General features: G+C 42.3%; 56 protein-coding genes and 1 other annotated feature (1 of these 57 cut by a window edge). Of the genes, 6 read left to right on the plus strand and 50 right to left on the minus strand.

Annotated elements, in window-relative coordinates:
• Window positions 1-302 precede the first annotated feature (302 nt).
• Genes HMPREF0623_RS02875 through rnz form a run of 4 tightly spaced genes read right to left on the minus strand, consistent with a single transcriptional unit; the run spans window position 303 to window position 4931 of the window.
• Window positions 303-821, minus strand: a complete 519-nt coding sequence (locus tag HMPREF0623_RS02875; protein ID WP_002830449.1) for an adenine phosphoribosyltransferase — start codon at window positions 819-821, stop codon at window positions 303-305.
• The gene (gene recJ / locus HMPREF0623_RS02880) at window positions 822-3143 is read right to left on the minus strand and encodes a single-stranded-DNA-specific exonuclease RecJ (RefSeq protein ID WP_004165960.1); all 2322 of its coding nucleotides are present in this window, start codon (window positions 3141-3143) and stop codon (window positions 822-824) included.
• 17 nt (window positions 3144-3160) lie between these two features.
• The gene (locus HMPREF0623_RS02885) at window positions 3161-3946 is read right to left on the minus strand and encodes an SDR family NAD(P)-dependent oxidoreductase (protein WP_002831939.1); all 786 of its coding nucleotides are present in this window, start codon (window positions 3944-3946) and stop codon (window positions 3161-3163) included.
• Between the two features lie 58 nt (window positions 3947-4004).
• Entirely contained in the window at window positions 4005-4931 is a 927-nt protein-coding gene (rnz, locus tag HMPREF0623_RS02890; protein WP_002830452.1) for a ribonuclease Z, read from the minus strand.
• Window positions 4932-5061: 130 nt separating this feature from the next.
• Here rnz and HMPREF0623_RS02895 point away from each other — a divergent pair, with 130 nt between their 5' ends.
• Window positions 5062-5364: a hypothetical protein gene (locus tag HMPREF0623_RS02895; protein ID WP_002831940.1), complete on the plus strand. Its 303-nt coding sequence runs from the start codon at window positions 5062-5064 to the stop codon at window positions 5362-5364.
• Between the two features lie 67 nt (window positions 5365-5431).
• Here the strand turns inward: HMPREF0623_RS02895 and obgE are convergent, their stop codons facing one another.
• The 4 genes from obgE to HMPREF0623_RS02915 all read right to left on the minus strand — a co-directional run bounded on the left by obgE (window position 5432) and on the right by HMPREF0623_RS02915 (window position 10928).
• Window positions 5432-6727 carry a GTPase ObgE gene (obgE, locus tag HMPREF0623_RS02900; RefSeq protein ID WP_002831941.1) on the minus strand — a complete coding sequence of 432 codons (1296 nt, stop codon included), beginning with the start codon at window positions 6725-6727 and terminating at the stop codon, window positions 5432-5434.
• A 39-nt stretch (window positions 6728-6766) separates the two neighbouring features.
• Window positions 6767-8551 carry an excinuclease ABC subunit UvrC gene (gene uvrC / locus HMPREF0623_RS02905; protein ID WP_002831942.1) on the minus strand — a complete coding sequence of 595 codons (1785 nt, stop codon included), beginning with the start codon at window positions 8549-8551 and terminating at the stop codon, window positions 6767-6769.
• 164 nt (window positions 8552-8715) lie between these two features.
• A complete protein-coding gene (locus HMPREF0623_RS02910) occupies window positions 8716-9459 on the minus strand; it encodes an amino acid ABC transporter ATP-binding protein (protein WP_004165962.1) in 744 nt (247 codons plus the stop codon).
• Window positions 9459-10928, minus strand: a complete 1470-nt coding sequence (locus HMPREF0623_RS02915; protein WP_036671242.1) for an ABC transporter substrate-binding protein/permease — start codon at window positions 10926-10928, stop codon at window positions 9459-9461. The genes HMPREF0623_RS02910 and HMPREF0623_RS02915 overlap by 1 nt, the downstream gene beginning before the upstream one ends.
• A 178-nt stretch (window positions 10929-11106) precedes the next feature.
• On the opposite strand from HMPREF0623_RS02915, the gene HMPREF0623_RS09630 reads away from it, so the two are divergent.
• Window positions 11107-11247 (plus strand): SPJ_0845 family protein, encoded by a 141-nt coding sequence (locus HMPREF0623_RS09630; protein WP_002831946.1) that lies wholly within the window; start codon window positions 11107-11109, stop codon window positions 11245-11247.
• Window positions 11248-11306: 59 nt separating this feature from the next.
• Here HMPREF0623_RS09630 and HMPREF0623_RS02920 read toward each other — a convergent pair whose 3' ends face one another.
• From HMPREF0623_RS02920 to rpsO, 8 genes are all read right to left on the minus strand, one after another.
• The gene (locus HMPREF0623_RS02920; RefSeq protein ID WP_002830457.1) at window positions 11307-11597 is read right to left on the minus strand and encodes a nucleoside triphosphate pyrophosphohydrolase family protein; all 291 of its coding nucleotides are present in this window, start codon (window positions 11595-11597) and stop codon (window positions 11307-11309) included.
• Window positions 11598-11599: 2 nt separating this feature from the next.
• Window positions 11600-12187 (minus strand): ribosome biogenesis GTP-binding protein YihA/YsxC, encoded by a 588-nt coding sequence (gene yihA / locus HMPREF0623_RS02925; RefSeq protein WP_002830460.1) that lies wholly within the window; start codon window positions 12185-12187, stop codon window positions 11600-11602.
• A gap of 94 nt (window positions 12188-12281) precedes the next feature.
• Window positions 12282-13538, minus strand: a complete 1257-nt coding sequence (gene clpX / locus HMPREF0623_RS02930; protein WP_002831947.1) for an ATP-dependent Clp protease ATP-binding subunit ClpX — start codon at window positions 13536-13538, stop codon at window positions 12282-12284.
• A gap of 219 nt (window positions 13539-13757) precedes the next feature.
• The gene (tig, locus tag HMPREF0623_RS02935; RefSeq protein ID WP_004165965.1) at window positions 13758-15074 is read right to left on the minus strand and encodes a trigger factor; all 1317 of its coding nucleotides are present in this window, start codon (window positions 15072-15074) and stop codon (window positions 13758-13760) included.
• A 145-nt stretch (window positions 15075-15219) separates the two neighbouring features.
• Complete coding sequence (gene tuf, locus HMPREF0623_RS02940) at window positions 15220-16407, minus strand: elongation factor Tu (RefSeq protein ID WP_002830466.1); 1188 nt, start codon at window positions 16405-16407, stop codon at window positions 15220-15222.
• Window positions 16408-16589: 182 nt separating this feature from the next.
• Window positions 16590-17459, minus strand: coding sequence for a hypothetical protein (locus HMPREF0623_RS02945; protein WP_004165966.1), 870 nt, complete (start codon window positions 17457-17459; stop codon window positions 16590-16592).
• Window positions 17459-19162 carry a ribonuclease J gene (locus tag HMPREF0623_RS02950; RefSeq protein ID WP_002831951.1) on the minus strand — a complete coding sequence of 568 codons (1704 nt, stop codon included), beginning with the start codon at window positions 19160-19162 and terminating at the stop codon, window positions 17459-17461. The genes HMPREF0623_RS02945 and HMPREF0623_RS02950 overlap by 1 nt, the downstream gene beginning before the upstream one ends.
• Before the next feature lie 460 nt (window positions 19163-19622).
• The gene (gene rpsO / locus HMPREF0623_RS02955) at window positions 19623-19892 is read right to left on the minus strand and encodes a 30S ribosomal protein S15 (RefSeq protein ID WP_002830470.1); all 270 of its coding nucleotides are present in this window, start codon (window positions 19890-19892) and stop codon (window positions 19623-19625) included.
• A 203-nt stretch (window positions 19893-20095) separates the two neighbouring features.
• Between rpsO and rpsT the strand changes: the two genes are divergently transcribed.
• Window positions 20096-20350 (plus strand): 30S ribosomal protein S20, encoded by a 255-nt coding sequence (gene rpsT, locus HMPREF0623_RS02960; protein ID WP_002830471.1) that lies wholly within the window; start codon window positions 20096-20098, stop codon window positions 20348-20350.
• Window positions 20351-20376: 26 nt separating this feature from the next.
• Here rpsT and holA read toward each other — a convergent pair whose 3' ends face one another.
• The 11 genes from holA to HMPREF0623_RS03015 all read right to left on the minus strand — a co-directional run bounded on the left by holA (window position 20377) and on the right by HMPREF0623_RS03015 (window position 30552).
• Window positions 20377-21396: a DNA polymerase III subunit delta gene (gene holA, locus HMPREF0623_RS02965; protein ID WP_004165968.1), complete on the minus strand. Its 1020-nt coding sequence runs from the start codon at window positions 21394-21396 to the stop codon at window positions 20377-20379.
• The gene (locus HMPREF0623_RS02970) at window positions 21393-23651 is read right to left on the minus strand and encodes a DNA internalization-related competence protein ComEC/Rec2 (RefSeq protein WP_004165970.1); all 2259 of its coding nucleotides are present in this window, start codon (window positions 23649-23651) and stop codon (window positions 21393-21395) included. The genes holA and HMPREF0623_RS02970 overlap by 4 nt, the downstream gene beginning before the upstream one ends.
• On the minus strand, window positions 23641-24123 hold the full coding sequence (locus HMPREF0623_RS02975) for a ComE operon protein 2 (protein ID WP_002830474.1): 483 nt from the start codon (window positions 24121-24123) through the stop codon (window positions 23641-23643). Before HMPREF0623_RS02975 ends, HMPREF0623_RS02970 begins: the two co-directional genes overlap by 11 nt.
• A gap of 14 nt (window positions 24124-24137) precedes the next feature.
• Window positions 24138-24818, minus strand: coding sequence for a helix-hairpin-helix domain-containing protein (locus tag HMPREF0623_RS02980; RefSeq protein WP_004165972.1), 681 nt, complete (start codon window positions 24816-24818; stop codon window positions 24138-24140).
• A gap of 59 nt (window positions 24819-24877) precedes the next feature.
• Window positions 24878-25360 carry a pantetheine-phosphate adenylyltransferase gene (coaD, locus tag HMPREF0623_RS02985; protein ID WP_002831957.1) on the minus strand — a complete coding sequence of 161 codons (483 nt, stop codon included), beginning with the start codon at window positions 25358-25360 and terminating at the stop codon, window positions 24878-24880.
• 32 nt (window positions 25361-25392) lie between these two features.
• Window positions 25393-25947, minus strand: coding sequence for a 16S rRNA (guanine(966)-N(2))-methyltransferase RsmD (gene rsmD, locus HMPREF0623_RS02990; protein ID WP_002831958.1), 555 nt, complete (start codon window positions 25945-25947; stop codon window positions 25393-25395).
• Window positions 25944-26207, minus strand: a complete 264-nt coding sequence (locus HMPREF0623_RS02995) for a YlbG family protein (protein WP_002830479.1) — start codon at window positions 26205-26207, stop codon at window positions 25944-25946. Before HMPREF0623_RS02995 ends, rsmD begins: the two co-directional genes overlap by 4 nt.
• The gene (locus HMPREF0623_RS03000) at window positions 26208-27410 is read right to left on the minus strand and encodes an FtsW/RodA/SpoVE family cell cycle protein (RefSeq protein ID WP_004165973.1); all 1203 of its coding nucleotides are present in this window, start codon (window positions 27408-27410) and stop codon (window positions 26208-26210) included.
• A gap of 154 nt (window positions 27411-27564) precedes the next feature.
• Window positions 27565-29409: a translational GTPase TypA gene (typA, locus tag HMPREF0623_RS03005; RefSeq protein WP_036671245.1), complete on the minus strand. Its 1845-nt coding sequence runs from the start codon at window positions 29407-29409 to the stop codon at window positions 27565-27567.
• Between the two features lie 77 nt (window positions 29410-29486).
• Window positions 29487-30269: an inositol monophosphatase family protein gene (locus HMPREF0623_RS03010; RefSeq protein WP_002830482.1), complete on the minus strand. Its 783-nt coding sequence runs from the start codon at window positions 30267-30269 to the stop codon at window positions 29487-29489.
• A complete protein-coding gene (locus HMPREF0623_RS03015; protein ID WP_002830483.1) occupies window positions 30256-30552 on the minus strand; it encodes a UPF0223 family protein in 297 nt (98 codons plus the stop codon). Before HMPREF0623_RS03015 ends, HMPREF0623_RS03010 begins: the two co-directional genes overlap by 14 nt.
• 82 nt (window positions 30553-30634) lie before the next feature.
• Between HMPREF0623_RS03015 and def the strand changes: the two genes are divergently transcribed.
• Entirely contained in the window at window positions 30635-31189 is a 555-nt protein-coding gene (gene def, locus HMPREF0623_RS03020; protein WP_002830484.1) for a peptide deformylase, read from the plus strand.
• 70 nt (window positions 31190-31259) lie between these two features.
• Here def and HMPREF0623_RS03025 read toward each other — a convergent pair whose 3' ends face one another.
• Window positions 31260-31718 carry a hypothetical protein gene (locus HMPREF0623_RS03025; RefSeq protein ID WP_002830485.1) on the minus strand — a complete coding sequence of 153 codons (459 nt, stop codon included), beginning with the start codon at window positions 31716-31718 and terminating at the stop codon, window positions 31260-31262.
• Window positions 31719-31870: 152 nt separating this feature from the next.
• Between HMPREF0623_RS03025 and HMPREF0623_RS03030 the strand changes: the two genes are divergently transcribed.
• Together HMPREF0623_RS03030 and rnjA are read left to right on the plus strand one after the other, a co-directional pair.
• Window positions 31871-32086, plus strand: a complete 216-nt coding sequence (locus HMPREF0623_RS03030; RefSeq protein WP_002830487.1) for a DNA-directed RNA polymerase subunit epsilon — start codon at window positions 31871-31873, stop codon at window positions 32084-32086.
• 3 nt (window positions 32087-32089) lie between these two features.
• Window positions 32090-33766, plus strand: coding sequence for a ribonuclease J1 (rnjA, locus tag HMPREF0623_RS03035; protein WP_002830488.1), 1677 nt, complete (start codon window positions 32090-32092; stop codon window positions 33764-33766).
• Window positions 33767-33980: 214 nt separating this feature from the next.
• Here the strand turns inward: rnjA and HMPREF0623_RS03040 are convergent, their stop codons facing one another.
• The 22 genes from HMPREF0623_RS03040 to ftsA form a co-directional block, all read right to left on the minus strand.
• The gene (locus HMPREF0623_RS03040; protein ID WP_002831970.1) at window positions 33981-35402 is read right to left on the minus strand and encodes a C40 family peptidase; all 1422 of its coding nucleotides are present in this window, start codon (window positions 35400-35402) and stop codon (window positions 33981-33983) included.
• A 362-nt stretch (window positions 35403-35764) separates the two neighbouring features.
• Window positions 35765-37708, minus strand: coding sequence for a PTS fructose transporter subunit IIABC (locus HMPREF0623_RS03045; protein WP_002830490.1), 1944 nt, complete (start codon window positions 37706-37708; stop codon window positions 35765-35767).
• Between the two features lie 10 nt (window positions 37709-37718).
• On the minus strand, window positions 37719-38630 hold the full coding sequence (gene pfkB, locus HMPREF0623_RS03050) for a 1-phosphofructokinase (protein WP_002830491.1): 912 nt from the start codon (window positions 38628-38630) through the stop codon (window positions 37719-37721).
• Window positions 38627-39376: a DeoR/GlpR family DNA-binding transcription regulator gene (locus HMPREF0623_RS03055; RefSeq protein WP_002831974.1), complete on the minus strand. Its 750-nt coding sequence runs from the start codon at window positions 39374-39376 to the stop codon at window positions 38627-38629. The genes pfkB and HMPREF0623_RS03055 overlap by 4 nt, the downstream gene beginning before the upstream one ends.
• Window positions 39377-39733: 357 nt before the next feature.
• Window positions 39734-40786, minus strand: a complete 1053-nt coding sequence (locus HMPREF0623_RS03060) for an AI-2E family transporter (RefSeq protein ID WP_002830493.1) — start codon at window positions 40784-40786, stop codon at window positions 39734-39736.
• Between the two features lie 96 nt (window positions 40787-40882).
• Window positions 40883-41833, minus strand: a complete 951-nt coding sequence (locus HMPREF0623_RS03065; protein WP_171461288.1) for a ribose-phosphate diphosphokinase — start codon at window positions 41831-41833, stop codon at window positions 40883-40885.
• A 90-nt stretch (window positions 41834-41923) separates the two neighbouring features.
• Window positions 41924-44434, minus strand: a complete 2511-nt coding sequence (gene recD2, locus HMPREF0623_RS03070) for an SF1B family DNA helicase RecD2 (RefSeq protein WP_004165978.1) — start codon at window positions 44432-44434, stop codon at window positions 41924-41926.
• The gene (locus HMPREF0623_RS03075; protein WP_002830498.1) at window positions 44434-45093 is read right to left on the minus strand and encodes a tetratricopeptide repeat protein; all 660 of its coding nucleotides are present in this window, start codon (window positions 45091-45093) and stop codon (window positions 44434-44436) included. Before HMPREF0623_RS03075 ends, recD2 begins: the two co-directional genes overlap by 1 nt.
• Window positions 45094-45102: 9 nt before the next feature.
• A complete protein-coding gene (locus HMPREF0623_RS03080) occupies window positions 45103-45777 on the minus strand; it encodes a histidine phosphatase family protein (RefSeq protein ID WP_002831977.1) in 675 nt (224 codons plus the stop codon).
• Between the two features lie 205 nt (window positions 45778-45982).
• Window positions 45983-47116 (minus strand): tRNA 2-thiouridine(34) synthase MnmA, encoded by a 1134-nt coding sequence (mnmA, locus tag HMPREF0623_RS03085; protein ID WP_002830501.1) that lies wholly within the window; start codon window positions 47114-47116, stop codon window positions 45983-45985.
• Window positions 47117-47242: 126 nt separating this feature from the next.
• On the minus strand, window positions 47243-47584 hold the full coding sequence (locus HMPREF0623_RS03090) for a DUF1831 domain-containing protein (protein ID WP_002830502.1): 342 nt from the start codon (window positions 47582-47584) through the stop codon (window positions 47243-47245).
• Window positions 47585-47596: 12 nt separating this feature from the next.
• Entirely contained in the window at window positions 47597-48757 is a 1161-nt protein-coding gene (locus HMPREF0623_RS03095) for a cysteine desulfurase family protein (RefSeq protein ID WP_002831978.1), read from the minus strand.
• Window positions 48754-49458, minus strand: a complete 705-nt coding sequence (locus tag HMPREF0623_RS03100) for a 5'-methylthioadenosine/adenosylhomocysteine nucleosidase (protein WP_002831979.1) — start codon at window positions 49456-49458, stop codon at window positions 48754-48756. The genes HMPREF0623_RS03095 and HMPREF0623_RS03100 overlap by 4 nt, the downstream gene beginning before the upstream one ends.
• Before the next feature lie 12 nt (window positions 49459-49470).
• Window positions 49471-49722, minus strand: coding sequence for a hypothetical protein (locus tag HMPREF0623_RS03105; protein WP_002831980.1), 252 nt, complete (start codon window positions 49720-49722; stop codon window positions 49471-49473).
• Window positions 49723-49730: 8 nt separating this feature from the next.
• Window positions 49731-50270: an NUDIX hydrolase gene (locus tag HMPREF0623_RS03110; RefSeq protein WP_002831982.1), complete on the minus strand. Its 540-nt coding sequence runs from the start codon at window positions 50268-50270 to the stop codon at window positions 49731-49733.
• Window positions 50270-50482 carry a cold-shock protein gene (locus tag HMPREF0623_RS03115; RefSeq protein WP_002830506.1) on the minus strand — a complete coding sequence of 71 codons (213 nt, stop codon included), beginning with the start codon at window positions 50480-50482 and terminating at the stop codon, window positions 50270-50272. The genes HMPREF0623_RS03110 and HMPREF0623_RS03115 overlap by 1 nt, the downstream gene beginning before the upstream one ends.
• 155 nt (window positions 50483-50637) lie before the next feature.
• Window positions 50638-53439, minus strand: a complete 2802-nt coding sequence (gene ileS / locus HMPREF0623_RS03120; RefSeq protein ID WP_036671487.1) for an isoleucine--tRNA ligase — start codon at window positions 53437-53439, stop codon at window positions 50638-50640.
• 65 nt (window positions 53440-53504) lie between these two features.
• Window positions 53505-53721 (minus strand) — a binding site (T-box leader).
• The gene (locus HMPREF0623_RS03125) at window positions 53717-54445 is read right to left on the minus strand and encodes a DivIVA domain-containing protein (RefSeq protein WP_002830508.1); all 729 of its coding nucleotides are present in this window, start codon (window positions 54443-54445) and stop codon (window positions 53717-53719) included. Its footprint overlaps the feature before it by 5 nt.
• 23 nt (window positions 54446-54468) lie before the next feature.
• A complete protein-coding gene (locus tag HMPREF0623_RS03130) occupies window positions 54469-55254 on the minus strand; it encodes a YlmH family RNA-binding protein (RefSeq protein WP_002831986.1) in 786 nt (261 codons plus the stop codon).
• The gene (locus HMPREF0623_RS03135) at window positions 55247-55528 is read right to left on the minus strand and encodes a YggT family protein (protein ID WP_002830512.1); all 282 of its coding nucleotides are present in this window, start codon (window positions 55526-55528) and stop codon (window positions 55247-55249) included. Before HMPREF0623_RS03135 ends, HMPREF0623_RS03130 begins: the two co-directional genes overlap by 8 nt.
• 75 nt (window positions 55529-55603) lie before the next feature.
• A complete protein-coding gene (ftsZ, locus tag HMPREF0623_RS03140; RefSeq protein WP_002830513.1) occupies window positions 55604-56926 on the minus strand; it encodes a cell division protein FtsZ in 1323 nt (440 codons plus the stop codon).
• 23 nt (window positions 56927-56949) lie between these two features.
• Window positions 56950-57671, minus strand: partial view of a cell division protein FtsA gene (gene ftsA, locus HMPREF0623_RS03145; RefSeq protein ID WP_002830515.1) — the 3' portion only. It continues 634 nt past the right edge of the window; 722 of the gene's 1356 nt are visible here — the last part of the coding sequence; the start codon falls outside the window, past its right edge; the stop codon is at window positions 56950-56952.

Below are 57671 nucleotides of genomic sequence, written 5' to 3' on the forward strand. Positions count from 1 at the left end.
ATTACTTACCCTCATATATAAATGATGACGTCGGGTCGTTAGCAAATACTTTTCGTTAAAAAAATATTATTTATTAGATTTAAAATAAAAACGAGAAGCCTTCTTATGTAAGGTCTCTCCTCTAAACAAACTAAAACGTTAAATGTTAAGACCCTCGTCTTCGATTAACGATTTAAATTTGAGCACAAAAAAAACGCCTACAGATTTTCATCCATAAACGTCACTTTACTTAGAACATCAATTAAATTGCTAGTAAAAATCAAAATTTACTATAATGTGCTAAAAGTTATTATCCCTAATTTTTAGTACTCCATTAAACTAAGCATGTCGTAATCACGAATCTTTTCGCGTCCGTGCAAGTCTTTAAGTTCAATTAAGAAGGCAGTGCCGACTACTACCCCGCCAAGCTGTTCAACTAGCTTGATGGTTGCGGCAATAGTTCCGCCGGTGGCTAGTAAATCATCGGTAATTAAAACCCGTTGCCCTGGTTTGATGGCAGATTTTTCCAAATATAACGACGACTTTCCGTATTCAAGTCCATAGGAAGCTTTAACCGTTTCAGTTGGCAATTTACCCTTCTTCCGTGCGGGAGCAAATCCCACTCCCAAGGCGTACGCGACTGGGCAGCCAACAATAAAACCGCGTGCTTCAGGTCCTACAACCATTTCAACCTTTTTTTCTTTAGCAAAGTCAATGATTTGGTTAGTAGCTTCTCGGAAAGCTTCTCCGTTTCCCATTAAAGGTGAAATATCCCGAAAAATAACTCCCTTTTCTGGAAAATCCGGAATACTTGCGATGTAATCATGTAAATCCAATGCCATTTAAGACACTCCCTCATTCTCAACGTTTAGTAACTGGGTTAGCATGGTTGCCAATTGATCACCGTTACTATAAAGTAGTTTTTCCTGCGTTTGAATTAAATCCAAACGTTTTTGGTAGATTGGAGCTTCAGATAATTGGTGAGTTTGAACTTCGTCATTTATCAAAAGCTTTCCTTGTTCCATTTTAACAAAATTTAGTTCAAAGAATACTTTTACCATAAAATTAACCTTTTCTTGGTCAATTTTTAATTGTTTTCCTAGCTGTAACAATGCCGCTTTAGTTAACGGTTGCCGTTTGACCGCCGCAAAAACTGTCGCAAATTCAGTACGACTCGGCATCCCACTTGCGTAGTAATCAGTTTGGTGGAAAAAGTAAGTTGTAATTTGGGTTGGTTGCCACTTTTGCAAAGCCTGTCGTAGAACTTTTAAACTAGGCGGACAATCAACCAGTACTACGGCTTGATGGGCCTGAATTGCCGGGGAATCGTAAAGATAAAGCTGACGGCCCAAGTTTTGTTTTTCAATTAAACTTAATAGTTTGGGATTGAAAAAGATGTACTGTTGCTCATCACGGAACAGATTCTTAGCTAAATTAGTGGTTCGCTGATCAACCACTTGCAATCCGTTAATTTTCAAATCCTCGGTCATTAATTGTAGTGTTACATTCCCCCGCCACTCGTTAATGCCCAACGTTCCGGCCAGGTCAATGGTGTTGGATAAGTGACTTAATTTATCCGCGATCTCCCCGCGTTGGAATGCAATGGCTGCTAATTGTTGGCCAGCTTGATTTGCCGTGAATTTTAAGTGAGCTTGGTTTTGACCAATTGCCTTCACATCGGTAACCCGTACGTTGGTAATTGCCAATTTAGGCACCGGATTATCCATTCCAAACGGACCTAATTGCTTAATTTTGGTTACTAAGTCCGTGGAAAGCTCGCTAATTGCAACCGTAGCATCTAAATTCAACTGCGGCCGTTGCCGAAAATCAAGTTGGGCTTGTTCCGCAGCCTTTTCAAGTTGGTCCGCTAAAACTGGCAAATTAGCCTCTTTAACGGTGATCCCAATTGCCATGTGATGACCGCCAAAACCTTCAAAATGCTCGCGCGCCGGGTTCAAGGCTTCAAAAAGGTTTAAATTGGCCACGCTACGCCCGGAACCTTTATATACACCATCCTGGTTTTGATCGCTTAACACGATGGTTGGTTTGTTAGTCAGTTCGACTAAGCGGCTCGCAACAATCCCCAGTACTCCCTGATGCCAATCGTGGCCGCTAATTACTAAGGTCTGTAAATCGCGATGGCCTTCATCTTTAGCAATTTCTGCCGCCATCTCATAAATCTCGTTAACCAACCCTTGGCGTTTAGTATTGGTGGCGTTAATGTCCTTAGCAATCGCGGTAGCTTGTTCCTCGTCAAAGGTCGTCAATAATTTTACGGCTTGGCTAGCGTCTCCCAAGCGACCAACGGCATTAATTCGGGGTGCCACGGTAAAGCCGATTGTTTCTTCATCAATCTGGCTAGTTTCAACGCCCGCCACCGCAATTAATTTTTGCAACCCGATTCGGGAAGTTTCTGGGATTAGCTGCAATCCTAGCTTAACTAAGAGGCGATTCTCGTCAGTCATCGAAACTAAGTCCGCAATTGTACCGATTGCGTATAAGTCCAAAAACTCTTCGGGCACTTCTTCTAATAGCGCACAAGCCACCTTAAAAGCAACTCCCACGCCAGATAAATCTCCGAAGGGATATTCTCCTTCTGGATGTCGGGGATGGACGATTGCATATGCGTTAGGCAATTGATCGGGCATTTCGTGGTGATCAGTTACCACCACGTCCACACCGTGCTCTTGCGCGTAATTAATGGCTTCGTTGCCAGCAACCCCGTTATCAACCGTCACAATTAGTTGAACCTGCTCATTGTTAATAAAATGCTGGTACTCCGCTAAGTTTGGACCGTATCCATCCTTAAAACGGTTCGGCACAAAATAATTTACGTCCGCACCTAACTGAGCAAGGGTTTCATACATGATGGTCGTACTCGTCACCCCGTCAGCATCGTAGTCTCCATAGACCAAAATCTTTTCGTTGGCTTCAATTGCGGACATGATCCGTTCGACAGCTTTTTGCATATCGTGTAGTAAAAACGGGTCGTGTACCACACTTTGATCCATCGCCAAAAAATTGGTCATTTCGTCGGCAGTCCGGAACCCCCGGGCTACTAGGATTCTTACAATGATTGGATCCAGCTGGGTTGCCTTAGCTAACTCCGCAATATCCACATCCGGCAGTGAAGGTACCTGCCAATTAAATCGACTATCTTTCATTAAGTAACATACTCCAGTTATTTCCGGTTAATGATTGGACTGTTAACCAGTCCGTCACCTAAACGCGGAAAGATTTGATAAAATATTGCTCCTAAAGCCATTACCTTAGGAACGTTTACTTCGCGCAGATTTTGTTCAATTGCTCTACGAGTTAGCCACGCAACCCGGTCAGAACTAATGACGAAGTTTTGCACACCTTTAAGATACTTACCGCTTGGATCAGCAATGTTAAAAAAGTTAGTATCCATTGGACCCGGATTAATCGTGTGCACCCGCACGTTTCGCCGTTTTAATTCTAAGCGTAACGCGTTCGAAAAGCCCACCAGTCCAAACTTCGCCGCAGCATAAGTGGTGGTCTTAGCGGTAGCAACTTTTCCAGCAATCGAGGCAACGTTAACGATGTCTGCCGCCTCACCAACGTGGTCAACCATCAGCGGTAGCAACGCCCGCGTTAGCTTAATGGTTCCCGCTAAATCAGTGCTCAACGTTCGGTCAATTTCGGAAAAATCTTGATTCAACAACGTTTTAAAATAACCTAATCCAGCATTATTAACCAACAGGTCCACAGAGCCTAAATGGCTACGAATCCAACGTCCCGTTGCTTCGATTTGCGCTTCTTGGGTTAAATCACAAGATAACGTAAATACTTGCCGGGCGCCACATTTGAAACAGTCCTGCGCAGTTTGCTTCAACCTATCTGAATTTCGCCCTAAAAGGACCAAGTTATCGTAATAAGGGCAGTTCAAAATCGCAATTTGCCGGCCCAAACCACTTCCAGCACCCGTAATTACCGCAGTTTTCATCAAAGATCATCCTCCTTTATTTTTCCTAACTTCCTACCAAATAGGCCACCTCAGGCCTTTACGGAAGTGGAACGTCAATTTCATCAAAATCTTGAACCACTTTAGTATTGGCAAAAATTGTACAAGCATCTTTTTCTAGCTGTTTAGCGAGTTTACCAGTGTAACGAGCAGAAATGTGCGTTAACAATAGTTTTTTTACCCGACACTTTTGAGCAATTCGGGCGGCTTGCATATTGGTCGAATGGTAATATTTCCTTGCCAAACTACCCTCCTGCTTGCCAAACGTACTTTCGTGCACCAAAACGTCCGCGTGATAAGCTAATTTTTCAATATTGGCCGTCTGACGCGTATCACCAAGAATGGTGACTACCCGACCAGGTTGCGGCTTGCCGATGAAATCTTTGCCATCAATTACTTTTCCGTCCGGTAAAGTAACCTGTTTACCCTGCTTAATTTCCCCGTAAATCGGTCCAGCAGGAATTGCCATTTCCTTTAGCTTATCCACCAATAGTTCTCCGGGATGGTCCTTTTCGCGAACCCGGAATCCATAGCTTTTAATCCGGTGATCTAGTTCAGCAACTTCTACAACGTAGTTCGCATCTTCAAAGAGCTTGCCGCCCTTCGTAATTTCGACAAACCGGATGCGATAAGCCAGTTTAGTTTCCGAAATCCGTAGCGCCGTCATCACAAAGTCCTTAATCCCCGCTGGCCCATAAATGGTTAATTCAGAATCGCCACCTTGATTTGAGCGACTACTCAAAAAACCAGGCAATCCAAAAATATGGTCTCCATGCAAATGGCTAATAAAAATTTTGTCAATCTTTCGCGGACGGATATTAGTTTTTAAAATTTGGTGTTGAGTTGCTTCTCCACAGTCAAATAGCCAAACTTCGTTACTTTCATCTAATAATTTCAATGCCACACTCGTGACGTTTCTAAAACGACCGGGGCTTCCCGCACCCGTTCCTAAAAATTCAAGTTGCATACTTTCACCTATACACTGCCTTAACATCCATTTTTTACTTAATTTAATTGTATCACTAGCATCCATTTTTCTTTTAAGCTATTCTTATTTTAGCAGAACCGCTTAAAGAATATTGAGGAGGGTTTCACTAATGAATTTAAGTAACTTTATCAAATCCACCGTGGAACTTCATTCCAATCTGATTCTCAAGGGCGAACAACAAAAGGCCGTTTCCATAATCACCAAGCTAACCCTCACCAATGACGGTCAAACCATTTTACTGCACGTGGCTAACCGACCGTCAAGTCATTCCGGCTTAACCTTAGGCCAATTACGCGTCCAAACCCGGTTGGCTCAGCCTCAAGCCAAGCTTTGGCTGGTAAATCCCACAAGCGGACTAACCAGTCCCCTCTTTGGCTATTACCTGCGTAAACAATTTTTAATTCTCAAGTGAAAAATCAGTGATTAACCCCGCACAAATGTTTTGTTAATTTGTGATGGTATTCAATCACTGATTTTTGCTATTCTACAAATTCAAATACAAAGTCTAAAATCTGTACACTGTCCCCATTTCGAGCACCTAAGCGCCGTAGTTCATCATCGATTCCCATTCCTCGCATTTGCCGTGCAAAGCGCAACAAACTTTCGTCATGGGTGGTATCCGTCATCTTAAAGAGCTTTTCAATTTTAGCTCCCTTAATTACCCAGACACCGTCTTCGTTGTCGATTTCAAAGTCCTTGTCCGCGTTAAATTCGTAGGTCTTATCGGTCGAATCGGCTGAATTATCCTTAACTACCGTTGGCTGAGGCGTCGATTCTAAGACATCGGCTGTCCGAGAAATCAGCTTGCTAAGGCCTTCATGCGTAATCGAAGAAATTGGGAAGATCTCAAAATCACGGTAACGTTCATCGGCCCGAACCTTTTTCTCGAATTCGGCTAATTGCTCGTCCGCACCCGGTAAATCCATCTTGGTTGGCACAATAATTTGCCGCCGCTTAATTAAATCGGGGTTGTATTTTTCTAGCTCCGCGTTAATCTGTTCAAAATTAGTAAACGGATCTGCTTCGGTAAGCCCACTCATATCTACCAGGTGAAGCAACACCCGAGTTCGTTCTACGTGTCGTAGGAATTCAAACCCGAGCCCCACGCCCTGAGAAGCTCCTTCAATTAGTCCTGGAATATCAGCAATAACAAAGTCACGTCCGTCATCTAACTGAACCATCCCTAAGTTAGGTACTAAGGTAGTAAAGTGGTATTCAGCGATCTTAGGTTTTGCACTAGTAACTACTGATAACAGCGTTGATTTGCCCACTGACGGAAATCCAAGCAATCCAACGTCTGCCAAAACTTTCAATTCTAATTGCAATTCCAGTTCTTCACCTGGTTCACCATTTTCGGCAATTTCTGGCGCCGGATTCCGTGGGTTAGCAAAATGCATATTGCCCCGACCGCCGCGGCCACCTTTGGCAACTACTAGTTCTTGACCATTTTCTGTTAAATCCCCGATTACTCGGCCAGTAGTTAAATCCCGAACGATTGTCCCACCAGGAACCATAATTACTAAATCTTCAGCACTCCGTCCGGTCATTTGCTTATTCATCCCGTTTTTCCCGGATTCGGCCTTAAACTTGTGGCGGTAACGGAAATCCATTAAGGTGCGCAAACCCGGATCAACCTTTAAGATTACGTCTCCGCCGCGACCCCCATCGCCACCGGCAGGTCCACCGTTAGGAACGTACTTTTCACGCCGAAAGGCAACGATTCCGTTTCCCCCGTTACCGGCCTTAATATTTATTTTAACTTGATCTACAAACATGTTTTTCTCCTAATCTTTTTTAACTGCGTTAACCGTTAGTCACCGCTTCACCGCACTTAGCGAGATTTTAATCGTTTTAGCAACCTTCGCAGAGATTCCCAATGCTTCGATTTCTTCAATTTTAGCGTCCCGAATCTTATTCAGTGACCCAAATTCCCGTAAAAGTTTGTTACGTGTTTTTGGTCCAACCCCGTTAATCGAATCTAGTTGTGATGATAACGAGTTTTTGGCGTGCATTTGCCGGTGGAAAGTAATCGCAAACCGGTGCACTTCGTCTTGAATCCGTTGGACTAGGTAAAATCCCTGACTCTTAGGGTCAAGCTGCACCCGCTGGTCTTGATCACCAAAGATTAAATCTGCGGTTTTATGCTTATCATTCTTTACCATTCCAGCAACCGGAATGTGCAAACTAAGCTCATTCACCAGCACATCGCGCGCGGCATTTAACTGTACATCTCCGCCATCCATTAAAATCAAATCAGGCAGCGATTGGTGTTCCTTTAATAGTCTAACATACCGACGCCGAATTACCTCCCGGGTACTGGCAGCTTCATCCGCGTGATCAACAGTATTCAGCTTAAACTTGCGATACATCTTCTTGTCGGGTTTGCCGTCGGTAAAGACCACCATCGCCGAAACTAAATCGGCTCCTTGAATATGTGAATGGTCAAAAGCCTCGATCCGGTGTCCCTCGGGGATTCCCAGGGCATCGGTAATTTCCTTCATGGCTCCCACGGTTTTGCTTTCGTCAAGCTCTAACAAACGGAACTTTTCTTCTAACGTAATTTGGGCATTCTCGCGAGCCAAATTCATTAAGTCCCGCTTTTCCCCTCGTTTAGGCGTACGGACCGGCACTCCTAAAATTTCGCTAATAATTTGATTGTCCAATCCTTCTGGCACCAAAATTTCATTAGGCAACACTTTATTTTTATTATTGTAAAATTGTAAAATGAACGAAGAAAATTCGTCAGCCACATCCGAAGCAATTGGAAACAACCGTTTCTCGCGCTTCATCAACCGGGATTGACGGATGAAGAAAATCTGAATGGATAACCATCCCTTATCCAAATAAAAGTTGAACAGGTCCCGGGGGGTGCGGTCGTTAGAAATGATCCGCTGTTTTTCAACGGTAACTTCAATGTAGTGAATCTGATCCCTAATTTCAGCTGCCCGTTCGAATTCCATTGCCTCAGAAGCTTGCTGCATTTTTGCCTGCAACGACTTTTTAACTTTAGCAACGTTCCCTCGCAAAAAGGACTTAATTTTAGCAATCTGTTGGTCATATTCTTCTTTAGGAACCTCTTTAAAGCAGGCCCCCAGGCATTGCCCCATGTGGTAATACAGACAGGGCCGCCCTTGATATCCATTACAACGCCGTAAGGGATAAACCTTTTCTAAAAAATGAAGCGTTTCTTCAGCTGCGTAAACATTCGGGTACGGTCCAAAGTAGTATCCCCCATCACGCCGGACGTTAGAAACAATTTGCATCCGCGGATCCTTTTCATTTGTAATTTTAATGTAAGGATATCCGGTTCCCTTTTTCAACTTGATGTTGTAATAGGGCTGGTACTTCTTGATTAACGTAATTTCTAGTAAAAATGCTTCCTTATCACTGGCGGTGACGATGTAGTCGAAATCAGCAATTTCACTTACTAATTTAGCCGTTTTACCTTCATGACTGCTTTTAAAGTACGAGCGCACCCGGTTTTTTAGATTCTTCGCCTTACCGACGTAAATAATTTGACTATTCAAATTTTTCATCTGGTAACAGCCGGGTTTGTCCGGTAACAAAGCCAATTTATGCTCAATATGCTCTGACGCCAAATCACTGCCTCCTAGTTTACATAATTACTCGTAACTCATAACATTATACTCTGATTTAACCATAATTATCAATCAAAAGGAACCATTCCCATTACATAGTAAAACCCCCACCGTTAATCGCAAAAATCACTTTGGGGGTTTTAAAATTAGCCAAGTCAATTAGTTTATTGCAAATTAATTTTCGAGAGAAAATCCTGGGCCCGGCTAGTTTGTGGCTGAGCAAAAAAGCTATCGGGAGTTCCCTTTTCTTGAATATTAGCTGCATCCATAAACCAAATCTGGTCCGAGACCGATTTAGCAAATTGCATTTCGTGAGTAACCACTACCATTGTCATACCGGATTGGGCTAAATCCCGCATAACTGTTAAAACTTCGCCAACCATTTCCGGATCTAACGCCGAAGTGGGTTCATCGAATAACATTACAGCCGGTTCCATCGCTAACGCGCGAGCGATGGCAACCCGTTGCTTTTGTCCGCCTGACAGATTTCCCGGGTACGCATCCGCTTTATCTGCCAAGCCCACCTTTTCTAGCAGTTTTTGAGCCTGGCCCCGGGCTTCTTCTTCAGGAATTTCCTTTACCCGTCGTGGTGCTAATGTGATATTTTCCAACACCGTAAGGTTAGGAAATAAATTAAAGTTTTGAAAAACCATGCCCACCTTTTGCCGCACTTCTTCAATTTCACGTAAGCTTTTTTCTACTAGGTTCCGTCCTTCAAAAACCACCGCGCCCGCAGTTGGCCTTTCTAACAAGGTTAAACAACGCAAGAAAGTGCTTTTCCCGGCTCCCGAAGGGCCAATCACACTAATCACCTCACCTTCCTTCACCTCCGCCGAAACGTCTTTTAAAATCACGTTCTGCGCAAACGATTTAGTTAAGTTTTCAATCTTAAAAATAGTTTTCGTCATTAGTTAAACTTCCCTTCGTAAAATTTTAATAACCGCGATAGCGAGAAAGTTAAAACGAAGTAAAGGACCATCGCTACTAAAATTGGTGCAACGCCCCGATAAGTATCTGATTGGACAATTTTTAACTGGTAAATTAGGTCCGTCACCCCAATAATGGAAACAATCGAACTTTCCTTGATTAGGGAAATAAATTCATTGCCAAGCGCTGGCCAAATATTTTTTAAGGCCTGTGGTAAAACTACGAAACGCAACCGGTCTTGATAATTTAGTCCTAAACTTTGGGCAGCTTCGACCTGTCCTTCATCAACCGAATTAATTCCTCCCCGAATCACTTCGGCAACGTAAGCCGCACTATTTAAGGAAACTGCGATCATCCCAGCAGTCAGCGCCGGTAAATTCACCACAATTCCCAGACCAAAGTAAACCAACATCAGTTGCACCATTAGCGGAGTTCCCCGAACAAATTCTACATAAGCCAACGCGATTGCCCGCAGGCTCGTGTGTCGACTTAAGCGCATTAAGGCTAGCAGTGCTCCGATTATTGAACCAAAACAAACGCCCACTAACGAAATTAAGATCGTGTATCCCACTCCAAGAGCAAAGTACTTCCAATAATGGATCATGGAGGTATCTACAGTATTGCCTTTTAAATAAGTTCCCGCCGTTTTTAAGTATTCTGGTAACCGTTTTTGCTTTTTTATCCGCGCAATGGTCTGGTTAATTTTAGCTTTTAAAACTGGAGAGCCCTTAGGTAAGGCTACTGCCGTGCTAGTTTCGTCATCATTCAATTTAAAATGGGCGTTGAGAATCTTTAATCCCCGGTTATTTGCGGCGTAGGCCTCCGCGGTGGGCTTTTCCATTACGATTCCATCGACTTTATTAGTTTGCAAGGCCAAAATCAAATCAGTTCCCTTCTCAATCCCCCTTACCGAAGCCCCCTTAATTTGCTTTTTGGCGAGGTTATATTGGATTGACCCCGTTTGGGCAGCCACCTTCCGTTGATGAAACGAGTTTTTATCCTTAAATAAATGCCCGTCCTTTTGATTGATAATAATACTTTGACCACCTTGATAATAAACGTTAGAAAAATCAACCGATTTCCGCCGAGCTGCACTAGGATTCATTCCCGAAAGAACCATATCAACCTTGCCAGTTTGTAATCCTACTAGTAAGGAATCAAAATCCATGTTTTTAATTTTTAGTTTTACTCCTAGATCATGGGCAATATCTTTAGCAACGCTGATATCCATTCCCACGTCCTTACTTTTTCCATTACTAGAAGTTTGAAACTCATAAGGCGCGTAATCTGGGCTCGTTCCCAAAACGATATATCCCCGCTCTCTAATTCGTTGATAAGTGGGGTCTTTCGTCGTAGCGTGCACCGTGTCCGCTATGTCAACTCCCGTACTAATCAAACATAATGAAAATATAATGAATAACCAATTAAAAAATGTCTTCTCTTTTCTCATCGCAATCTCCTTATTCATGTAATGTTTATTAATATACACTATGAATACTAACTGCGGAAGACTGATTGCGTTATTTTGAATTATTATTCATAATAATCTGAATATTAGTTATGGAAATGTATATTTCTGACAATTACTAATATTTTTGGTATGATATGCGCAAGGGAGTGATTATCAAATGGGATTAACCGTAAAAAGAACGACCGATTTAGAAAAAATGCTGGGGCAATTTACTAATCCGGCAACCACCGCTGAAGAAAAAAAGAAGAAAGATAAATTTTTAGCTAAAGATAAAGACAAAAAAGGACAAAAAAAATAACCATCGTTACCAACTTGCTTCATTTCACGAGGCCATTGGTAACGATGGTTTTTTATTTTTTATTTAAAGCTGTGCGGGTACCGTTTTGCTAAGTCTTTAATGTTTTTTTGGGCAACCTCTTCAAAAGGAATGTCCGCCCACTGTGCGACTTGAGATAAATACCAAAGTACGTCGCCCATTTCCTTGGTTAACTGTTCTTTATCTAAATCCGCGCCCCGGAAAGTATAGTTTTTAACTAAATTAACTACCTGGCCGCTTTCACCCGCTAGCCCCAAAGCACAATTCGTTAATACTTGTTCATTGCCTAAAAGGGTTTTATTAGCTTTCTTTTGATACTCGTTAAATTCCATTTCTAATCACCCATCCTATCTTCAATCCATTGCCAAATTGCGTCCTTGCCAAACTTAGTTTGCGCAGAAAACATTTGAAACGCGTCTTGCTGATCAAAATTAAGGACTTTTTTTATCCGGCTTTCATGCTGGTTCCATTTTCCGCGGGCAATTTTATCACTCTTAGTAGCAACCACTAATACCGGAATATCATAGTAGCGTAAGTATTGATACATGGAAATATCATCATCAGTTGGATCATGCCGAGCATCCACCAGTGAAATTACTCCCTTAAGTTCCTTGCGAGAAGTCAAATATTTCTCAATCATCCGACCCCATTTTTCCCGTTCCTTTTGGGATACTTTTGCATATCCGTATCCGGGTACGTCAACAAAAAAGAGTTGATCTTCGACCCGGTAGAAATTTAGTGTCTGTGTCTTTCCTGGTTGTGAAGACGTCCGCGCGTACGACTTCCGGTTGATCAACGTGTTGGTCAACGAAGATTTTCCCACGTTAGAACGCCCTACCAAGGCAATTTCAGGGTAGCCTTGTTCGGGATACTGTTCAGGCTTTACAGCACTAATTTGTAACTCTACATTATGGACTTCCATTAAATTCCCACCTTCCAATTCCGCCTTTAATCATAACACGGATTCAAAAAAAAGAACCAGGCTTAAGTAATTCACCTAGTTCCAATTTTTGAAATTACGATGCTTGTTCGTTGGTTAGTTCCACTTCTGGTTCTACGCCGTCAACCACCGTTTTCTTGTTAACCGTAACTTTAGCAACGTTATCTCGGGACGGAATTTCAAACATGATGTCCCGCATCACGTTTTCAATAATCGACCGCAGTCCCCGCGCCCCCGTATTTCGGCTGATTGCTTGTTCAGCAATCGCGTGCAAAGCTTGCGGGGTAAACTTCAATTCAACCCCATCAAGGGCAAGCAAGGCTTTATATTGCTTAACTAAGGCGTTCTTAGGCTCGGTTAAAATCCGGACTAAGTCTTCTTCAGTTAATTTTTCTAAAGCAGTTAAAATTGGTAAACGACCGATAAATTCGGGAATCAAACCAAATTTTAACAAGTCTTCAGGGATTACTTGTTGCATCAAGCTCTTACTTTCATCTAACGAAGTGCTTGCATTCGTTCCAAACCCAATCGTCTTATCGCCTAAGCGATTCTTTACGATTGTTTCAATTCCGTCAAACGCACCCCCGACAATGAATAAGATGTTGGTAGTGTTAATTTGAATGAATTCTTGTTGCGGATGCTTCCGTCCACCTTGAGGAGGAACGTTAGCAATCGTGCCTTCCAAAATCTTTAGTAAAGCTTGTTGGACACCTTCACCCGAAACATCCCGGGTAATTGAAACATTTTCGCTCTTCTTAGCGATTTTATCAATTTCATCGATGTAGATAATCCCGTGTTCGGCTGCTTCAACGTCATAATCGGCATTTTGCAAAAGCTTGAGCAAGATGTTCTCAACATCTTCTCCCACGTACCCTGCTTCAGTTAAGGTAGTCGCATCCGCGATTGCAAACGGCACGTTCAAGATTTTAGCCAAACTTTGAGCCAAGAAAGTTTTACCGGAACCAGTTGGCCCAATTAAACTGATATTACTTTTTTGTAATTCAGGACCATCATCCTTAGCATCCGCCTGGGCCATTTTGTTAATCCGTTTATAGTGGTTATATACCGCTACGGATAACGTCTTTTTAGCCTCTTCTTGACCAATTACGTATTGGTCGAGGTAATCAACAATTTCCGCAGGAGTCGGGATGTTAGTGATTTCAGTGGGTTTCTTTTCCGAAGCAAGTTCTTCGTCAATGATTTCTTTACATAGGTCAACACATTCATTACAGATATATACATCTGGACCAGCAATAATCTTTTTTACTTGATCTTGCGTTTTACCACAAAAAGAGCAAGCAATTTGGTCAGATGTCTGTTGATCATCATACAATCCTGTCACCTCTCAAATATTTATACAACCATCATAGCAGAATCCCTAAGGATACGCCAATTTAAACGTTTTGCTAGCTGATGGCGCATTTATCCTAAATAAGTAGAAAGAGGCTGGAAAATTACCTTTTCCAACCTCTCTAGTACCACCGTTAACTCTTTAAATTACCGGTGGACAATTCGTAGCCAACTTGGTTACTTCCTACTTTAAAAAATTCAATTATTTCTTAGCACTCTTCTTAGCTTTTGACTTAGGTTCTTCAATTGCAGAATCCTTAATCAAGTCAACAGCTTGCTTAATTGCTACATCATGTTTAACCATGTCAGCAGTCAATGCAGAGCGAACTGCTTTTTCTTCCATGTTGTATTGTTCAGCTAAGCTCTTGTATTCAGCATCCAATTCTTCGTCAGAAGGATCGATCTTTTCAGCTTCAACGATTGCTTCAAGAACTAAGGTTGTCTTAACCCGGTTTTCAGCACCTTCACTAAGTTGTTGGCGAAGTTGGTCTTCTGATGAACCAGTTAATTGGAAGTACATGTCTGGGCTAATACCTTGTTGTTGCATGTTTGCAAGATATTGGTTAACTTGACGGTCAACGTCTTCACGAAGCATTGCTTCAGGAATTTCTTTGATTTCAGCATTGTCAACGGCTTCTTGGATTGCTTCGCTTTCCTTAGCTTCGTCAGCTGCTTGAATCTTACGTTCCTTGATTTGGTCCTTAGTTTTAGCTTTCAATTCTTCAAGTGAATCTACGTCTTCATCAACGTCCTTAGCGAATTCGTCGTCAAGTTCTGGAAGTTCCTTAGTCTTGATTTCATGAATCTTAACCTTGAATAGCGCTTCCTTACCTTGAAGTTCTTCGGCTTGGTAATCTTCTGGGAAGGTTACCTTAACGTCAACGTCGTCATCCGTGTTGTGACCAATTAATTGATCTTCAAAACCTGGGATAAAGGAGTTTGAACCAAGTTCTAAGTCATAGTTAGTGGCCTTACCGCCATCAAAAGGTACGCCGTCAATTGAACCATCAAAGTCGATAGTCACTGTGTCGCCCTTTTCAGCTGGTTTGCCTTCTTTTAAGACTAATTCAGCTTGTTGTTCACGTTTCTTTTCAATTTCTTCGTCAACTTCTTTTGAAGTTACGCGAGTACTTTGCTTGATTACCTTAACGCCCTTGTATTCGCCAAGCTTAACTTCTGGCTTAACGGTAACAATCGCGCTCAATACCCAAGGTTCGCCCTTTTCAAGCTTTTCAACGTCAACTTGTGGTTGGTCAACTGGTTCAATACCAGCTTCCTTAATTGCTGCTGAATAAGCATCTGGTAATACGATGTTTAAAGCATCTTGGTATAAAGCTTCTTCACCATAAAGTTTGTTAAAAATTTGGCGTGGTACATGTCCCTTACGGAATCCTGGAACATTTAAACTCTTCTTAGTACGTTGAAATGCTTTATCAACGCCTTCTTTAATCATATCAGTACCAACTTCGAAAGTTAATTTACCTTCGTTAGTACCTGTTTTTTCCCACTTTGCAGTCATTGTGTTCCCTCCGACAAATGATTTATTTCATTACAATTCTGGATTGCATACGCTTATAATCTTAACGTATATAATTCAAAAAGTAAATATGAATATAACAAAAAAACCCGCAAATAGCGGGTTTTTCGCGGGACTAATGTAAATATTAGTCGTCGATTTCTGATACAACACCGGCACCAACAGTGTGTCCACCTTCACGAACAGTGAACTTAGTACCTTTTTCAATAGCAACTGGTTCGATAAGTTCTACAGTAAATGTAACGTTATCACCAGGCATAACCATTTCAACGTTGTCAGGTAATTCGATAACACCTGTTACGTCAGTTGTATGGAAGTAGAATTGTGGGCGGTAGTTTGAGAAGAATGGAGTATGACGTCCACCTTCTTCTTTTGATAGAACATAAACTTCACCCTTGAACTTCTTGTGAGTTTGGATTGAGCCAGGAGCAGCCAATACTTGACCACGAACAACTTCGTCACGGTTGATACCACGTAGAAGTGCACCAACGTTATCGCCGGCTTCACCAACGTCAAGAGTCTTACGGAACATTTCAAGACCAGTAATTGTAGTCTTCTTAACGTCATCCTTAAGACCGATGATTTCTACTTCGTCACCAACTTTAACTTCACCACGGTCGATACGACCTGAAGCAACTGTACCACGACCAGTGATCGTAAATACATCTTCAACAGGCATCAAGAATGGCTTGTCAGTTGAACGTTCTGGTGTTGGAATGTATTCATCAATTGTGTCCATAAGTTCCATGATAACTTTTTCTTGTTCTGGGTCGCCTTCAAGAGCCTTCAAAGCTGAACCGCGGAGAACAGGAACATCGTCACCAGGGAAATCATATTCAGATAGAAGTTCACGAACTTCCATTTCAACAAGGTCAACCAATTCGTCGTCATCAACAAGGTCAGTCTTGTTCAAGAATACAACGATGTAGTCAACACCAACTTGGTGAGCAAGAAGAATGTGTTCACGAGTTTGTGGCATAGGACCATCAGTTGCAGCAACAACCAAGATAGCACCATCCATTTGAGCAGCACCAGTGATCATGTTCTTAACGTAGTCAGCATGTCCTGGGGCGTCAATATGAGCGTAGTGACGCTTTTCTGTTTCGTATTCAACGTGAGCTGTGTTGATTGTAATCCCACGTTCCTTTTCTTCAGGAGCAGCATCAATATCAGCGTAATCTGAAGCTTGAGCTAATCCCTTTTCTGACAACACTTTTGTAATAGCAGCTGTCAAAGTAGTCTTCCCATGGTCAACGTGGCCAATTGTACCAATATTTACATGGGGTTTTGTTCTTTCGTAATGTTCTTTTGCCATTAATACGAACCTCCTGTATGTCGTAAGAATCACTCAGCATTCAAATGAATAACTGGATCCTTTAAAAAATATTATACTACATCCTCCACGAAAGGCAAAGCACCCTCAGAGAATCCTCTAGTATTGTATAATAATCGCCTTTATTTTGTAAACTAAAATATTATAATTATTTGGCTTTTTTATTAACTAGCCATAATACTATTCATGATTTTGTTTAAGTTGTGAAATTGTTTCACCTCTTTTCCAGCCAGAAACTGGGCTTGCAATGCTGCCAGCCATCCCGTAGCCGTAGCAAAAACCCGCTCTGGAAAAGGAAATGCTAAATCGTACATTAGCCCCGCTTGCTGAATCAATAACTCTGCCTGAACCGGATCTGCACTTTGTTCAATTAATCGCATAAGTTCTTTACGTAAACGACTGACATCAATTTGGGCTGGAACCACCCGATAGCTTTTTTCGTTAAGCCAAATAAAATCTAATTCGCGTTCAACCCGTAAATCGACCAGGTCTTTTAGAATTGAAACGCGGGTAAGTTGGTTTAAGTACGGGTCCACTAAGTTAAAACTTGCTGCCCGAATATAGTTTTTTTGTGGCAAGTGGTATGCTTGCTTAATTGCTTTTATCTGATCCGCTAATTGACGATCACCGAGATGATAAAAATGGCGTTCATCGGCCCGCACGCTTTGCGGAAAATCTTCCTGATAGCGGACTTCGGCTTCTTCGAGGCGCGTCACCATCGCCGGTGTTTTCATCTGCTGATCGGCTGACGCTAAAGTTTTCCACGCCACAATGAAATTATTAGTAGCAATTAACGCCCCTAAATAATCCGTAAAAACTCTCGGATGATGCAAAAAATTGGCCGACTGATTTGCGACCAATTGTAATGCTTCAGAATATTGTTGATTAGCAACGTAAAAATGGTTTAATAATTCCGCAACCTGAGTGGTAGGCGTCTTTTCGTCAAGTTCTTCCAAAATTTGGATCGCTTGGGCTTGTTTACCATCATCCCAGAGTTCTTTAGCCTGGGTGAGTTGTTCATCAATTTCCTTCATTATTTTTTCTTACTAACCTTTTTAGCTTTTTTATGGTGCTGATTAACTTCCATAATCACTGGCAAAATTACCGGACGCCGCTTAGTTTGGTCGTAAAGGTACTTACCTAATTTGTCGCGGACATCTTGTTTCAAATGTCCCCAATCAAATTCTTTGTTATCTAAGTTAGCTTGCACGGTTTTCTTAACTAGTTTAGAACTTTCTTCAATTAGGTCACCGCTTGCTTTAACATACACAAACCCTTTTGAAGTGATCTTAGGTTCCTTAATAATAATTTTCTTCTTCCGGTCAATGGTAACTACCGCAACAAACACTCCATCTTCAGAAAGGATTTTCCGGTCCCTTAGCACAATGTTACCAATGTCACCGACCCCGATTCCATCGATCATTGTATTGCCAACTTCAATACCCTTACCATGGAACATTTCACCATCCTGGTACTCTAAAACGTCACCTTTATTGACGATGAAAATTTGTTCTGGTTTCATTCCAACCTGTTCAGCTAGCTCTTGGTGAGCCGCCAACAATCGGTACTCCCCCTGAATTGGAATCAAAAACTGGGGCTTAATTAAATTCAGCATCAACTGTAAATCGTTACGACTTGCGTGGCCGTTTGCATTAGCGCGGTCAGAAATCGACTTAACTTCGGCCCCTGCCCGGTAGAGCATATCCTTAGTCTTCGCAAAGGTTGTTTCCATTGCGTGGGAAGGGTTGGTAGCAATTAAAACTAAATCACCCTGCTCAATTCGTAATTTTCCTCGACGACGAGAAGCCATTTTTTGTAAGGCTTTGATTGGCTCGCCTAACTTACCCGTTTCTAAAACGATGGTTTCTTCTGGAGCAAGCTTATCAAGTTTATTTAACGGAACGATTAAGTCATCGTCTGGAATATTAATCTTATTCAATTTAATCGCCGTATTAACGATTTTTTCTAAATCGTGACCCGTCAAAACAACTTTGCGTCCCGACTGAACAGCCGCGTCGATTACTTGCTGAATTCGTAAAATATTCGATGCTACGGAAGCGACCACTACCCGGCCTTCGTGATACTTGATGATTTCAGCGATGCTTGCTGCAATTTCGGTTTCGTTAGAAGGCCGTTCAAAGTTTTCTGCGTTAGCTGAATCACTCAATAACGCAATTACCTTCTTAGTACCAATTTGGGCTAACCGTCCAAAATCAGTCGCGTATCCATCTGTAGCGGTTTGATCAAACTTGAAGTCTCCGGTGTATACGATTCGTCCTTCATCACAATCCAAGACGATTCCTAATGAATCTGGAATGGTATGCGTAGTTTTGAAAAACGAGACCGTCACGTCCCCAAAATCAATCTCCTTCTTCTCGTCCACCACGTGGAAGTTTTTAAATTTGCGTAAGTCGGGGTCATCATTGACCGTAATTTTTGCCAACGCAATTGTCATTTCCGAACCGAATACCGGCACCTCAATTTCCTTTAAAAAGTAAGGTAATGCTCCAATGGCATCCGCATGGCCGTGGGTCAAGAACACCCCGACAATTCGGTCTTTATTTTCAACTAGATACGAGAAATCCGGAATTACTATGTCAATTCCCAACAACTCGTTTTCTGGGTACTTAAGCCCACAATCCAAAATATAAATATCATTATGGATTTCAACTGCATACATATTTTTTCCGTTTTCGCGAACGCCGCCAAACGGAATGATTTTTATAACATCACTCATTTTTTCACCTACATTAAATATTCTTTAGTTTCCGCACAATTTATATACTGCTTTAATTTTAGCATAGATTAATTGTTAAAAACAAAAAGCACGCAGGAAGACTTTGGCGTTCACTTTATCTATACGGCAAAATTTATCTAACAAATTTCTCTAAATTGACCACGGCCAGTGCTTGGTCTGCCGTTAACACATTAGTAAAACAAACCCATCCCCCCATTTTTAATGCCGCTCATTTAGCAATTAGGAGGTTTTTTATTTAAAAATTTACTTTTCGCTTCCAAATAAAAAGCAGTCTCGCGCTCCGGAGACTGCTCCAATTTAACTAACTATTTTAGGATTTCAATAATTTATTAACCAGCTGATTAAGTCAACTTAATTATTAAGCAGAACTCCCTCGTATTTTTCTAGGGTAAACAAAAAAGCCCCGCATCGAGATGCAGAGGGCTTTATCTGACCAATCTTAACGACGAAGGCCAAGACTCTTGATTAATTCACGGTAACGTTGTACGTCTGTCTTACGTAGGTAAGCAAGTAAGTTACGACGATGACCGATCTTCTTCATCAATCCACGTTGTGAATGGAAGTCTTTCCGGTGAACACGGATGTGTTCGTTGATTTCGTTAATGTCTGCTGTCAAAACTGCGATTTGTACTTCTGCAGAACCTGTATCGCCTTCGTGACGAGCGTATTTTGCAATAATTTCGTTCTTCTTTGCTTGTGAAATTGCCATTTTATCCACCTCATTCTTTAAATTGCCCAAGACTGAGTAAATCGTCGGCAGATCGATAGACTAAGTAATGGGTTTGCTTTTATAAGCACATCCTAGTTTACCGAAACTCAAAACTTTTTTCAAGTTTATTCGAGCATTGCATTAATAACGTACTTTCTGTATAATACTACTGTTGTATTAAGCATACTCTGGAGGTGAATAATATGCCAGTTATCAAATCTGCAATGAAACGTGTTCGTACAAACGAAAAAGCTGCTGCTCGCAACCGTTCGCAATTGAGCGCAATGCGTACCAGCATCAAAGCATTTGAAATTGCTGCTAAGAACAACGCTGAAAACGCTAATGAACTTTTAAACACAGCTTACAGCCGTATTGACCGTGCTAAAACAAAGGGTCTTATCAAGGCTAACAACGCTGGACGTAAGAAGTCTCGCTTAGCAAAAATGCTTGCTAAATAAAAAAGCACCGGTGATCCGGTGTTTTTTTATTGCCATCCATTTTTAATTTTAACTAGAAACAACTCAAAGAGTTCCTGTGGGGGTCTTTGGGTTGTTTTTAATTGCTCTTCTAAATCAAGCAATCCGAGAAAAGCACGTTTGAGGCTAGCCATATCAAATTGGCGCACCGCCTGCATAGCTAATTTAATTCGGTACGGATGGGCCTTTAATTCTTGAGCAAGTTTACCTTGAGAAAATCCCCGTTCCGTTAAAATTTTAACCTGTAAGAGTAACCGAAATTGACTAACTAAGGCGGCGTTAATTCGCAATGGTTGTTCTTGGTTAAGCAACAAGACGGAATAGTCTGCAATCGACTGTCGCACATCCCCCTTCATCAACACCTTAATCAAATCAAAAACATTTTGGGTCAGACTTTTGGGAACGAGTTTTTGTACCGCCTCTAGGTCAATGTGCTTCGAATCCGCTGCGTAAACGGTCAATTTTTCCAATTCATTAATCACTTGCGCTAAATTATTTCCCGTTCGTAAAATCAATTCTTCGACTGCCGGGCTGGCAATTTGAATTTGACGCTCGTTAACAAACTGTTGAATTAACTGCCGAGTATCAGCCTCTTTAGGCGGGTTAGCGTCAATAACGGTGGCCTGCTTTTTCAAATCTTTGACGATTTTTTTCCGGCCATCCAATTTCTCATATTTAGCAGCAAACACTAAAATAGTCGTGGGTTCGGGTTGCTTCAAGTAATTAATTAAGCCGTCCAAATTAAACTTAACTTTAGTTTTTTCACCAGTTAGAAAAACCGGATTATTAGCAATCACCAGCCGATAGTCCCCAAAAAATGGCGAGGATTGCGCATCGTCTAATAACAAGCCTAAATCGGTATTTTCTAAGTCGTACGTTCCAACATTCATCACTTGCTGGTCTTCTGGGATTAGCGCGGTTAGTATTTTTTTGGCTGCGTTTTGAATGTAGTTATCCGGCCCTTCAATCAAATAGATTGGCTGAAGGTTACCTTTAGCAACATCCTTTTTTAAATCAGTAAGTTTCATTGAACAATGCTTCCTTTTTTATCAATTCCTACCTTCCATCTTCCCATACCATTGAAAAAATATCTATAAGAAATCATCCCGTAATCTTGGGTAGAAACGACCGGAATTCGTAACCGTTGCAGGCGCTCAATCACTTCCGCATTTGGATGACCGTACCGGTTATTTCGTCCCGCCGAAACGACCGCTAATTTAGGGGAAATTGCGGATAACAATTCAGGCGAATTAGCAGTCTTGCTGCCATGGTGTCCCAATTTAAAAATATCCACCTTACCAACCAATTCTGGATTTTGTAGTAGTTTCTGTTCACCACTAATATCTAAATCACCAGTCAATAAAATTCTTTTTCCGCCAAAATTACCTTCCAGCACTAAAGAATCTTCGTTTGCACCCTTCCCCGGCCGTTCCGGATATAAAATTTGCAGCGGTAGTCGGGAAACTTGAGCATCTTTTAATACCTCAACGATCCGGGTTTGGTGGAGATAGGGCAAAATTTGGTAACGGAAGTTATCCGTTTTTTCTACCCCGGCGGGAAAGAGCAGCTGTTGGACCTTTAAATTTTGCAAAACCGCCTTTGCTTCTCCAATATGGTCAACGTCTTGGTGGGTCAAACAAAGTGTATCAATCTTACTAATGCCAATGCTTTGTAAATAATTAATTGAACTATTCTTAGCAATTGTAGAGGTCTGCTTTTGCCGGGAGCCAAACCGTAACTTACCACCCGTGTCCACCATGGTTACCGATCGGTTAAAAGGCTCCCGAATTAAAATACTGTCTCCTTGACCGACGTCAAAGAACGTAACCTCTCCAAAAGGCAGTAAACGAAAATAAACTCCCGTCGCTATCCAAGTTAACCAATAAACTTTAAAAAGTCGTTTCTTCAGGATCTGTGCATCCGTGGATACAATTTTAAGTGCAATCACTAAAAGAAACATCACCAACCAGCGACTAGGCTTTCCGATTAGTAAAAGTCCCGGAAGCTGATCTAACCGTTGCAATCCCCACTCTACCCCGATAATCACCTGATTAATCACGCTGGCAGTGAGCGGGAAACAAAAAGCTATTAAAACAGCCGGGATCACTAAGCTTGAAAAAAGCGGTACGCATAGTAAATTAAAAAGAACCGTCAAAAGGTGGATTTTGTACATCGAAAAAAGGATAATCGGTATTTCTACCAAAAATAGTTTAAATGAAATTTTTAAACTGCTAGTGGTACTTTGACTAATCAAAACTAGAGATAGCAAGTAACTTAGCTGACCACCCATTTGAAGCAGCACGAATGGATTCAGCCATAGATTAATCAATAAAACTATGCACCAAGCCTCTACGCCACCCCTAAAATTCAACCGTAGTCGTTGTGCCACCAGCTTAATTAAAACTAGCGTGACTGCCCGAAAAAGGCTTGTACTTCCCCCTCCAAGCACGAAATAAACCGGTAAAACCACCATTTGTATGGTAAACAAAGTTTCCCGATCAATTCGCAACAAGATTCCTATTTTTTCAATCAACCTGATGAAGTAAAAAACGTGTAATCCCGAAATACAAAATAAGTGAATAATCCCTAAATTACGCAGTTTTTCACTATTTTCTTTTAGAAAATCGGTCTGCTCGCCCAAAATGATTCCCGCGCAATAACTACGCAACGGTTCTGCAAACTGCTGACAGCGGTCTAATAACTTCTTCCGCCAGTGGTGCATCCATGCTTGGTAACTCTTTAAGGGGAGTTGTCGAACATTGATCAGCTGCGTCTTGTTTAAGTTATAGTAAACCTTTTTACCGTACATAATGCGGCGAAAATCAAATTGGTTCACGTTGGTTGGTTGCGCTAACGGCCCCAGATTTCCCGCAACTTCTAGTTGTAAATCTTGCGAATTATTTTGGAAGCTTTGCTGTAATTTGGGAGACTCCAGTGGGATAAAAGCCTGAACTCCTTGGTGATCAAAACTATTATTAAACGCTCGGATGCTGATCCCGTCTTCTCGAATTTTGACCTCATCAGGGTGCACGTTTAAGATTATCCGTACATTTTCATAACTTTTCTGATGTTGCCCGATAAAATGACTCACGTGACTAAAATGCCACCCAAAAAGCAATCCCAACGTCACAACTTGTACCACTGGGAAAAGCTGCCGCAACCAACAAACCCGGCCAAACCAAACAAATAGCAATACTAAAAAAACTATTGAACGAGTAAAAACATATCCCGCCAGCAAAAAGATCGTCACCGTTGCCCAAATTAAAGAACTACTACTTTCCATCCTTTAATAAAGTTTTGACATCGATTTTAGCTAAATCTTCGTCCGTAAACTTAATTTGCTTAACGGCAACATTTTTACGTTTCAAAAGTGCTACTGCATAAGGGTCGTTATTATAGTTTCGTAAATAATTAATTTTCACAATGCCCGTTTGTAAAAGCATTTTGGTACATTGCAGACACGGAAAGTCGGTAACGTAAATCTCCGCTCCGTCAGTTGCCACGCCAAATTTAGAGCATTGCAACACCGCGTTCATTTCAGCATGAATTGTCCGCACGCAATGACCATCAACTAAGTAACATCCTTCGTCTAAGCAATGCACGTCGCCGCTAACCGATCCGTTATATCCTCCAGCAATTACGCGCCGGTCGCGGACAATAATTGCTCCTACAGAAAGCCGTTTGCATGTGCTCCGTAGCGATAATAATAGTGCCTGTGTCATGAAATATTGGTCCCAATCAATTCTTTTATCCATTTTAACCATCCTTTTTAAACCGTAATTGAATCCTTTAAACCTGCAAAAATTTTATCACCAATTCCTTGAACCTGCTTTAAATCATCGATGGTTTTAAAGCCACCCTGTTTTTCCCGATAGCTAATAATCTGATCCGCCTTTTTATCTCCAATCCCGTTTAACGTTAACAAAGCATTTTTATCAGCCGTATTGATGTTTACTAACTCACCAGCCGATGAAGAACTTGCCAGGCTTTCATTTCCAGCATTGCCAGCGGTTCCCATTAACTGCTTAGGGTCAAAGTCCTTAATTTCTCCTTTAATGGGTATGTACACTACCTGTTGGTCACTTAATTGTAAAGCCATATTAATGTTTTTGCGGTCCGCAGATTCAGTCAATCCGCCAGCCAGTTCAATTCCGTCGACGACCCGCATCCCCGGTTTTACTTCATAAACTCCCGGTTTTTTAACCGCACCCTTTACGTCCACCATTAACTTCTGCTTCCTAGCTGATTTTTGAACACTATCAGTCGAAGGGCTGCTAGTTACAGAGCTAGATTGAGCTTCTGAACCCGCCATCATCACTTCTGAGCTTTCTTGTGGGGACTGCACATTATTCTTCGGCCGTAGCAAACTAACAACTAACAAAATAGCCGCCATCAAGATGCTTCCTATTATAATCGGTTTTTGGTATTTTTCCCAAATTTCTTCCCACATTTTCACCCCTCCTCAACTATATATACAAAAAAAGACCGGAATTTCTTCCAGTCTTTAGTTTATTTATTTTTTAGTCGACTTTTAAGCTGTAGCTCCACTGCTTCCGGTACTAACCCGTGGATGCTACCACCCATTTTCACCACTTCTTTAATTAAACTCGAAGAGGTAAAGTTCCATTTAGGATCAGCTGGCAAAAAGACGGTTTCAACTTGTTCAGCCAAAAATTGGTTCATTTGTGCGACTTGTGTCTCAAAATCAAGGTCGGCGGCGTTCCGAACGCCACGTACCAAAACGTCCGCATTTAATTCTTTAAAAGTATCCACCGTCAACCCTTTAGACGTGGTAAAGCTCACGTTCTCCAAGTCCTGCATCGCCATCGTCAACAAGTTAACCCGCTCTTGAGGAGAAAATAACGGCTGCTTATTGGTATTAATAGCGACCACTACCACCAGTTCGTCAAAGATTCGCGCAGCACGGCGAATCAAGTCCACGTGTCCGTTAGTAACCGGGTCAAAACTTCCCGCATAAAGTGCCTTCGTCATTATGTTTTGCTTCCTTACTTAAAATATTTTATCTAGCTACCCGCCTTGTAGATAACAATCTTAGTAATACCGTAACGTTGCTCGCGTGTTTTAGCTAACCAGCCAATTTGGTCGGGCAATTCGACTTCTTCACTAGTTTCACAGACAATGGTGACGTCTTTAGCAAGTAAATCTAGCTCCATCAGGGACACAATATCTTGGGCGATGGTTTGCAATGCGTATGGCGGGTCAAAAAAGACCATGTTATACGATACCGCCTGCTTCGCTAAATTATGAATCACCTTTTTGGTATCACCCTTAATTATCTGAAACTGCTCCGGATGTTTCGTTACCTGTACATTATCCCGAATAGTCTTAATTGCCGCCATTTGTTTATCGATCAAGGTTGCTTGTTCCATGCCCCGCGAGACCGCCTCGATAGCGAGCCCGCCGCTACCAGCATACATGTCTAAAACGGCGCCACCGGTAAAATATGGCCCGATAATGTTAAATACATTTTCCTTAATTTTATCAGTCGTGGGCCGGGTTTTCATTCCGGGGACCGCCTTTAACCGTCGGCCGCCAAAATCACCAGAAATAATTCTCATTGTTCATCTTCCTCTGTTATCGTATAGTCCTCATCGTAGTTGACTCGCAAATCAGCGCGTGGTGAAATATACGCCGTACGCACAAAATTAAAACTGCGAATTTTTTTCAGCGTTTCCGCTGCGTCAGCTCGGTTAACATACAAAATCAAGTAATGCATCTCTTTGGACAAATAATTAATATCCCCTAGCTTCTTCAAAGCCGTAACTTTTTTTAGGTGACTAAAGAAAATTACGATGCTTTGCCGTTCAGTTATCTCCATTTATTTTGCTTCCCTTTGCTCTATTCTTTGGCTTCTTTTTTGTGAAGCACTAATATTTAACAAAACGCCAATGGTGGCAGATAAAACAATCATACTCGACCCCCCGTAGCTAATAAAGGGAAAAGTTACCCCCGTAATCGGGATCAAGCCGGTAATTCCACCAACGTTGAAAAAGGTTTGAACTACTAAATAAGTCGCAATTCCGTAGCAAATTAACGTATCGTACATCCGATTTGACTTGGTACCTAAGATAATTGCCCGGAAAATAATCACGAAGAGCACCGAAATAATGATAATCACCATAATTAACCCTAACTCTTCAGCTACCACGGACATGATGAAGTCGGTATTTGCTTCTGGCAAGTATCCTTTTTTCTGGATACTATTTCCTAAGCCAACGCCAAATATCCCACCATTACCGAGCGCGTAATAAGAATTAACTAATTGGTTTCCGGCTCCTTTGGATAGCTCAAACGGGTGTGCAAAGCCGACCAACCTTTGCAGCATGTAATTGGAGGTGTTGACGTCAATTTTAGAAGCTACCGTCGTCAACAACCCAAAAAAGACTGCCAAACCCGCAAAAATTATTGCAACACTTTGCCGATAATTTTTCCCGGCTGCCAAGAATAGCACAATTGCAATCGCTGCGTTAATTGTGGAACCCCCTAAATCGTGTTCCAAAAAGTTTAATACGATTAGTCCGAATACAATAACGGCCGGGCTCCAGGTCGTCTTCGCTGAAATCTCGTCACCTAATTCCATGCGGTGCTGGTGCAACGACAAGATATTAGCTAAGTAAAGAATGATGAACAGTTTTAAGTACTCAGCCGGCTGAATCCCAAACGAACCAATATAAATCCAACCAGTGGCTCCGTTAGTGTTAGGCCCAAAGAAAATTAAGTATATTGACGCCAAAAATAGTACCACAAATGCGAACATCAAAATTTTCTTGTTTCGAAAAACTTTTTTGTTCATCAAAAAGACTAGCAAGGTAATCACAAATCCAACGGCTACCCACACCGCCTGCTTCAGCAAATAGCTTTTAGCGCTAATCCCATTTTGAATATAGTAGTCTGCACTGGCCGAATATACCATAATGATCCCAAAAATACTTAGCAACACGTATGGAAAAACGACCCATAAATCTAGGTCTGGAAGCCGCCGCTTTAATTTTTGCGGCAGCCAATTGATAATGCTTTGCATTGTTATCCACCTTTATCCTAATAATACTGTTCTATTATATCCTATATTTTCCCCGGAAAATTAAAAAGAGGCCGAGAAAATTTTTCCCGACCCCTTCTTAAGAAGAACTTAAACAGCGTTATTTTCTAACGTGTTTACGTAAACCTAATATTCATTATTTTTTAGCAGCCATTTTACGTTTCTTAGCCGCTTTTTCACGTTCGTTAGTATTTAAGATTTGCTTACGGAGACGAATATTTTCTGGTGTAACTTCACAGTATTCATCTTCATTTAAGAATTCAAGGGATTCTTCAAGCGTCATGTGTAATGGTGCTTTAACCTTAGCAATATCTTCAGAACCAGCAGCCCGGACGTTAGTTTGGTTCCGTCCCCGGGTGATATTTACTGAAATATCATTTTCCCGGCTGTTTTGACCAACGATCATTCCTTCGTATACTTCGGTTCCGGCGTCAGTAAAGATTACCCCGCGATCTTGGATTGCCATGATTGCGTATGTGGTTACCTTACCTGAGTTAATGGATACCAAAGTACCGTTACGACGACCTGGGTTCCAATTCTTAATCACTGGTAGATATTCTTGGAAAGTATGGTTCATAATTCCGTATCCCCGAGTCATTGAAAGGAATTCGGTTGAGTACCCGATTAATCCGCGTGAAGGAGCTAAGAAAGTTAACCGAGTTTGTCCGTTTCCGGTTGATTCCATGTTTTTCATTTCACCTTTACGTTGTGAAAGTGAATCGATAACTGAACCAGTATATTCATCAGGAGTATCAATTTGAACTGATTCAAACGGTTCGCACATCTTACCGTCAACTTCTTTAAGGATAACTTCTGGACGAGAAACTTGTAGTTCGTAGCCTTCGCGACGAAGCATTTCAATCAAGATTGAAAGATGTAGTTCCCCACGGCCAGAAACCACCCAAGCACCGGGATCATCAGTATCGTCAACTCGTAAGGAAACGTCTGTATGCAATTCTTGCTTCAAACGTTGTTCCAATTGACGTGAAGTAACAAATTTTCCTTCCCGACCAGCAAAAGGCGAATCGTTAGTTCTGAAGGTCATTTGCAAAGTTGGTTCGTCAATCCGCAAAACTGGCAATGCTTCTGGGTGTTCGGCATCTGCAACGGTTTCCCCAACGAAAATGTCTTCCATCCCGGAAACGGCAATTAAATCACCGGCCTTAGCTTCCTTAATTTCCAGCCGTTTCAAGCCAAAGTAACCAAATAGCTTAGTAACCCGGAAGTTCTTCTTACTACCATCCAACTTCATTACGGTAACGCTATCGCCAACCTTAATGGTACCGCGGAATACCCGACCAATTCCGATCCGACCCACGAAATCGTTATAATCAAGCATTGCTACTTGGAATTGAAGTGGTTGATCAGAAGTATCTTCCGGAGCAGGAATGGTCTTCACAATCGTGTCAAAAATTGGTTTCATCGTGTGTTCTTGTTCTGCAGGATCCGAAGAGAAGCTTGAAGTTCCGTTCAACGCTGAAGCGTAAACCACTGGGAATTCAAGTTGATCTTCGTCAGCACCAAGTTCAATGAACAAGTCCAAAACTTCGTCAACTACTTCTTCAGGACGAGCACCGGGGCGGTCGATTTTGTTAACTACCACGATTGGAGTTAGGTGTTGTTCCAAAGCTTTCTTCAATACGAACCGGGTTTGCGGCATGGTACCTTCAAATGCGTCCACAACTAACAAGACCCCGTCAACCATGCGCATGATCCGTTCTACTTCACCACCGAAGTCCGCATGTCCTGGAGTATCTAAGATATTAATTTGCTTGTCGCCATAACGAACAGCCGTATTCTTAGAAAGAATGGTGATTCCACGTTCCTTTTCGATTGCGTTGGAGTCTAACGCCCGATCTTCGATTTGAACGTGTTCATCTAACGTGTCCGATTGTTTTAACAATTCATTAACTAACGTTGTTTTACCGTGGTCAACGTGAGCAATAATCGCAATATTTCTAATATCGTCTCTTAATTTCAAAATTTGTTTCTCCCTTTCGTTTTGCAATGGCTTTACATAAAAAAACCTGTGACTCATTGTTCAGTCACAGCACAAGCTCATTTTACTATGTTCATTATAGTAGCAAATGCCTTTTTCGTAGCAACTAGTACAACGCCCGATTTTAGCATATTAAGTGGGCTTCCGTCAACACGGTCAACCATGAGCCCCAACACCGTCGCTAAAGCGTTTCCAGCCGCAAAATCCCATGGCTTAAGCGTGGATACATAGCCGACTTGCTTACCTAAAATCACCCGGCTAAATTCAATCCCCGCACTTCCTAAGACCCGTGAACCTAAGCTTTGTGACTCAATTGTTTGAAAATTAAATTTATTTGCAATTAACATCGGCCCGCTTAGCCCTACCAACCCCTCTGCTAACGGCAGATTTTCTGGCGAGGTTAGTTTCATTTCGTTACAATAGGCAACGCCCAGTCCTGGTCCTCCGTGCAGCAATCGGTCACGCATCACGTCATAAATATAGCCCAAAATCGGGTGTCCGTCCTCATACAACGCAACCATTACGGCAAAGTCTTCGCCCTGTTTTACAAAGTTCATGGTACCATCGATCGGATCGATTACCCACACTAAACCAGTAGAATCAGTGATTTGATGTTCAGTCTCTTCTGCCAATATTTTAGCTGGCTGCAATAACGGTTCTAAGTAGGCAATGATCCTTTGCTGGTTTTCTTTATCTAGCGAAGTTACTAAATCACGCCGCCCCGTTTTTTGTCCAACCGCATAATGCTTTTGCATTTGTTCTAAAATAAATTGGCGATCCTCCCGCAAAAAATCACAAATTTGTTGATCAATTTGTTCTAATTGGGTTTTAGTGATATCCATTTTCGGTCACCTTAATAATTTTTACACCTTCATCACGAAGTTGTTTAACTGCTTGAAACGGCTGCATTCCTGAATTTTGTTCAAATTCACGATAAATTCGTTTCTCTTCACTTTTATTCGGAACCACTTGCCGAAATTTATCGTAGGCGTTCTTTAACGTTTGCTTTTTAACGCCCTTTTGATAGCTTTCTTCAATTTTAGTAAAGAAATCTACTACGTCCGTAATCTCTTGAACATTCCACCGTTCGTCCAACGGATAGCTAAAATTTTCCTTAATTCCCACAATGCTACCTCACTAAAGATTTATTTTGTATTCTCTTTAATCTATATTATACTTAATATCAGACAAATTGGAGGTTTTTATCTTGATTAAAATGAATGATATCACGCGAGATGGTAATCCAGTTTTGCGCAAACGGGCCGAAAAGCTGACTTTTCCTCTCGATCCCAAGTATCTTAAAGTTGCTGACGAAATGATGGAATACCTAAAAAACAGCCAAGATCCTAAAATCGCTCAAAAATATCATTTACGAGCGGGCGTTGGTTTGGCGGCTCCCCAAATTGGCCTATCAATCCAAATGGCCTCAGTTTTAGTTCCTGGACCAGATGACGAGATTATCTTTGAAGAAACCCTCGTAAATCCGGTTATCGTCAGTCAGTCCGTTCAAGTTGCTGCACTCGACGAAGGTGAAGGTTGCCTTTCAGTAGACAAAGAAGTCCCTGGCTACGTTCCCCGCTACGACCGAATCACCATTCGGTACCAAAACGTTGAGGGTGAAGAAAAAACCATAAAACTACGTGATTACCCCGCAATCGTATGTCAACATGAAATCGATCACCTTAAGGGAACCCTATTCTATGATCACATTAACAAAAAGGATCCATTTTCAATTGACGACAACGCCATTTTGATTGGTTAAAGATCATAAGAATGACAAAAGGCGCAGGTTTCTCCATTATTTTAGGAGAAGCCCTGCGTCTTTTTATTTTCTATAATTTGCTTAAGTCCTTTAAGTAATTTTTAGTTTGCTCGTTAATCAGGTAAACTACATCAACCTCTAAAATGTTTTTGTTTGCCCATAAATCTGAAACACGCAACATCGGTTCTTGGTCTTCCATTAAATCTTTCCTTTGACAATACTGTGTTAGCCAATAATCAATTCGGTCACCTACATCTCTAAAATTGCCCTGGTCGTTAAGTTTAATCTTGTAGTTAAACCCCACAACTGCCTGTCCCCAAACGTCTGCTACAGACGTACCGCGCTTAGTAACCAATACAAAACCCTGAGAACGCATTTGCTCAGCCACGAATCCCATGGCCTCATCAACGATGGTTTCGCCTGAGTTACGGACAATCGTCGCTGCTTTCGAAACCCTACGCCGTTTTATATAAACCATTAGCGCTAACACTACCAGCACAAGCAACAATCCCAAAATAATTAATTTCATTGAACGTCCGTCCTTTCAAAACCCTAATTCTATACTTATAAGTACCGCTGTGATAAAATATTCTAAGATGCGTTGTAGTAATACAACTTATTGAACGGGAAAAACTTTATTTTTATTGGAACACATTTTTATTGAAGAAGGAAGGAAAAAACATGATCTTTAAAATTTATTATCAAGAATCAAAAAAAGAAATGCCACGCCGGGAGAATACCCGCTCACTATATATTGAAGCTGACTCTCAACCAGAAGCAATTAAGCGTGTCGAAGACCACAATCCCGATTTTAACCTCGAACAAATTGAAGTTTTAGAGGGGAAAGCCCTTGAATACGAACAACAAGGGGTAAACTATAAGCTTGTGGAGTACTAAGCGATGGGTAAGATTAATATAAAAAATAACGAGACGGCCGTTTATGCAATCGGTGGTCTAAATGAGATTGGAAAAAACACCTATGGAATCCAATTTCAAGACGAAATTATTGTTGTAGATGCCGGTATCAAATTCCCTGAAGACGAACTTTTAGGAATCGATTACGTCATCCCCGATTATCAATTTTTAGTCGCAAACCAACAAAAAATAAAGGCTTTAGTGATCACCCATGGTCACGAAGACCACATTGGTGGAATCCCGTTTCTACTACAACAAATTAACGTGCCAATCTATGCTAGTCCACTAGCTGCCGCCTTAATCCGGGGCAAACTTGAAGAGCACGGATTGTTAAAAACTACCGAAATTCACGAAATTAACGAAGATACCGTGATTAAGTTCCCTAAAACTAGCGTAAGCTTCTTTAGGACCACCCATTCTATTCCGGACACTCTCGGAGTAGCGGTGCACACCCCTTCTGGCGTGATTGTGGAAACTGGTGACTTCAAGTTCGATCTCACCCCTACCACCCACCAGCCGCCTAATTTACAAAAAATGGCTAAGTTAGGTGACGAAGGCGTACTGTTATTGATGTCCGATAGTACGAATGCTGAACGTGACGAATTTACCAAATCCGAACGCTGGGTTGGTAAATCAATCCGTAAAATTTTTGAAGAAGTTCAAGGACGGATCATTTTTGCGACCTTTGCTTCCAATATTTCCCGGATTCAAATGGCCGCCGAGGCTGCGCTGAAGCACGGCCGTAAAATTGCGGTCTTTGGGCGCTCTATGGAAGCAGCGTTAGTTAACGGACGTGAACTAGGCTACTTAGATATTCCTGACGAAGCGTTGGTTAATGCTGAAGAAATCCGGCACCTCCCCGCTGATAAAGTATTGATTATGTGTACCGGCTCGCAGGGTGAGCCAATGGCCGCCCTAAGCCGAATCGCTAACGGGACTCACCGACAAATTTCGATTGAACCTGGTGATACAGTTGTATTTTCAAGTAATCCGATTCCTGGAAACACAATCAGTGTAAATAACGTAATCAACGAATTGGAAGAAGCCGGAGCACGAGTTATTCATGGTAAAGTCAACAACATCCACACTTCTGGACACGGTGGCCAAGATGAACAAAAATTAATGCTCCGTTTAATGAAACCTAAATACTTCATGCCAATCCATGGCGAATACCGGATGCTTCAATTGCATACCGAATTAGCTCACGACTGTGACATTCCCTTCGAAAATAGCTTTATCATGTCCAACGGGGACGTCTTAGCCTTAACTAAAGACTCTGCTCGGCGTTGCGGTCATTTTAATGCCGGGGACGTCTATGTTGATGGTAATGGCATTGGCGACATTGGTAACGTCGTTTTGCGTGATCGTCAATTACTCTCTGAAGAAGGTTTAGTGGTCGTCGTAGCCACCATTAACCTCAAGACCAAAATGATTGAATCAGGACCAGATCTATTATCGCGTGGGTTTGTTTATATGCGTGAATCTGGGGAACTCATTAATGAAGGACGGCGGCGAATGTTTGCCACGATTCGGCAAGCCATGCGCAACCCTCACGCTAACGAAGCTTCAATTAATCGAGCAATCATTGATGATTTACAAAAATTCCTGTACGATCAGACCGAACGTCACCCGGTAATCATCCCAATGTTAATTATGGATTAAAATTTCAAACACCGCTAAATCAAAATTAGCGGTGTTTTTTAATATCTACCGCTTGCAATGTGGCTTAACTACTCCACTTAACTTGCCTACCCCTCCCCCTGCGCAACAATCCTGCTAAATTTCACTATTGAAAATTGATTCCGTGCTAACAAGAACATACAAAAAGGCCCCGCTAGTAAAAGCGGAGCCTTGTGAAGACGACTGTTAGTCAATCTTATTTAACTCTCCCAGCAAAGCTTGGGTAGAAGTATGATGAAATTGTTTGTACTTTAACGTTTTGACCAAAGGTTGGTGCACTTGCGTATTGGTTGTTACCAAGGTAAATACCAACGTGGTAAGTTGCTCCTGGAGTACCCCAGAATAACAAGTCACCTGGTTGAGCAGCTGAAACTGACTCTTTGTTAACGTATGATTCCATTGCTACGGTGTAGCTTGGTAAGCTAATCCCTGCAGCATGTTGGAATACGTAAGATACAAAACCAGAGCAGTCAAATCCTGCAGGTGTCTTACCGCCCCAAACATAAGGAATGGTGTTGTTAGCTAACGAAGTAGCCAAACCGGTAACTGATCCTGTGTTTTGGACGTTGCTAGTTGCTGCACTTGATGGTGCCGCTGATGAAGCGACGTGGTTTGTTGAAGCTGCAGGAGCTGCACTCGATGGTGCTGCCGATGAAGCGACATGATTAGTCGTTGCAGGAGCACTTGATGGTGCTGCTGACGAAGCGACGTGATTTGTAGCTGCAGGAGCACTCGATGGTGCTACTGATGAAGCGACATGGTTTGTTGCTGCAGGAGCACTTGATGGTGCCACTGATGAAGCAGCTTGTTGTTGCTTACTAATTTGTGGAGCAGCTGAACTTGCTGCTTGGTTTGCATTAGTAGCAACCGAAGCACTGCTTGCTGCAGAAGCAGGTTTGCTGTAGCTATGGCTTGCTGCACTGTTTGCTTGAGTAGAAGAAGCTGTTGCTACACTACTTGGAGCAACTGAACTTGGAGCTACAGAGCTTGCTGCACTCGAAGTAACTGCACTACTTGGAGTTTGGCTAGCTGCAGAACTGCTTTGTACCGCTGAAGAAACTGCTGCACTATTGGAAGCTGCTGATTGAGTAGCTTGCGAAGTTGGAGTTTGTACTTGTGGCTTAGCAGCTGAACTTGCTGGTGCTGCAGGTGCTACATATGTACTGTGTGTTGAAACGGTATTTCCGCTAGGAATGTTAAGTTGTTGTCCCACAAGAATTAATGAGCTAGTCAAGTGGTTTGCTTGCATTAAAGCGTTAACTGAAACACCATAACGCTGAGCAATTACTGAAAGACTGTCGCCACTCTTTACCGTAACCGAGTCAGCCTTTACTTTGTCACTAACACTTGTTTTGGGTTCGGCGTTGTTCTTTTCTGGAATATTGATTTCTTGACCAACAAAAATCAAGTGACTGTTTTGATTAATGTTATTCAAGGATTCAATACTCTTAATGGAAACTCCGTATTTTTGAGAAAGTGCCCAAACTGTGTCGTTCTTTTGAACTTTCACAGAATCAGCATGCGCAACTGCTTGTGAACCGCCAGCAACAAGTAATCCCGCACCGGCTACTCCGGCAAGCAATAATTTGGACGCATTTGATTTAGATTTAGATACCATTATAAGTTTGTCCACTCCTTAAAGTTTTCGATTTATATATTATTTCATTCGACTTTATTCAAAATAAATTATAATTGGTTTTGCACGTCTATAATATTAGCATTTTTCGCCAACTTTGAAAACACTATTTATACATCAGATATTCAATTTTTCTTTAGGAATTCTTATAAACCCCTTCAATACGGTGTTTAACAAAACTTAATAAATTCAAATTTTTTTGTCCCGCTTTTTTGATAAAAAGCTTAATTTCAAGCACATTTAGCTAGCGTTACAGTTTTGTTACAAAAAAAGCACATTGTTACAAACCTTGTAACAATATGCTTTATTGCATTAACTATTTTTATGCACAAAATGAATATTTATTAGTCATTAGTAGTGCGCCGTGGCTTCCAGATTCCCATAATGAACCCTGCAACTACTGCCCCAATTAAGACTGATAGGACGTAGAAGAGCTTGTGATCCGCTAACGCAATTACCCAAAGGCCACCATGTGGTGCAGGAACGCTAACTTTCCAAAGCTGACTTAGTCCACCACCAATTGCTGAACCTACAATACTTGAGCCGATTACCCGGAGCGGATCAGCCGTAGCAAATGGAATTGCCCCTTCGGTAATGAAGGAAATTCCTAATACCCAGTTAGAAATCCCCGCTTCGCGTTCTTGTTCAGTGAACTTCTTTGGCCAGAAAGTTGTCGCAATGGCCGTTGCTAATGGTGGAACCATCCCACCTACCATTACGGCCGCCATTAGATCACCATTTTTGGTTGACGTAAAGGCCGCAATCGCAAATGCGTAAGCCGCTTTATTAAACGGACCACCCATATCAATCGACATCATTCCGGCTAAGACAGCTCCTAAGAGGACTGCATTACCAGTACCCATGCCTTCCAAAACACCAGTTACCCAAGCGTTTACCGCCGCAAATACCGGGTTAATAATGAAGAACATTAGGGCCCCAACTAACAATAAACTGACAATTGGGTAGAATAGCATCGGTTTCAAACCTTCTAATGATTTAGGAATGAAGCGGAAGAACTTCTTTAGCGCATTGACAATTAAACCAGCCGCAAAACCAGCAATCAATCCACCAATGAAACCTGAAACACTATTAGTATGCATAATGCTTGCCGCCGATTGGGTAGCCATGTAACCACCAACTACCCCGGGCATTAACGCAGGTAAATCACCAATTGATTGAGCAATAAACCCAGCTAAAATCGGAATTAAGAACGAAAAGGCGTAATTACCGATATCGTTTGGGAAGGTGAACCATAAGCTGGTTGCCGAAGTATATCGTTCAATAAAGAACGAAATCGCCATGATAATCCCACCACCAACTACGAATGGTAGCATGTGGGAAATTCCGTTCATCAAGTCCTTATATACTTCGTTCCAAAAACCGCCCTTAGATTCATCAGCAGCATCATCGCCATCGGCTTGGCTTGCATGAAACGTGCTTGCCTGATGGTTTTCGACCATTTCAATTAATTCATCAGCTTTGTTGATCCCATCAATTACCGGCCGATTTAGCAAGGGTTTCCCATTGAAACGCGCCATTTCAACCTTTTTATCGGCGGTGACAATTACTCCGTCTGCACGTTCAATATCTTCCTTAGTTAAACGATGCTTTACCCCTTCGGAACCGTTAGTTTCAACCTTAATATCGATTCCCTTATCTTTAGCTGCTTTTTTCAAAGCTGCTTCCGCCATGTAAGTGTGGGCAATTCCGTTAGGACAAGCTGAAACCGCAACGATAAATGGTTTTTGGGTTGCTGAAGTTTCTTCAGTTGCAGGAGCCGCATTCGTTGCAGGAGCTTCGTCTTGAGTATCTGCAGCATCTTCGGCATCCTTCGCCGCTTCCGCTTCTTCAAACAATTTAATCACGTCGTCAGTACTTTCCGCTTTTTTCAACTTCGCAACTAGGTCCGGGTTGATTAACAAACTGGAAAGTTTTGCCAGCGCTTGTAAATGGGCGTTATTCGCACCCTCAGGAGCTGCAATCATAAAGAAGAGGTGGACTGGTTGTCCATCTAAGGCATTAAAATCAACGCCTTGACTGCTCTTAGCAAATAACACGGCTGCTTGGTTAACCGCATCAGTTTTAGCATGTGGCATAGCAATCCCATCACCAATTCCGGTGGTGGATTCTGCTTCCCGATCTAATATTCCTTTAAGATATTTTGCACGATCGGTAACGACTCCTTCAGCCACGTACTTATCAATCATTTCGTTAATCGCTGCTTCTTTTGAATCAGCTTTTAAATCTAGAATCATCAAATTTGGTTTGAGTAGATCCTTAATTTTCATCCTTCATGCCTCACTTTTCAAAAATTTCAATTGCGTTAGCAACTTCATCAATCTTAGCTTTGGTGGCAATGTCTAGTGAAAAGGCCGTTGCACTACCACAAGCTAAGCCTTGTTTAAAGGCCCGTTGCTTATCGTGGGATTTAACCAATTCTCCAACAAATCCAGCAAGCATTGAATCACCTGCCCCAACCGAATTAACAACGGTGCCTTTAGGTGCAAAACTGCGGAAAACCTGATCCTCAGTAACGAGCATCCCTCCTTCGCCAGCCATTGAAATCATTACATTTTGAGCGCCCATTTCAATTAGCTTTTTACCATATTCTTCAATTTGGTCATCGGAAGTTAGCTTTACCCCGAATAAATCTCCGAGCTCATGATTGTTAGGCTTAACGACCAGCGGATGGCTATCCAACGTATCTAACAAACCTTGTCCTGTTGTATCAACCGCGAAGCTCGCTCCATTTTGGCCGATCTTCTTGATAATGTCATCGTACAAAGTTTGTGGTAAGTTTGCTGGAACACTACCGGAGAAAATCACTACGTCGCCTGCCCCAACCTGGTCGAACTTGGCCATGAATTGGCTTAGTTCTTCATCGTCAATATTAGGCCCCAACGCGTTTAATTCCGTTTCTTGTTGAGCGTGAATTTTCACATTAATCCGGGTATCTTCCTTAATGCCAACAAAATCGGAATGGACCTTTAACTCTGTCAAGGCGTCGGCCACAAATTGCCCGGTAAATCCCCCTAAAAATCCAAGGGCGGTATTTTCCACATCTAGTTCATTAAGAATCCGGGAAACGTTGATGCCCTTTCCCCCAGGAAACTTACTTGCAGACTTCAATCGATTAACTAGCCCAACTTGCATTTCGTCTAAGCTGATTACGTAATCGATTGAGGGATTAAGCGTTACTGTATAAATCATTTTTGAACCTCCAAGTAATTTAGTTGCTGATCAGTTTTTAACCATTCTGGACATTCGTCAGCAATGATGGTTACGTCCTGTAAATCAGCAAACCTTGCAAAAGAAGTCTGATCAAATTTACTACAGTCTGCCAAAACATATGCGTCCCGACTTTGTTCAATTGCCGTGGATTTAATTTGCGCTTCCTGAATGTCCGGAGTGGTTAACCCTTGAACACGGTCGATTCCGTTCGTTCCCATAAAGCAGCGGTCAAAACGGAAAGTACGCAACCGATCGACCACTTCAGCGCCGATTAACGCTCGGGTCTTGTTTTTTAGCTGTCCGCCAACTAAGTAAGTCTTTATATCAAAATCAGACAATAAGCTAGCAATCGATAAGCCATTCGTGACCACTAGCAAACCCTTGAGTTCCGCTAAATAAGCAATCATTGAAGCGGTAGAAGTACCAGCGTCCAAAAAAATCACTTCGTTGTCTTGGACAAGCTCCGCGGCCCGTTTACCAATTTCATTCTTTTCTAGTAAGTTCAGTTTGGACTTTACTCGAAAATCAGTTTCATCTTGTAAATTGGTTTCTAAACGAGCTCCTCCATAAATCCTCTTCAACTTTCCGGCTGCTTCTAGGCGTTTTAAATCTCGCCGAACAGTGGAGATAGAAGCGTCGTTTTCTTGCATAATTTCATTAACCTTAACGAATTGACGTTCTTTTAACATTCGCAAAATGTTTTTCTCACGCAGTTCTGTAAGCATTTTCATCAACTCCCTAAAAGAATATATCACCATTCTTCGCCAAAATCAATCAAAATTGTTCAAAATAATTCATTTTTGTTCAAAAAGATTCAAACGAGCGTGGATTTTTATATTTACATCTTCTGGTATCGGGTCCTTTACAAAGTTACGCGCAAAAAAGTGACCCGGGAAAACTAAAAAATCCTTTTTTAGGGTGAAACTATAAAAAAATTTAACGAGTTGCCTTTAATAGCGTCAACAGTCAACCCGTTCCGCTTAACAAAAAACGACCATATGCCAATTTAGGCATAATAGTCGTTTATTAGTTAAGACGCACAAGCTAGCCGTCTTTTATTTTCCATAAACTATTAGTTTAAATTATTCAAATTCCTCTTCAATAGCTTCTTTGGGATTCTTTGGCCGGCGTCTTTTGATCTTAATTCCTAACAGATCAATAAAGAAGGCCACCGTAGGAATTCCCACGATTAACCCCCACGTTCCAATCATCTTTGCGCCAATGATTAGCGTGATGAAGGTGACAAACACTGGTAAATCCGTGGCTCCCGCCATTAGTCGAGGATGTAGGAAATACGATTCGAAAAAGTGGATTACCGCCACTAACGCTAACACTTCGACTACTGAAACCAATCCATTAGCCGAAAAAGCCACAATACTCAACGGAATTAGGGAGATTAACACCCCCGCGACCGGTATCAAGCCTAAAACAAAAACAATGATGGCCATTAACAAGAGTTTAGGAATCCCAATTATCCATAAACCAATCACCATCAGTCCGGTATTAATGCTACAAATGATTAGCTGCGTCTCAATCACGGTTCCTAAAATTAAGACGTACTTTCGTAACAAATAATATACAAGGTTAAATAGCCCTTGGTAACGGCTATGTAAAATTGCGTGTCCAAACTCCCGTAAGTGGTTGTAAGTTAAGTTGAAAACTAAGCTTAAGAATAACGCAATCATCACGTGCTCAGCCGCAATCCCAATCCGGCCTAATTGGTTCAATCCCGACATAGCAAGGTGCTGGCTGCCCTTAACCGCCGTGGTGTTTTTTGCAATTTCATTAATGATTCCTTGAAAATATTTGTTATTAAAAGCATCGCTGTTAATCGCTTGCCCAATCAACGCGGGGATCCCCTTTAATTGGTCATAAAGCATTGAAGCGGTGAAAGAAAATACCACGGCCGCAAACGCTAACAATACCGAGTAAAAAATCAAGGTACCGAGCGGTTGATTGACATGCAGATACTTTCGAATATTTTTAATACCCACGTGGGCAACAAACGAGAAAATGACAATCAGCAAAATTTGCGACATAAACCCGCGTAAAAGATACACAATTAATAGCAGAGCCGCCAACGTTGTCCAGAGTTGTACCGACTTCTTTTGCCAAATCCTTACTAAAACGTCCATTATTTTCCTCCAGTTATATCTTAAAGGGCCTGCACAAATTATAATCTGTTGCAGGCCCTTTTGGGAAATATTTATTAATATTTAATGGTTATTTAATTAGTTTTTGCTTTTAAATAGCGGTGCGAGCGGTTCGTTGTTGTAAATCATCTTGATTGCGTTCCCTAATAAAGGTCCCACTGATAATTCGACTAACTTTTCAAAGCGCTTCTCCTCACCAATCCTAATGGAGTCGGTAACGATCACTTTAGATAGCTTGGAAGCTTGTAAAATTTGGGGTGCGTTCCGCGAAAAGATTGCGTGGGTAGCTGCACCATAAATTTCAGTAGCACCAGCATTATGCAAAGCTTCGGCCGAAATTGTCAGCCGGGTTCCCGTATCAATCATATCGTCGATCACTAAGGCAACTTTTCCTTTAACGTCACCGATGATCTCCGTAGGAATTTCGTTGAGGTTTTCCGCCGATTCTTCGTTACGGTTATCAATAATCGCAATCGGAGTTCCTAATAATTCCGCCATGTTCCGTGCCCGAGAGACACTCGCGTGGTCTGGAGAAACGACCACGAGGTTTTCAGAATCAAAATTATGTTCTTGGAAATAGCTTGCTAACAAAGGCGCCGCCGCCAAATGGTCGACTGGAACATCAAAGAATCCTTGGATCTGCGGAGCATGCAAATCTAGAGTCAACACCCGCGTAATGTCATCATCTTCCAACAAATTAGCGATTAATTTTGCCGTAATGGGTTCCCGTGAACGAGCCTTGCGATCTTGACGGGAATAGCCGTAGTAAGGAATCACTACGTTGATCTGCCGAGCACTTGCCCGCCGTAATGCATCAACCATGATTAACAGCTCCATCAAAGAATCGTTAATCGGATCCGAAATTGATTGAATCACGTACACTTCCGCTCCCCGAATACTTTCTTCGATGTTAACCTGAATTTCTCCGTCGCTGAATTGCTTAATGGTTGCCTTTCCTAATGGAATTCCTACTTCGTTTGCAATTTTTTCTGCTAACGCCCGATTCGAATTTAAAGAGAATATTTTCATTCTTCTTTTTGCTTTGCTTTCCACGGCTAAACCTCCAATTTTTATCTACCGCTATTATAGCCATCTTTAGTTATCAACTTCAACAAATACTTAAAGAAAATCCCGGGGAGTCACCCCGTCCATCCCAATCATCGGATCGATTTTTCCGGTTTCTACCAGTTGTTTAGTCAAAAGAGTTGGTTCATCCCCGCTAGTTGCGAAAGTTTCCGTAACTTCTGGCTTTGTAAGGATCGACTTACGCTGAGGTTCCCCTGCTTCGCTTTTTTCCGAAGTCGTTTTGGGTTCAGACTTTTCTGCAATTGGCTTTTCCGTTATGGCAATTTCCGGATTAAGTCGCTTAACTAAGCCAGTTTGCCGGTTAGCCGATTCGTTTTGTACAGCCCGTTGGTAAGCTTCTACCTCACCTAGTAAAATGATGGAGTCTGACGCCCGGGTTAACCCCGTATACAAAAGGTTGCGCTGTAACATCCGGTAATACTGGCGTACCATCGGTAAAATCACCACCGGAAACTCGCTTCCTTGCGATTTATGAATCGAAACGCAGTAAGCTAACGTCAACTGGTTTAGATCATTTTTTCCATAGGTAACCTCGTTGCCATCATAATCAACAATTAACTGTGCGTGACCCTTTCCCGCTTTTTCGGTAACTATTCCAGTTATTTCCCCGATATCCCCGTTAAAAATATTATTTTCAGGTGCGTTAACTAACTGTAAAACTTTATCACCAATCCGAAATTGCTGGTGATTTGCTTCTAAATATTTAGGGTGATCAGTTTGCGGGGGGTTAAGCACCCGTTGCAAATGACGATTGATTTCATCGATCCCTGCGGCTCCGCGGTACATTGGCGCTAAAACTTGGAGGTCGTTTTTAGACAGTCCCCGAGCCACCGCGCGTTCCGCAATTTGATCGATTGCATCCGCAACTTGGTAAGCACTCGTCTTAATAAACGATTTGTCAGGACGATTTTGGGTAAAATCATCCGGCATTTCTCCGTTTTGAATGCTGTGCGCCATTTGGATAATTGAAGAATCCTGCTCTTGCCGATAAATTTTAGTTAATGAAATTGTTGGAATTTTTTGACTACGAATCAAGTCACTAAAAACTTGTCCCGGTCCTACCGACGGTAACTGGTCCTTATCACCAACTAACACAACTTGCATTTCGGCGTTAATCGCTGAAATCAAGGTATTGAACAGCCCCGTATCCACCATGGACATTTCGTCCACCACGAGAAGTTCTCCCCGTAATTCTTGGATTTGTTCGTCGTGTAAATCGTCATTCCCGTTCAAGCCCAATAAACGATGGATGGTTTTAGCGGGAACACCGGTAACTTCACTCAACCGCTTTGCAGCCCGACCAGTGGGAGCAGCCAGTTGAATGGGATAATCCTGGTCCGGATTGGCGTTGGGATCAAGATCTAGATCGTGCAGTTCCGCAAAACTATTAATTAGTCCCTTTACAATGGTGGTTTTACCAGTACCAGGCCCCCCAGTAATAATGGTAATTCCGTGAGACAGCGCCATTCTAATTGCGTTATTTTGAGTTTCGTCATACTCGAGCGCAAGATGTTCTTCCGCGCGTTTAATTGCCCGGTCAACCGCTTTTTCGTTAACCTTAGGAGGATTCTTAAGCAGATGCTGGAGCTGGTAGCCAATCGCTTCTTCTGCTTGGTAAAGCCATTTTAAATAGATTTGGCCGTTTTCTCCAACCACCCGTCCTTGTTTACCCAACTCAAGTACTTGTTCAGCAATCTTTTCAGCATTAATTTCGTTTCCCAATAGTTGCTGTGCCCTTTGCAGCATTATTTCCGCAACCATGTAAGTATCTCCGGTGCTGTTACACCACTCTTGAATCGTGGCTAAAATACCGCTTTGCAAGCGTCCTGGAAAATCAACCGGAAAATTTAGCTGCTGGCCAATTGCGTCGACACGCTTAAATCCAATATTTTCGATGTCATTAGCTAACTGATACGGATTTTCTTCGATAATTTTCAAGGTATCTTCGCGATATTTTGCAATTACGTTATCGGCGGTTTTGCCTGAAATTCCCAAATCCGCGAGTTTGATCAGGATCTTCTCCATCCCATTGGATTCAGCTAGCACCGTTTCAATCACGTCCGCCTGCGCGCTTGATAATCCGATATCCCTAAGCACCTGGGCATTATCCTTAATTACGTCAATGGCGTCCATCCCCAGTTGTTTAACAATCTTTTCAGCAGTTTTCTTTCCAATTCCCTTAAATTGCGAGCCCGCAAAATATTCAACTAACCCTTCCTTAGTATCTGGTCCTAACCGACTAGCCTGGCTTAATTGAATCTGGGTTCCGTACTTGGGGTGTTCCACCAATTTGCCCTTAAATTGGTACTTAGCTCCCTCCTGAACTTCCGCCATGTTGCCAGTTACCACAATTTGGGGTTCCTTCCAATCAAAGTCTTGATCAACCACGTCAATCAAAACCACCTTAAATAAACTAGTGGGACTTTCAAAAAAGACGGCGTTAACCGTCCCAGTTAACTCCACCATTTTATTCATGGAAGTTGCTTTTTTTGGAGGTGCTGCTGAACCTTCATCACCAAAAAGGTTTAGTTTCTCAAATGCCATTAATCTGCTTCCTTTGACGAATGCAATAGTTTATCAATATCGACTAGGCGTTGCTTTGCTTTACTGAAAAATTCGGGATCAATTTGTTTAGCTTTGGCAAAGTAATCGTTATCTGGTTGCTGGGTCAAGGTCATTTCGACCACTCCCCGGTTAAATAATAATTTCGCAGTATTTTTATTTTTCAACGCCACGTCGTAATATTTTTGGGCCGCTTGAGCCTCTCCCATTGCTAAATTGATATCGCCCATTAATTCATTAGTCTCTGGATCTTGCTGATGCTGTTCTAGCGCAGTCAATGCAAAGGCAAAGGCTAGCTTATACTGACTTTGTGCGTAATACCCTTGGGCAATCATTAGGTTAGCGTCGTGCCGGTATTGAGAATCTTTAACAGTTTGAAATGTAGCGTTGGCCCGCTCATAAAGCCCTGTTGCGTAATAAACATTGCCGAGCCCGTAAGTAAGTAAATCTTGGCTAGGTTGATCACTAAAAAGCCCCCGTGCTTTAACTAGGAGTTCTTCAGCTTGATCAAAGCTTTGCTGTTTAACCAAAACCGTGGCTAAAGCATAATAGTTTTGGGCATTGTGTGGGTCTTGATCAATTTTTTGAATTAATTCGTGAACTAAATTTTGGTTTTCTTCATTTTCTTTTTTTTCCGTCATCTTTTCACCTTAAATCACGTCTGTAGGATCTGTTTTTTTAGTTAAGTAGCTAGTATCGTTCCAGTCCAAGAGCCGGTACGTCTTTCCCTGATCACGGGTTTCTAGGATAGTGGTACTAGTGTTGGCGAGGCCGCCCCGTTTGCGTAAGTCGGGCAACGGAACCTCTAATAACGCGTTAATAATCGCGTTTAACGCGGCTCCGTGGCTTACAATAATTACCTGGTCATCGTCGCCAGGGTTGGATTCACAAATCCGTAAAATTGCTGGACGCATTCGTTCAATGAGGTGTTGGAAGGTCTCTCCCTTGATTCGGGCGGGGAAATAGCGTTCGGGGTGGTTACGAAAAGCATCCACTTCTTCAGCATATTTCTTTTCAACGTCGACAAATTTCATTCCCTCCATCACACCTAAATCAAATTCCCGTAGACGACTGAGAATTGTTAAAGGGGTTGCGTGACCTTGCAATTCATCCAGTTCGTGTTGCAAGGTGGTGGCCGTCACCCGTGCCCGACGAAGCGGGCTAGCATATATGTGGCGGAACTGCTGGGGTGCTAAAAAAGCGGCTAATTGCTTAATTTCCGCGTAGCTTTCTTTTAAAAGGGGGGAGTCCCCCTTTGCTCCTTGATAACGCCCTTCTAAATTCCATTCGGTCTTTCCATGTCTTACAAAATATAATTTTGTCAAATCTCTCGTCCCTTTATCAATGTGTTTACCCACTATTTTAACATTAAACGCTAGATTGGTAATAGTAACGCTAGCCTTTTAACGGCAAAGAAAAAGGCCGGGGAAATTTTCCCCCGACCCTATTTGGTATTCTTTTTTAATTGTACTGAAAGTCGTCTTTGCTAAACTTGCGTTATCAAACACGGAAAAATCAGCGAACCCTTTTTTAAACGTATTGCAATTGTTGCTTGCTCTCGCTATAGGCAGCATCAATAATTCCGCCACCGATGCACTCTTCACCATCGTAAAGCACGAGGGCTTGGCCTGGCGTAATTGCCCGAGCAGGCTCGTCAAAATCAACGGTAACCTTAGAGAAATCGTCGCTGAAATGCACCGTTACTGGAACATCCTTAGCACGATAACGGAACTTAGCCGTGCACCGGAAGTCATGGCCGCGCTCTTCGCCCAACCGGTTTACAAAATGCATGTCGGAAGCGTCCAAGCTAGCGGCGTAAAGGTGCGGATTATCAAATCCTTGACCAACGTACAGGATATTCTTGGAAAGGTCCTTACCAACCACGAACCAAGGCTCATTGTTCTTAGAACCGCCCCCAATTCCGAGTCCGCGACGCTGACCGATGGTGTAGTACATCAATCCAGCGTGCTCGCCCTTAACTTCGCCATCAAGGGTCATCATCTTACCAGGCTTTGCAGGAAGGTAGTTGCTTAAGAACTCACGGAAGTTTTTCTCACCAATAAAGCAGATTCCCACCGAATCCTTCTTATCGTAAACTGCCAAACCAGCTTCCTTAGCAATTGCGCGGACCTCTGGCTTAACCATGCCCCCCAATGGGAACATAACCCGGTCAAGCTGTTCAGCACTAAGTTGGCTCAAGAAGTAGGTTTGATCCTTATTACTGTCCGTAGCGCGCAAAAGGTGCTGATGACCATTTTCGTCGCGCTCTACTTGTGCGTAGTGACCCGTTGCCACGTAATCAGCTCCTAAACTAATTGCGTAGTCTAGGAAAGCCTTAAACTTAATCTCGTTATTGCAAATTACGTCGGGATTAGGCGTCCGGCCCTTCTTGTACTCGTCTAAGAAGTAGGTAAAGACCCGATCCCAGTATTCCTTCTCAAAGTTAACGGAATAATAAGGAATCCCAATCTTAGCGGCTACCTTAGCCACGTCCTTATAATCCTCGGTAGCAGTACAGTATCCATTTTCGTCAGTGTCGTCCCAATTTTTCATGAACACCCCAACGACGTCGTAGCCCTGCTTTTTAAGCAAATAGGCTACTACGGATGAGTCGACACCGCCGCTCATCCCGACTACAACACGCGTCTTGCTGTTGTCTGTCATTATATATCACCATCATTTCTAGAGATTCTGGAGAATCTTACGATTGAAGGTCGCAATAAATCCAGTAAATTACATTCTATAACAATCAATTCGGAAATTCCACCGTTAACAAAAAGTTAGTAAAAATTATTCTTGCACGAGGACTTCCCGTTCCAATAGTTGGTCAATAATGAAATGGTATTGCTCCACTAAGGGTTGGTCCTGCTCGCGCTTAAAGATGTTTGCTTTTTGCATTCCGTTAGCGGTCACCGTACTCATTTTAAATGCTGAAAAATCAGGTTTAATCATTATTTTTAACTTAATGCCCTGGTTGTACGGCGAAGTAGCATCCAACGACCGTTCCAAAATAAAGGTTCCGTTATTTTTAGTAGTGAATCCTAAGTCAGTTAACGTATAACGCTTCAAGTTTTCGCTAAGCCGGTAAACGTGGGGGTCTCCGGCAATGGTAACTTCTTTAGTAAATGCCATGCCTACATCTCCTTACTTTTGTTTTAGGTGCTTTAAACGCTCCTCAATGGCAATAATCTGCTCACACAAGTAGTCTACATCTTCCGTGGTGGTGTTTTTACCAAAGCTAATCCGGATTGATTCCCCGATGCGTGGTGAATCAGCTCCGTACATCGCCGTGAGTACGTGGGAAGGTTCCAAACTCCCCGCCGTGCAAGCTGAACCGCCGGAAATTGCAACTCCGGCCAAATCCAAATTGGTTTGCATCACGTAGGTAGACATCCCCTTCAACCAGATGTTAAAGACGTGTTGTAAATTATCTGGCGAAAGTGAGCCATTAATTGCAAAATCAACGTCGTGGTCTTTAAGCTGCTGAATAATTTGTTGCTTAAAACCGGCGTAGCGTTTTTGTAAATCTGCTTTAGTCTGTTCATCCAGCAAACTTACCGCTTTAGCAAACCCCGCAAGGTTAGCAACGTTTTCCGTACCAGCCCGACGCTTATCTTCTTGTTCACCCCCGCGGATAAAACTATCAAAGTTAACTGCTTCATTTTTGTACAGAAAACCTGTCATTTTTGGTCCGTTGAGCTTGTGTGCCGAAGTGGACAAGAGGTCGATATGATCCCGCTTCACGTCAATATCTAACAACCCGTAAGCTTGAACCGCATCGGTATGGAAAACCGCCTGATGATCCTTTAAAATTTCACCAATTTCATGGATTGGCATCCGACTTCCCACTTCGTTGTTTCCCATCATGATGCTAACTAAGATGGTCTGATCGTTAAGAGCTTCTTTAAACTGGTCTAAGCTAATTACCCCGTCTTCGTTAACGTCTAAATAAACTACGTCAAAGCCCATTTCCTCTAAATGAGCCATCGGTTTTAGTACCGACGGATGTTCAATTTTAGTGGTAATGACCCGCTTACCAAGTTTACGGTTACGTAAAGCCACCTGCGTAATGGCGGTATTATTACTTTCGGTTCCGCCACTGGTAAAAATTATTTCATCATCGTTGGCATTAATACTTTGAGCGATTACGTGACGCGCTTCGTCCAACTGAGCCCGCGCTTGTCGACCAAAGCCATGTAAACTGGAGGCATTGCCCCAGTTATTCTTGAGTTGGTCAGCAATGACATCCACTACTTCAGGAGCAGTTGGTGTAGTCGCCGCGTTATCTAAATATACTTGTTTCACGCTTGCTTCCCTTCCATCTTAAATAAATCAATTAGCATGTTGGCAGAACGTTTTCCCGCCTCAATGATAAATTCATCAAAGGATACTCCAGCTTCGTCATCCCCCGTGTCAGACATCGCCCGGACTACGATAAACGGCTTATGGAACTGGTGGGCAACTTGTCCGATGGCTGCCCCTTCCATTTCACAACATAACGCATCGGGGAAATGGTCTAAAATTGCTTGGACCTTTTCTTGACTCGCAATAAATTGGTCTCCCGTGACGATTAATCCAGTTTTCACGTTTAAGTTAGTATCCTGAGCGGCTTGTTTAAACTTTTCTATTAACGCTGAATCCGCTGCATAACGGGCAACATCTTGTTCTGGTAATTGACCGTAAGCGTACCCAAACGCAGTTGCGTCCACGTCATGATAGGCAACTTCCGCAGACAACACCACGTCGCCTACCGCAAGTCCCTGTCCAATTCCACCAGCAGAACCGGAATGAATTAACGCATCGACTTTAAAATTAGTAATCAAAATTGCAGCAGTAATCCCAGCTTCAACTTTGCCAATTCCAGAGCGGACTAGCACAACTTCGACATCTTCAATACGGCCTTCGTAAAAAATGACCCCGTTAATATCCGTTTGTTTAGTTAGCTCAAGATTTTCCTTAAGCGCCTTAATTTCTTCTTCCATTGCGCAAATTACGCCATACTTCATCTTCTTTTCCACCTATCCTATAAAAAATAAAACGAGAAATACTAATACAATTCCCACCGCTAAAAGTGCAATTGCAATGTTGAGTTTCTTTGCTAAAGCGCGACTTTTTTCTTCAGCAATCTCGTCGGTACTAAACCGCTGTTCGCGACTCGTCCGTAACCGTGATTCATTTTTAGAATCTTCATTTGCAGAAGTTTCCTCCGGCGCCTTTTGTGCGTGAATTTTTTTCTGGTATTCCGCACGGGTTTGATTCTTTTCGTCCAAAAAATCACCTACTTTGTGGTCGCCTGCCAATGGTAAATTGCAAGCACCGTTTTTGCATCTTCAATTTTACCGTCTTCGATTGCTTTTAGCGCTTCGGATAGTGAAAGTTCAAAAACTTTTAAGTTTTCACCTTGATCCCGCGGTAATTTATCTTCCACCGGTTTTAAATCAGTTGCCTTATAAACCGTCATGTATTCGTCCGTAAAGCCTGGTGCGGAATAAAAGCCGACCATTTTTTCGATCTTTCCGGCAGCGTAGCCCGTTTCTTCATTTAATTCACGCTTAGCGGTTTCTAAAAAATCTTCACCTGGTTCCACTTTGCCAGCGGGAATTTCAATCGTTGGTTTAGCAACTGGTGCCCGCCATTGTTTTTCAAAAAGGGCTTTACCGTCTGCAGTCAGCGCCAAGATTGCAATCGCATCCTGGTGTTTGACTACGTCTCGATTAGCCAACGTGCCATCCGGTAACTCTACCGTTTGTTGGTAAACGTCAACAATTTCTCCCTTATACCGGGAAACTGACTTAACTACTTTTTCTTCTAAATCCATTAATCCTGTTCTCCCTTACGAAATACTTTTACAGCCACCAATCCTTTGGGACCCTCAGCCACCATTAACTGGACGACCTCGTTTTCATCTAAAGTTTTAAAATCATCGGATTGTACCGCACTATAATGTACAAAAGCCTTTTCCCCGTTGTCAAGCTCGATGAAGCCGTAACCTTTGGTTTTATCAAAGCTCGTTACCGTACCAGTTTCCAAATTGCCCACTCCTTTTATTATTTAATACCATCATAATCGTGAGAACTACTTCTGTAAATTAAAAAAGAGACTGAATTTTTCAGCCTCTAATTTTAGAGCGTTAGTTATGGGCAAGTTTTTTCAAATATACCCGCCCTTTTAAATCTAACGGCGCCCTATTTTTCTTCAAAACCTTCGGTAACTGCTTCCGGATAATACTTTGTAACGATTGCAGCACAGCTAGCACATAAGGTTGGGAAGTGTTCGTCACTACCAACATCCGTCTTCGTCATTCGGCACCGTTCGCAAACTTCTCCTTCAGCAGGTGTGATTTGAACCGCAACTTGACCGTCAAAACTTGCCGCATCTTCAGGAGCTTCTGCGAGGTCCCGAACTTCTAATTGCGAAACAATCAAGATCAACCGCAAGTCGACGTTTAATTCGTCAACAACTTGCTTAGTAGCTTCGTCAAGGTACAAGGTTGCCTTTGCTTCCATTGATTTACCAATCATCTTTTGGTCCCGTGCTTCTTCAAGAGCCTTTAAGACGTGAGTCCGTAACTTCTTGACGGTTTGCCACTTAGCCAACAGGTCTGCTGCCCCGGATAATTCTTGCACTTCTGGCATTTCAGCAAGCTGGACAAATTCTTCCGGTTCAGAGAGGAACTGCCAAATTTCTTCCGTAGTGTGTGGTAGAACTGGCGTCATTAACTTCGTCAAACCGACTAAAATTTGGTAGAAGACGGTTTGCATTGACCGGCGTTTCAAACTATCTTCCGGTTCAATATAAACGACGTCCTTCGCAAAGTCGAGGTAGAACGCGGAAAGATCCGTAATGATGTAGTTCATCAACGCCTTGTAAATTTCAATGAAATTATATTGGTCGTAATCTTGCCGAATTTCCTTAACTAATTCGTTAAACCGGACTAACATGTAACGATCTTCTGGTTGCAAGTCAGCGTAAGCTACGGTATTAGCTTGAGGATCAAAGTCCGCCGTGTTTGCTAATAGGTAACGGATTGTATTCCGGATCTTCTTGTAAGAATCTGAAATCTTTACAAAGTTATCTTGCGAAACCCGCACGTCAGACGATGAATCAATGGAAAGTACCCATAACCGAATGATTTCAGCACCCATCTTTTTAATGATGTCTGCTGGCACAATTGTGTTACCTAAGGACTTACTCATCTTATGGCCCTGTCCGTCAAGGGTAAAGCCTTGCGAAATCACCTGCTTGTATGGTGCGTGACCCGACATCGCCACACTAGTAATCAAACTAGAGTTGAACCAGCCGCGGTATTGGTCAGAACCTTCCAAAGTCAGGTCAGCCGGATACTTCAAGTAATCGCGTTTTGCCAAAACCCCTTGATGTGAAGAACCGGAGTCGAACCAAACGTCCATAATATCGGTTTCCTTGGTAAACGTTCCGTTTGGTGAATGTTCGCTAGTGTAGCCTTCTGGTAGCAAGTCCTTAGCATCCCATTCAAACCAGATGTCAGAACCATGTTTTTCAAATAGTTCCGCAACGTGTTCGATCGTTTCCCCATTCATGATTGGCGTACCGTCTTCAGCGTAGAAGATTGGTAGTGGCACACCCCAAACCCGTTGACGAGAGATTACCCAGTCGCCACGGTCCCGGATCATGTTGTGGAGTCGTTTTTGACCCCATTCTGGGAGGAACTTAACGTCTTTTAACGCGTCCAAGATTTGATCACGAATTTTGTCTACCGAAGCAAACCATTGTGGAGTAGCCCGGAAAATAATTGGCTTCTTAGTCCGCCAATCAAACGGATAACTATGTGTGTAATCCATCTGCTTAAGCAAAGCGTTAGTTGCTTTTAACTTGTTCAAGGCAATTTCATTAGCATCTTCGTAGAAGACCCCTTCAAAATCAGGACCCGCTTCAGCAGTGAGGTAACCACGATCATCGACTGGTACAAAAATATCGAGGCCGTATTCTTTACCAACCCCGAAATCGTCTTCCCCAAAGCCAGGTGCCGTATGAACTAATCCCGTTCCGGAATCTAAGGTTACGAAGTCCCCTAACATAACCACTAGCTTGCGATCACTATCAAATGGGTGGAGCGCCGTAATGTTTTCTAACTCCTGCCCGCGAACCGTCTTGATGGTTTCAACGTCTTGCCACCCAAATTGTTCAGTAGCGTAACTCAACCGGTCCGTGGCAATCACAAATTTGCGGTCGTCACCCGCGGGTTTCACAACGGAATAATCAAAACCAGCATCAATGGTAATTCCTTCTGAAGCCGGAATGGTCCATGGAGTCGTTGTCCAAACTACGAAGTAAGTGTCTTGATCCAAGACGCCCTTACCATCGCTTACTCGTTCCGCATAAAAAGCAGATGGCGAAGTAACGTCGTGATACTCAACTTCCGCTTCTGCCATTGCCGATTCGGAAGACCATGACCAAAATACGGGCTTTTTACCGCGATAAATCAAGCCTAACTCAACCATTTTAGCAAAAGTCCGAATTTCTTCTGCTTCAAAAGATGGTTGCAAAGTTAAGTATGGGTTATCCCATTCGGCAGCTACTCCCAAACGCTTGAAGTCTTCGCGTTGCTTGTCAACTTGTTTTAAGGCGTAATCGCGACATAATTTACGGAATTCAGCCGTCGACATTTTTTTACGGTCGTGGCCTTCCTTAGTTAATTGTTGTTCAATCGGTAAACCATGCGTATCCCAACCCGGAACGTACGGGCTCCGAAAACCACTCATTGATTTATATCGGACGATAATATCCTTAGAAATCTTGTTCATCGCGTGACCCATGTGAATGTTTCCGTTGGCATATGGCGGTCCGTCATGAAGAACAAAACTTGGCTTGCCCTCATTTAATTTTTGCCGTTGTTCATAAACTTTGTTTTCAAACCAAACGTCTTCGCGTTTCTTTTCGTTTACCGGAAGATTTCCGCGCATTTTAAACTTGGTTTTTCCTAGATTTAAAGTATCTTTAACCCGCACTAAAATCACTCGCTTTCCTAAGTATTATTCTTGAAATTTTAGACAATAAAAAAGACTCCATCCCTACTAGGGACGAAGTCAAATCGTGGTACCACCCAAATTCAAGGACGTTAAAAACGTCCTCCTCATTTTCCCATAACGGTGGAAACCGACAGCGTCTACTAAATACTTCAACGCTGCACTCAAAAGTGATTGTCCTTCTAACTAGCAGACTAACCTCACACCAACGTTAGCTCGCTGAACTGCTGATTGCTAGAAGTCCCTCTTTTTTTACGTTTTATTTTTTAGGATTTACGTGGAACCCTTGGTCAGTGGGTTTCCCCTGTTCGTTAGGTTGATCTTCTGGAAAGACCACCACCGTTTTTAGCTCATCTTCTTTGGGCTCTACAGCAGGTGTGTCCGGATCAATTTTCCCAACTTCTTCTGAGTGTACACTGTTTTCCTGAATAATGTCAAGCGCTCCGCTATTCCGCATTGCTTCCTTGATTTCACCAATCGTTAGCAATTCATCAGAACTCAATAAGTTATCCCAATCGCGTCCCTTGATCATTTGTAATTGTGATTCAAGAAGTACTTCCAGCTTTTGCCGGAAACTACGGGCTTGTTTTTTCAAGTCGTCAGTTGCCACAATAACCTTTTGAGCTTTGCCAGCAGCTTCGCCGATATAGCCGTCCGCTTTTTTGTGCGCATTTTTGACCACTACTTCAGCTTCTTTTTGAGCTTCTTTAGCAGTGAATTCCGCTTCCCGTTTAGAACTAATTTTAACCTTATCCGCGGCATCTTGGGCTACCATAATCGACTTGTTCAAGGATTCCTTCATCTCGTCGAAATATTCCACCCGGCTCTTGGCTTCGGCTAATTGGCGCCGTAACGAATCAATTTCATCATGCAAACGCCGTTGTTCAAAAGCAACGTCATCTAAAAATTCGTCAACTTCGTCGGGGTTATACCCGCGCATTTTGTTGGAAAAGTGTTTTTGTTGTATATCTTGTGGTTCAATTGCCATCTGAATAAAACCTCCGTAAATCGCTACCTAGTTTTAATTAAATCTAGTTGGGTTTTTAGCTTATCTTTTTTTGTTTTACCTAAAACTTCCACAAGCTTAATCCTACCATATTTTCGAACTGAAATGACATCATTTCTCGCAATTATTGTGTCTGCTTTTTCATCAATCATCCAGTTTAATTGAACTTGGCGGTGCTCAATCAACTCCTTAGCACGGTGACGAGAGATCGAAAAGGCGGTGGCCACTATCGAATCCAGTCGTAACGACGCAAGCGTCACTTGCGTTCTTTCCCAATCATTAACCGGTGTAAGTATCTCGGATGGGGTTGCCAGCTGCATCCGTACTTTAATCCGTCCAATTCGCGTAATCTCATTTGAAAAGAACTTCTCTAATTCACCGTTCGTGGCCACTTGCCAACGGTCTTGGTAATGAACAATATCGCCAAACGTATCCCGTTGAATCCCAGAATTCGCTAACGTGCCTAAAATCTGGCGATGTTCCAATTCCGCGAATTTAACCGGATAATCAATTTCAAATATTTCAACTAGAAAATCCGCCTTTTCCGGAACAAAGTATTGGGGGTAAATCAAGCCCCGCTGGTTTTCTGCATTGGTAAATCCACCAAAAAAGGATAATTGTAATTCTTCATCCCGGTTAACCAGCGTCGTTAAAATGTGTTGTTGCCTTGGATTTAAAAAGTTGGTTAAAATAGACCGGTTTTGATCCTTGGCTTCTTGCACCAGCGCACTGAATTCTTCAATTACCGGTTGTTCATCCGGACGGAAGTGCTGACCAATCGGATTATCCATAAACCGTCACACCAAATAGCAGTGCTTCAATGTAGGTAAGCCCGTTAGAACACAATTCTAATACTAACAGAGCCAGAATTGGCGAAAAATCGATTCCCAAAATTGGTGGGATAAATCTAAACCAGCTCATGTATGGCTGACAAATTTTAGTCAACCACTGGCCAAATGCAGATTGATAGGCACCTGGAAGCCAGGACATCAATACCCAAATAAAAATCAGCATCATGTAAATTTGGATTGCCCAGTGTAGTAATTGAAAAATTAACGCAATCATTATTTTTAATCACTCATTTCTTGTCATTATGCAATAAATGGGCTTGAGCCCTGCTCAAACCCATTTAAATACAAATTATTTTCTACGACGTTTGAAAAATGGAGGTGTATCCAATGATTCATCGTCAGAACTTGTATTGTTATTATCGTTAAACGCGTTAAACTCTTTCTTTTCCACGTTCTTAAATTCATCATCACTTGGCGATGATGGGCGAACGGTAGAGGAGTTATTTGATTGCCGAAGTTGCCAATCACCAAATGGATCGTTTGCAGCTTGTGTATTTTGGTTATTAGCTGCTCCATTATTATTAAGGTTATCAGTCGAACCAGCCCCGCGCATTTCAGTGTTTGCTGAAATGTTGTTTGTATTCGCAGTGTTTACACTACTTGGGTTCTCAAAAGAGGTGCGTGCTGGTTGACGGTGTAAAGACGCTCTACCAGCTTTTTTATCAATCCCAGTAGCGATAACCGTTACCCGAACGCCATCCTTTAACTCTTCGTCGATTGAAGTCCCAAAGATGATGTTAACGTCATCGTTAGCCGCTTCTGTAACGATTTGTGAAGCTGCTTGAGCTTCGAACAAGGAAAGGTCTGGGCCACCAGTGATGTTAAGCAAGACTTGTTCAGCACCATCAATTGATGTTTCCAACAATGGTGAAGAGATTGCCTTCTTGGTTGCCTCTTCGGTCCGGTTTTCGCCATTTGCGGAACCAATTCCCATCAAAGCGGAACCTTGGTTTTGCATAACTGTCTTAACGTCAGCAAAGTCCAAGTTAACGTAACCTGGTGAAGTAATCAAATCAGAAATACCTTGCACACCTTGACGCAAAACGTTATCGGCTTCGTTGAAGGCTTCCATCATTGGCGTCTTCTTGTCAACTAAGTCAAGCAAGCGGTTATTTGCAATAATAATTAAAGTATCTACGTGTTCTTTAAGATTGCTTACCCCTTCAGCAGCAAAACGCGCACGTTTTGGTCCTTCGAAAGTAAATGGACGGGTAACCACCCCCACGGTAAGGGCACCTTGTTCTTTAGCAATTTTGGCTACCATTGGTGCAGCGCCGGTACCAGTACCGCCACCCATTCCGGCAGTAACGAAAATCATATCTGCGCCTTCTAAAGCTGAAGCAATTGTTTGTTGACTTTCTTCAGCAGCTTTAGCACCAACTTCAGGAGTTGATCCAGCACCTAGTCCCTTAGTTAATTTCGGTCCTAGTTGAATCTTTACGTCCGCATTTGACGCTTGTAAAGCTTGCACGTCGGTGTTAGCAACGATGAATTGTACCCCTTTGACACCTTCAGAAATCATCCGGTTTACGGCGTTACCACCACCGCCACCAACACCAATAACTTTGATGTTAGCGCCTTTACTCTTGTTATCATCCATTGAAAATTCCATGTTTAATTCCTCCATCGTTAATGTTAGTCAAAGAAATCACTAAACCATTTTTTGATTCCATCGAAGCGATTGGATGTCGCTTTTGGTGATGAATTACGTTCAACCGGTTTAGAGCGTTCTTGCGTTGGTTCAGGGTGCTTTACCGTTGCTTGAGCACGTTTAAATTTAGGTTTCTCATCCACAACTTCTTCTTGTGGCGTCTCTGAAACTGTCCGTTCACTTGAAACCATCGCATTTTTCGCTAAGATATCAACGTCGCTCATCCGTCCTTCGTAATTTAGGATAGCTAGCGCCTGCGCAAAGGCGGGGTGTCTCAATCCCATTTGGTCAGGAACGTATAATTTAGCGTTAGTTTCGAAAATTCTTTCAACTAACTTTTCGATTCCAGGAAGGGCTGCCCCTCCACCGGTAATCACGATTCCACCTGGCATGTCCAGTGCACCAATTTTATCTAATTGCTTCTTGATATTAGTTAAAATCTGTTCCAAACGTGCTTCAATAATCTCACTCAAATACTCTTCATCAACCGCAACCGGCTCGTTTTGGCCAACCACGTTAACCGGGAAGGTTTCCTTACCGGCTTCGCTAGCAACCGCGTAACCGTATTGTTGTTTAATTTGTTCCGCGTTATCTAAAGAGGTGTTCAATACCACTGAGATATCCTTGGTTACAAATTGGCCACCCTCTTGTTCGACAAAAGTGTACTTGAGGTGGTGGTCATGAATCACTGCCACCGTCGACTGGC

This window comes from Pediococcus acidilactici DSM 20284, from assembly GCF_000146325.1.
In the GTDB taxonomy this organism is placed as follows: Bacteria; Bacillota; Bacilli; order Lactobacillales; family Lactobacillaceae; genus Pediococcus; species Pediococcus acidilactici.

Bases quoted from the DNA above. Each gene is read 5' to 3' on its own strand.
- yihA (WP_002830460.1), bottom strand. From the start codon at position 12,187: ATGGAAGTCCATAATGTAGAGTTACAAATTAGTGCTGTAAAGCCTGAA.
- coaD (WP_002831957.1), bottom strand. From the start codon at position 25,360: ATGACGAAGGCACTTTATGCGGGAAGTTTTGACCCGGTTACTAACGGA.
- HMPREF0623_RS03130 (WP_002831986.1), bottom strand. From the start codon at position 55,254: ATGGATAATCCGATTGGTCAGCACTTCCGTCCGGATGAACAACCGGTA.
- HMPREF0623_RS02950 (WP_002831951.1), bottom strand. From the start codon at position 19,162: ATGAGTGATGTTATAAAAATCATTCCGTTTGGCGGCGTTCGCGAAAAC.
- HMPREF0623_RS02970 (WP_004165970.1), bottom strand. From the start codon at position 23,651: ATGGAAAGTAGTAGTTCTTTAATTTGGGCAACGGTGACGATCTTTTTG.
- HMPREF0623_RS02910 (WP_004165962.1), bottom strand. From the start codon at position 9,459: ATGACGAAAACTATTTTTAAGATTGAAAACTTAACTAAATCGTTTGCG.
- HMPREF0623_RS03075 (WP_002830498.1), bottom strand. From the start codon at position 45,093: ATGACGGAAAAAAAAGAAAATGAAGAAAACCAAAATTTAGTTCACGAA.
- HMPREF0623_RS02995 (WP_002830479.1), bottom strand. From the start codon at position 26,207: ATGGAGATAACTGAACGGCAAAGCATCGTAATTTTCTTTAGTCACCTA.
- HMPREF0623_RS03010 (WP_002830482.1), bottom strand. From the start codon at position 30,269: ATGGATATCACTAAAACCCAATTAGAACAAATTGATCAACAAATTTGT.
- HMPREF0623_RS02875 (WP_002830449.1), bottom strand. From the start codon at position 821: ATGGCATTGGATTTACATGATTACATCGCAAGTATTCCGGATTTTCCA.
- HMPREF0623_RS03060 (WP_002830493.1), bottom strand. From the start codon at position 40,786: ATGGACGTTTTAGTAAGGATTTGGCAAAAGAAGTCGGTACAACTCTGG.
- rnz (WP_002830452.1), bottom strand. From the start codon at position 4,931: ATGCAACTTGAATTTTTAGGAACGGGTGCGGGAAGCCCCGGTCGTTTT.
- rpsO (WP_002830470.1), bottom strand. From the start codon at position 19,892: ATGGCAATTTCACAAGCAAAGAAGAACGAAATTATTGCAAAATACGCT.
- HMPREF0623_RS02885 (WP_002831939.1), bottom strand. From the start codon at position 3,946: ATGAAAACTGCGGTAATTACGGGTGCTGGAAGTGGTTTGGGCCGGCAA.
- HMPREF0623_RS02920 (WP_002830457.1), bottom strand. From the start codon at position 11,597: ATGGAATTTAACGAGTATCAAAAGAAAGCTAATAAAACCCTTTTAGGC.
- ftsZ (WP_002830513.1), bottom strand. From the start codon at position 56,926: ATGGAATTTTCAATGGATGATAACAAGAGTAAAGGCGCTAACATCAAA.
- mnmA (WP_002830501.1), bottom strand. From the start codon at position 47,116: ATGACAGACAACAGCAAGACGCGTGTTGTAGTCGGGATGAGCGGCGGT.
- recD2 (WP_004165978.1), bottom strand. From the start codon at position 44,434: ATGGCATTTGAGAAACTAAACCTTTTTGGTGATGAAGGTTCAGCAGCA.
- HMPREF0623_RS03040 (WP_002831970.1), bottom strand. From the start codon at position 35,402: ATGGTATCTAAATCTAAATCAAATGCGTCCAAATTATTGCTTGCCGGA.
- HMPREF0623_RS02980 (WP_004165972.1), bottom strand. From the start codon at position 24,818: ATGTGGGAAGAAATTTGGGAAAAATACCAAAAACCGATTATAATAGGA.
- rsmD (WP_002831958.1), bottom strand. From the start codon at position 25,947: ATGAGAATTATTTCTGGTGATTTTGGCGGCCGACGGTTAAAGGCGGTC.
- HMPREF0623_RS02975 (WP_002830474.1), bottom strand. From the start codon at position 24,123: ATGGATAAAAGAATTGATTGGGACCAATATTTCATGACACAGGCACTA.
- HMPREF0623_RS09630 (WP_002831946.1), top strand. From the start codon at position 11,107: ATGGGATTAACCGTAAAAAGAACGACCGATTTAGAAAAAATGCTGGGG.
- recJ (WP_004165960.1), bottom strand. From the start codon at position 3,143: ATGAAAGATAGTCGATTTAATTGGCAGGTACCTTCACTGCCGGATGTG.
- HMPREF0623_RS03030 (WP_002830487.1), top strand. From the start codon at position 31,871: ATGATCTTTAAAATTTATTATCAAGAATCAAAAAAAGAAATGCCACGC.
- HMPREF0623_RS03090 (WP_002830502.1), bottom strand. From the start codon at position 47,584: ATGGCATTTACTAAAGAAGTTACCATTGCCGGAGACCCCCACGTTTAC.
- rnjA (WP_002830488.1), top strand. From the start codon at position 32,090: ATGGGTAAGATTAATATAAAAAATAACGAGACGGCCGTTTATGCAATC.
- HMPREF0623_RS03055 (WP_002831974.1), bottom strand. From the start codon at position 39,376: ATGCTTACAGAACTGCGTGAGAAAAACATTTTGCGAATGTTAAAAGAA.
- holA (WP_004165968.1), bottom strand. From the start codon at position 21,396: ATGAAACTTACTGATTTAAAAAAGGATGTTGCTAAAGGTAACCTTCAG.
- HMPREF0623_RS03110 (WP_002831982.1), bottom strand. From the start codon at position 50,270: ATGGATTTAGAAGAAAAAGTAGTTAAGTCAGTTTCCCGGTATAAGGGA.
- tig (WP_004165965.1), bottom strand. From the start codon at position 15,074: ATGACTGCAAAGTGGGAAAAAACAGGTACTAACGAAGGTAAATTAACT.
- HMPREF0623_RS03100 (WP_002831979.1), bottom strand. From the start codon at position 49,458: ATGAAGTATGGCGTAATTTGCGCAATGGAAGAAGAAATTAAGGCGCTT.
- obgE (WP_002831941.1), bottom strand. From the start codon at position 6,727: ATGTTTGTAGATCAAGTTAAAATAAATATTAAGGCCGGTAACGGGGGA.
- HMPREF0623_RS03135 (WP_002830512.1), bottom strand. From the start codon at position 55,528: ATGATTGCGTTAATTTTTCAATTACTACACTGGGCAATCCAAATTTAC.
- HMPREF0623_RS02895 (WP_002831940.1), top strand. From the start codon at position 5,062: ATGAATTTAAGTAACTTTATCAAATCCACCGTGGAACTTCATTCCAAT.
- HMPREF0623_RS03125 (WP_002830508.1), bottom strand. From the start codon at position 54,445: ATGGCAATTGAACCACAAGATATACAACAAAAACACTTTTCCAACAAA.
- HMPREF0623_RS03065 (WP_171461288.1), bottom strand. From the start codon at position 41,833: ATGAAAATATTCTCTTTAAATTCGAATCGGGCGTTAGCAGAAAAAATT.
- HMPREF0623_RS03000 (WP_004165973.1), bottom strand. From the start codon at position 27,410: ATGCAAAGCATTATCAATTGGCTGCCGCAAAAATTAAAGCGGCGGCTT.
- rpsT (WP_002830471.1), top strand. From the start codon at position 20,096: ATGCCAGTTATCAAATCTGCAATGAAACGTGTTCGTACAAACGAAAAA.
- HMPREF0623_RS03025 (WP_002830485.1), bottom strand. From the start codon at position 31,718: ATGAAATTAATTATTTTGGGATTGTTGCTTGTGCTGGTAGTGTTAGCG.
- HMPREF0623_RS03045 (WP_002830490.1), bottom strand. From the start codon at position 37,708: ATGAAAATTAAGGATCTACTCAAACCAAATTTGATGATTCTAGATTTA.
- HMPREF0623_RS02945 (WP_004165966.1), bottom strand. From the start codon at position 17,459: ATGAAGGAAATTGATGAACAACTCACCCAGGCTAAAGAACTCTGGGAT.
- HMPREF0623_RS02915 (WP_036671242.1), bottom strand. From the start codon at position 10,928: ATGAGAAAAGAGAAGACATTTTTTAATTGGTTATTCATTATATTTTCA.
- pfkB (WP_002830491.1), bottom strand. From the start codon at position 38,630: ATGATTTATACAGTAACGCTTAATCCCTCAATCGATTACGTAATCAGC.
- tuf (WP_002830466.1), bottom strand. From the start codon at position 16,407: ATGGCAAAAGAACATTACGAAAGAACAAAACCCCATGTAAATATTGGT.